The sequence below is a fragment of the Pseudomonas sp. CP-1 genome, assembly GCF_021213715.1.
Classification (GTDB): domain Bacteria; phylum Pseudomonadota; class Gammaproteobacteria; order Pseudomonadales; family Pseudomonadaceae; genus Pseudomonas; species Pseudomonas aeruginosa.
This window is the reverse complement of the sequence record NZ_JAJQKY010000008.1, coordinates 1-55,095: the sequence shown is the minus strand read 5'-3', so window position 1 is coordinate 55,095 and position 55,095 is coordinate 1. Positions and strand designations below refer to the sequence as shown.

Genomic DNA, 55,095 nt, shown 5'->3' with positions numbered 1-55,095 from the left:
TCGCGCTGGACAGGATCGGTAGGGAAATTTATAAAGATGACATTTGTCGCCTTTTAAACATAACATATGTCTGATTTTAACAATATGCAAGTACCGTCGACACCCTCCAAGGGCAAACGGGCGGGCCGCCTGCCGCAGCAGGAGCGCTCGCAGACGCGCGTCATGAAAGTACTGGAAGCGGCGGAGCAGTTGCTGAGCGAAGTCGGGCCTGATGCTGCGTCTATACCGGAGATATCCAAGCTGTCCGGGGTGCCGCGGGCGAGCATCTACCAGTTCTTCCCCGACAAGTACGTGCTCTTCGCCCATCTGGCGCAGTTGCAGATGGAGCGCATAGGGGAGTTGATCGTCTCGATGCAGCCGCAGGCGAAGGAGGACTGGAGAGCCGCGATTGGCAGGGTCGTTCGCGGCGTAGTGGACTACTACAACGCCCACCCCGCAGCGGCTGCGCTTCTGATGCGCGGCAACTTCACCCCCACCGACCGCCAGGCTCACCAGGAGAAGGACTCGATGATCGGATCGCTTCTGCGCGAGTTCCTCCAGGCAGCGGGGGCATTCGAGAAGCTTCCGCAACAGCCGGATGCAGCCACCCTGACGGTCGAAATTGCTTTCGCCTGCATGCGCTATGGCTATCTGGCGGAGGGGCACATCAGCGAGGCGATCTGCTCCGAGTCGACCGAAGCGGCAATAGCCTACCTGTCACGTTGGGAGTAGCGCTCTGACCGGCTAGCTGCCGCTGAGGCAACTGTTTCAACAGAATCGACCGGTAGCGGCCAGCCGTTCTGCTGGCTGGCAAAGGTGACGCCGGCTTTTGCTTCATCTTTCAACGTTCACCAACTCCTTAAGCTTTCTGTCGTCCACGTACCGCTGCATGATCGACAGCACCAGGCTGTTGATGGCGAGGATCTTCATCGCGCGGGTCACCGCGACGTAAATCAGATTCAGCTCATCGTCACGCTTGCCCGGGTCCGTGTCAGGGGCCAGTGGATCCGCGTTGAAGTCGTCATACAGGCAGACGAAATCCCATTCCAGCCCCTTGGCCTTGTGTGCGGTGGTCAAGGTGATCGTTGCGTCCAGCTCATCGTCAAGCGTCAGTGAGCGAAGCTCGAGGATCCGCGCCGGTAGATCAGGGTAGGTCGAGATGATCTTGATCGAGCGCAGCATTTCACTGTCCTGGCTGATCTCGGCGATCTCAACGTACTGGGTGTAGTCGCGGTAGTCCCGGAGCAGCTTTTTGTTCTGGACGTTTTGGCGCAGGCCTCGGCTGAATGCGTACAGATCCTCCAGGTCGCGCAGCGAGTAACTGTCGATACCGCCTACCCAGTAGAACTTGGGCGCCGGATTATTGCGCACACGCTGCAGGGCATTTTCGATGACGCCGATAACGGTGCGGTGAATGAAAGTGCGGTGAGGAAGGTCCGCCGGGAGGGACTTTTTCACCAGCGTCTGCGGGCCCAGTCCTTGAAGTTTCCGTGTCTCGCCCTTGTAGGAGAGGATGATGTTGGCCACGTGCGCAATCGCGGGGCCGAACCGCCAGCTCTGGGTCAGGTAGTGCTCCTCGGCGCCGACCATCCAGTCGCTGTTCAGGGCATCCTCCGCGCCTCTGAACCGGTAGAGCTGCTGATGGGGATCGCCGACGATAGCCATTTTGATGCGCTGCCAGTGGGCAATGTCCGCGATCACTGGGTTGATGTCCTGTCCCTCGTCCAGGAGCATGCAGTCGAAGCGCTGGCTCAAATCGGGCTTGCTCAGTTGATACAGCTTCAGGTAGCCGTCATGGGGCATCAGCATGCTGGTGTCTTGGAGATCTACCATGCGCCTCCAGACTACTCGCGCCATGTCCAGGCCCTGCTTGAGGAAGCGTTCCTGGGCACTGGTGAGGAACGCCTTGTCGCGGAAGCGCGGGAAGTGCGGTCGGCCGAGTTCCGCGTCGGCGCTGGCCATGTAGTTGTTCAGCGTGGCCAGCACGTCACGTACCAACTCCCAGTCTTGGGTATCGAGTCCGCGGGCGATATCGGTCAGACGCAGGTTCTTCGTCTTCTTGTGGGCGTACTGGATGCCGTACACCGCATGAGCCAGGCTGTGGGCGGTCTTGCACACTACGTTGCGGGGGAACTTGCCCTTCGCGGCCTTTTCCACCGAGCTGTTGTAGCAGAGGTAGAGGATTCTCAGGGTAGGGTTCGCCTTGGCAAAGCCCACCAGGGTGGTGGTCTTGCCAGTGCCGGCGAAGGCCCGCACCAGGATCTTCGATGCCTTCGACTGGATGATCGGTGACTGTTCGTGAGTCCACTGCACGGCGGGTCTCCTACAGGTACTTTTTGAAGGTGGAAGCTGTGATGCATACCGCTACGCCGAGCAGCGCGGCGCAGGGCAGCAGGATGAGCAAGGGGTTGATGCTGATGGGGATTGCCAGGTAGAGCGTCCAAGGGACGACCGCTAGCGGAATGATGCTGCCGCGCGCCTTGTGGTAGAGGTAGCTGGACTCCCGGCCGGCGCCGAACTTGCGCAGGTCCCGGCGCACCAGGCCGTCCACCAGGCCGGTGAACGCGGCCATCAGGAACAACGGGATCGTCATGACCAGAATCACCAGGCGCACGACGAATGTCAGCACCGTGTACAGCGCGGCCAGGCCGTAGTTCTGCAGCGTGGAGACACCCTGGGCGGTGAGATAGCGAACGTCCAGCGGGCTCCGTGGCCCTGCCTGCGCGATGGTGGTCATGTTGGTCATCCAGTCGACTATCCCGGTCTTCACGAACAACCAGTCATAGGCCAACTGGGCCAGCCAGGTGGCGGTTCGACCTGGCTCCTGCACGACGACGCTGTGTAGCAGCCCCTGCGACAGCCAACTGAGTTCGTACTCGAACATGGCCTGGGCATGCTTCCAGCCCGCGTCAGGCCAGAAGAAATACAGGCAAACCCACTCCACGATGATTGTGCCGATCAGCGACCCGAACATCACGCCGAGAAATTGGAAGGGCGTACTGATGATGGTGCCGAGAAGGGTCTTCTGGCTCTCTTGTTGCTGCTCTGCACGTTGAGTGACTTCAGCCATCAGGCGGCATCCTCATCGGCGCCGAGGTGACGGAAATCGTCGACCAGGTCCTGGGGCAGACCATCCTGCAGGGCGGAGTATCCCGGCGCCTCCCACCACTCGCTGTTGGCGGCCTGGCCCTTGCGCATACCGGCAGCCAGCTCCTGCAGGCTTTTCGGCATCACCTCGTCGGGATCGACCGCCGGCAGCGGCATTCGGATCTTCCAGAGATTGCCGCCCTCGAGTAGCGCGAACGCCTGTCCTTTGGGCAGACCAACGATGTGGGCCGGCTCGAGCATCGGCACGCTGGTCATCTGCACCTGGTCGTGCGAGCTGGAGGTGAAGGCTGCCTTCTTGTTGTTGATCGCGTCGTTGGCGCCGCTCGCTGGCGTGCTGGTGTAGATCTGGACTTTGGGGAGCTGGTTGGTCAGGAGTTCGGCCGTGGCGGTCTCGCGCACCCGCAGCATGAACAGGTTGTTGAAGTTGCCGATGATCTGACCGGCCTTCGCGCGGGAGCCGATCTTGGCCTCGATGTCGCTCATGGTCTGGGTGTAGGCCGTCACCTGCACACCGGCGCCGCCTGCTTTGTTGACCATGGGGATGAACTCGTCGCCAATCAGCTCGTTGAACTCGTCGGCATGCAGGTTGATGCGGACCTTGCCGCCGGCGAGTGAGCCGGGCAGGCCGTCATCGATTCCATGCTTGTAGATGTGACCCGCCACCGAGACCAGGTCGCTGAACATGGAGTTGCCCACCGCGGCGGCGACCTCGGTATCCGATAGTGCGTCGAGGCCGACGTAGACCACGGCGCGCTTGCGGATGACCTGCATCCAGTCGAAGATCGGCCGCGGATCGTTGAGGTCCGCGTAGTTGGGCGAAAGCAGCTCCGAGATCCGCCCAGTGGTGAGTTTCTCCAGCAGCGGCAGCAGCGAGGCCACGATCTTGTCGAAGTAGGTCTTGTCGTAGCGCACTGCGCTCTTCAGGCCTTCCATGACCGGGTCGGCGATGCGTTTCTGTGTCAGGTACTGGTCGATGGCCACGACCCGCAGGGGCCGTCCTTTCATGTTGAACGGGATGTTCTTGTCGCTGAGCTTGCCCTCGATCTGGATGATCGTGTCCCAGGCCCTGGGATCGTGCTCGCTGATGTATTTCTGGGCATATTCGACGAACAACGCATCGATGTTCACGACGTGGCGGAGGATCTGCTGGTAGTCAGGGCGGATACCCAGCGCGTGCAGCGCGCGGGCGATGATGTTGACGAACCGCCAGGCGAACTCACGGAACGCCGCGCTGTTGCCTTCGCCGGAGAGCTGGCCGGCGACGCGGGTGGCGACCTCGGAGATCCGGCCGAACCGGCCGACGGCGTTGTAGCGTGCCGACAGGTCAGGATGACCGAGGTGGAACACGTAGAACTCGTCCAGGCGGCCGGCACGTTCGCATTCCACGTACATACGCTTGAGCAGGTCAGCGTCGCCTTTCGGGTCGAAGACGATCACCACCTCGTAGTCCGGCTGCTCCTCTGCGCGCCGGCGCCGGTGGCCGTGGTGAACCGTCTGGGTCCGCCGGCCCATCTTCACCCGCCGGCGTCGGCCCCGGCAGTGGGTGCGGCGAATATCCTGGGTGATGAACAGCTCCGCGAGGCGCGTCTTACCCACCCGCGTGGTGCCGAGTACCAGTGTGTGGCCGACGCGCTCGCCCAGTTGCAGGCCTACGTCCTGTTCGCGCGGCTCGATGCCATGGAGCCGAGGCAAACCGCCCACGGGTGGCAACGGCCGAGCGGGGTTCCAGGCCACGTCCCAGGCAGTGGCTTTGGCGACCAGCTTCAGGGGGAAGGGGGCGAACTCGAGCTGCTTCTCCAACCGGCGCGCGCGCTCGTAGAGCGGCGAGGGCTCGACGTAGGAGGCGAACTGGGGTAGGTAGGTATCTGCCAGGCGCTGCGTATGCTTCTGCGTCCAGCGAAATCCTTTACCGATGAACAAGTGTTCGTTGCTGACCGGCATTTCGGCACTGGTCATCGTGTACTTCGGCAGTCGGCGGATGTTCCGCCGGTAGCGGAGCACCACGCCGGCCTGCTTCAGCCGCACGATACCCAGCCAGGCGAAGCCCAGCGCGGCCACGATGCCGAACAGCGGAGTGAGGGCGAACGTCCACGGCGCGACGATGCAGAGCGCGGCCGCGGTGAAGCACACGGTGGTGGTGTAGAGCTCCACGGCAGGCCGCAAGAGCGCTTCCAACGGGTACTGGCCAGCCATGGCTTACACCTTCAGGCTTGCCGGCGCCTGCAGGCGGCCCGGTCGGCGGCCCTTGGCATGAAGTTCGAGCACCTGTTTCCTGGCTTGCTCTACCTCATGATCAGGCAGCATCTGCTCCAGCAGCTCGCAGAGGGTCGACTCGTCCTCTAAGGCCTTGGACGCCACCTCACCGCCGTAGCGTGAGATCAGGTCGAGCAACCCCTGGTACATGAGTTGGCGTGCCTGAGTGTCGCTCGGCTGCTTGATGACTAGGGTGATCAGATGAGTAGTCATGAGGACTCCTACTGCTGGATGGCGGTGGATGTGATGAGGGCGGGGTAGTGCCGCAGTCCGAGCCGGTCGACCAGGTCGTCCGCCGGCGCCGGCAATATCTGAAGTCCTTCCCCCCAAGCCCGGATTTCCGTCAGGCGCGCTTCGCTGGCCACGTTCACTGCCAGGCCCACGGCTTGGAGGCCTCGGAGCTCGTCGCCTCGCTCTTTCAGCCAGGTTCGAGACAGCGTGTCGTCGCCGACCAGGAACAGCGGTTGCAGGCCTGGAGCGTTGATGGCGCGTCCCTGGACTTGGCCTGGCGAAAGGCGTGCCGAGCGAACTGGAAATGCACCTGAGCCACGGACACCCAGGTCGCCAGGTCCTGGTGCGGCAGCGGATGGCTGGGGATCCAGACCCTGGTAGTAGGGGAGCGCTGAGGCTCCGCCCAGGTCTTCGACAACGATCAGCCCGGCGGCCCAGGCTTGAGTCGCGAGTGCTGTGCAAAATGCCAGCGTGGCGAGGATCTTCTTCATGGATTGGTCACCAGTAGGTTGACGCCGAGGACTTGGCTAAGGTGGCGGGATACCGTCCTACGGTATTTGGCGGCAGGCGCGCCGCCGGCGGGGCGGTGGTAGCGGCCGGCAACTTGGATCCAGTCCACCGGTCTTCCCGGGGCGGATGCATACAGGGCGTCCCGCTGCTCGATCAGGATGTCGGAGGTGGCGTCCAGGTTCTTGTACGGATCCAGGGACTCGCAGGGGCTGGAGAAACGATGTCCGTTCCAGCCGATATTGACCTGGCCGAGGCCGGAATCGACGCTCTTGGCCCCGTAGAGGTTGATCGCCGCGAGTAGCGCTGTGCAGGCGGCGGTGCGGGTCGCGTAGTAGTAAGATTTCCCGGCGATGTTCAATGTCCAGGGCCAGGGAACGTATTCGCCGCGCAGCAGGACCTTGCTCTCGGTCAGTGCGACCGAGTAGAGCACCTCGGCCGGAACCCCTTTGGGCAGGGCGATCTGCTTGTACGCCGGCGGTGGATCCACGGCGGCCTGAGCGATGTTGGCCAAGACCAGCAGAGCGGCCAGCTGGAGGGCGCGAATTACAGACGTTGCCATCGGCCATTCACCTCCTGTACCAGGGCGGGAAGGACCCCGCCCAGTCCCAGGGCCATCCAGCGGCCCTCGTCATGATTGAGCGTGATCTGCTTGCTGCGAACCTTCTTCGGGTCGACGCCGGCGAGGATTGCCCAGTGCCGCACTCGCTCTGCGTCGTTCTGGCTACCGACGAAGTAGAGATCGAATTCCTTGTTCTGCTGTTGCAGGTCGCGGACCCGCTGGATGCAGGCGGTGCAGTTGTCCTGGACGAACAGGGCCAGGCGCCCGCTGCTCTGCAACGCTGGGCTCATATTCGGGGCGCCCGTCGGGTTGGCCGTGCTGCTGTCGGTGAGGCGGATCACCCCCTCGCCTGGGTAGGCGCGGGCGAAGGCTTCATCGTATGCGCGCTGGTAGGCGAGTTCCTTCTCGACCCGGCGCCGTTCGGCCTGGACCTGTAGATCGGCATACCGCCGCCGTTCCTCTGCTGATCGCGCCTCGATGCCCAGCGCGGTCAGCGGGTCAATGCCAGGCGAGTACACGCCCCGGGGGCCTTGCATGAGCGTCTGGTAGCGGATCCATTCCTGTTGATTCAGTCCCCACTCCTGGGCCAGGTCGCTCTGAGATGTCTGCTGTTTCAGCGTGCCGAGTTGGCTACCGGACAGCTGGCTGCTGGCCTCTCGGCTTGCCGCAGCCTCCTGGCCGACTGCTGGATAGCTCAGCAGCAGCACCAGGCCGGACAGGAGCGATACGGTTCTGTTCATGGGCGGGGTCCTATGGTTGGATGCGAACGCTGCGCGAGGCGCCGGCGACGTCGAAGTGCGCGGTACGGTCGTCAAGGCCGGTCAGTCGCCAGGTCGTGCCGGCGACGGCATCGCCCTGGCGAATGAGGTAGATCTGGCTGAGCTGGGTGGACCCCGGAGGTGCAACCGACAGAAACCGTTCGCCCCCGCGATACTCCACGCCGAGGATCGAGAAGGGCGGAGGCTCCATCGGTTTGGGTCTCGGCTTGGGCTTGGCGGGTATAGGGCGCTTTGGCGCTGGCACGATCAGCGGCGGCGCCTTGGCCTGCTTCTCTTGCAGCGTGCGGACAGAACCGTCCAGGGTCTCCACGGTTGCCTTGAGCACCAGGAGATCGCCGGCCGAGGCGGTGGTTTGAGCCAGGTTCTCGACGGCATCGGAGGCCTGCTTGGCGAAGGCCTGCGCGGCGTCAATGCGGTTGGACAGCGCCTGCTGGCCTGAGCGGAAGTCCTCGTTGCTGACCAGGTGCTGTCCATCCACGGCGTCGAGGCGCTCGTCGACTCGATTCAAGCGCGCCAGGATCGCCTCTAGCGAGGTCTTTTCCGCGGCACTGTCCACGCCTGATCGGAGCTGAATGAGTTGGTACTGCTGGTAGCCCAGCAGGCCGGCCATTGCCGTCAAGCAGAGGCCAAGAATCGTTGATGCAGGGGTTGGGCGTTTCATGGGTGTCCTCGTGCGGAGCTGGGGACAACCTCTCAGACGGTCAACGTCGATGCAGCAAGAAATACTCGGTAGGAGGGGGAGGGATTTTCTTTCGGACCGCGTCCCTTAAAGGGAATTGACTGTTTCACAACTGGAGGCTGTTACAGGTAGGTCGGCCAGAATGGCCGACCTACCTGTAACAGCCTTATTCACTTTTGATTTAATAAGGTGGGTGGGTTAAGTTAAATATAGTTTCAGTAGTGAGTTGGGCTTTTTAAATAAGTTCATGTCGGCGTGCGAAATCAATTATGTCAGCTAGGCATGAAGCGTTAATTTTTATCATTATTCGAGATTTGTAAGTGCTAACGGTCTTGTCGCTTAGGAATAAATTTTTGGCAATAACCTTGTTCTTTGTGCCTTTAACTAGGTGCTGCAGGACGATCATTTCTCTATTGGTTAGACTGGCTAGCATGCGTGTATCATCAATCTCACTCTGACGAGTGATACTCCGTAAAGCATCCTTTGGGAAATGAACGTATCCCGATAGAACAGCTTTGGCTGCAAGTAAAAGCTCGGAAGGGCTGTCTCGCTTTTCAACGAACCCCATGGCGCCCGCTTGGAAGCAGCGTGAGGCAAATAACGCGGAGCTTTGCTGGGTGAAGACCAAAATCTTAGATTTAGACCTTAGAGATTTAAGCCGAGTGATAACCTCCAGTCCATCGAGTTTAGGGATGGAAATGTCTAAGATTATTAGGTGTGGAGAGTTTCTTCGGGTGGCCAATATAGCATCGGCTCCATTGCTGGCCTCCCCAATGATACTGTAATTTTCATTCTCGAATAGCAAACGAATGGCCATGCGTATCGCGGGATGATCGTCGACGATCAATAGTTTGTACATTTATGTGCTTCTAAGATTATATGGGGCCGCTGAAGCTATGGGGAGCACGAGGTAACTGCAATAAGAAATTTCCTATAAATCTGGTGAAAATTCTTACGCTCTATAGTTTCGTTGGCTGCAGGCTTTCATCTGAAATTTTCCTATATCCTTTAGGAAAATTCCTACAGACAAGCTAAGGCTGTTTTTTTAAATTAGGCAGTTTTAGTGAGGTGGTTTTATGAAGTTGTTGTTAAGAGTTGTGTTCTTATTGCTTGGCGCAATTCCCCTGTGCTCTTTTTCTGAAGTACATTTAGTCGGATCTAATCGCGTTATATTTGATAAGGGGAATCGGGTAAGACTAGGCTTCGAGAATACAAGTGATCGAGATGCTCTGGTTAAGATTGATATTGTTTGGGGGGGGACTCGGAGTGAAGATGTACCCTTGGCCGTAGCAAAGCCACTCCTGGCTATACCAGCCTTATCACAGCGTTCCGTAGAGATTTTTTATCAAGGAAAAGGACTGCCGAAAGATCGTGAATCATACTTTCTTCTAAGAGTGCTCGACGTTCCTACTAAGCCTAAACGTGAGAACACTGCCCAGATAGCTTTGCGCCATTATTATAAGCTTTTCTATAGGCCGAATATAGATTTTCAGTCTCAATACCTAAAGGAGTACCTTTCGGTACGGGCGATTAAAAATGGAGGTTTAGAACTAATGAACAGTTCCCCATACTTTATTACATTGTCCAATGTGCGGCTCTCTGATGAGAAGGGGAGCTGTGAAGGAATAGTTTCTCATGTCATGGTAGCTCCTTTTTCTCGTGATGGTTTGAGCAGTACTTGCGCTAGAGATGTTCAGGAAGTGGATCTCTGGCTGGTCGGGGATAGCGGTAAAGAAGTAGAGGTCAAGATTAAAGTGGAGAAAAGTTTGTGAAAAATATAGGGTTTCTGCTATGTGTGATTTTTTACTTTGTTTCGGAAAGTAGCTATGCGTTGAATTGCTTGAAGGATAGAACTATTGCAAGTGATGTTGTGAATATTAATACTACCATTGCTGTTCCTACTGATGAACAGAAAGGAAAGATCCTCTGGCGTTCTCCAAAGAGTACGATAAAAATTTCTTGTTTCCAAGAAGGTAGTTGGTCTACAGGAGAAGATGTATATATATACCTAAGTCCTACAGACCCCAATATGGTGCAGCTTGGGGAAGACCTACAATTTGGTGCTGGTGTCGGGGGGCGGGACTATGCATGTGGCTCGGTAGCCGGATGCCGTATTAAGTTAGGAAGTACCGAACAATGTATAGGCATTGGCTCAATGTGTAAAGGATTCGAGAGCAAGTTTAATTTTACTTTTGACTTTTTTATCGCCAAGAAGTCTACCGCAGCCGCTAGCGCCGGAAAAGATGGACCATTAGCTGGGCTTTCTACATATGCCGCTTTTCAAATTGACGGGCAACAGGGAATAAACTCTGCGCCTGGGAAAAATTATAGAATGACGGTTTCTGGTTTGGACAAAATTCGATACATAGGTTGCTTGGCTAATTTGCGGGTATTTCCAGAAACTATTGATTTTGGCCTTTTGTCAGCGCAAGGTGCTAAAACAGGAAAACAAATCATTGATAAACCTTTCGATGTGATTATCTCTAAGACGTGTAACAGCGTGTATGCGCTTGAGGCTGTGCTCACACCTGTTAGTGGGTCCGTTCCAGATGGGTACACGCTTGTACCCGCTCAGAACTCTTCTGTTGGTATCTCAATTCTAAAGGAGTCGGGGAGTGCTATACCTTTTTTTCAAACATTTGATTTGTCTGAGTCTAGCGGAGACTTGATGCTGTCTAAGCGCTTTATAGCAAGGCTGAAGTGGATGACAGATGCTGCTGTACTGGGCGGCTTCTCTGCAGCAGCATCTTTAGACATCTACTATAAATAATTTAGTCTGATTGGTTGTTTTCTGTTGGAAGTCATTTATATGGTTTTTTTTAATAGGGGATGTTTGGAGGCCGTGACTAAGGGGGAGCGGCTTGCACAATATGATTTATTGGCAGCATTACTAGAAAGTGGGCGTGAAGATTATGCCAAACTACAGGTCTATTTGAAAAAGCCAGACAGGACAGAGTTGCGAGAATTTTCGTCCAAGCTACGTGGGGTGGCTTTGGTCGTAGGGAGTGAATTCTTGGTCAAGGCTTGCGTGCGACTTGAGAAGGCCTGCGCAAGTCCGGACTCGAATCTAGAGCAGATCTACAGAGATGGCCATTTTCTTAAATTTAATATGGAAGTTTTTGAAAGGGCAATTTCTGCTGAGCTGGCTTCCAGAAACTAAAATATATACGCTGGACGTTGTAAAGTTCTCCCTTTGCTTCACGGCAGTTTCACACCATGCCAGTCAAGCAGCATGTCGTGCTTTCCCCCTTTTTATGGCTAAGCTGGCCTAGGAACTTCTTAGGCAGTAATTGGTGTGTTCGCTGGAGGGGTGTAGGAAAATTCTTACATCTTTATCGGAACTATCATGCAGTACTCTAGGATCTTTCTTTATTGTTATCCTGAGGGTAGGGCGAGAGAATATCTCTCGCTCTACGAAAGAGTTTTTTACGCAAAGCTAAATTTAATGGGATATATCAATGGAAATTAGTAAGAAGGCAGTACTAGCTGCTGCAGTTTTTAGCTTGGTAGCTAGTGGTGCGATGGCTGCTGACGGCGTCATTAACTTTAAAGGTAGTATTGTTGCTGCTTCGTGCTCCATGACGGGGGGGACTGGCACGTCGGTAGGCGGTGCTACGGGAAATCAGAGCATTGACGTTGATCTGGGAAAAGTCAGTCTTGACTCTTTGGGGGGGGCTGCTGGCGGCTCCATTGTAGGTGGCAATAACATTAGCTTGAATCTGGATTGCGGCCAGACTGGCACTGGATTGACTACAGTCAAGGTTAAATTTGACCCTGCTAGCGGATCCGGTATTGATACTAGCAACGCCAGTCTGCTCAAGGTTACAGGTACTGCTACAGGCGTGGGTATTGGTATCTATAACTCCGATGGCAAGCTGTTGAACCTTTCGGCAAACGAGTCGATTGACGCTCCACTTGTTGGGGTTCCTGGTAAAGATAAGGAGGGGAAAGATATTACTACATACAGCGCTGCTCTGAATCTGCGGGCAGCTTACGTGAAGTCCGGCACTACCCCTAAAGCAGGTACGGCTAATGGAACACTTCCATTTACAATAACCTATAATTAAGTTGGTCCGGGTAGGGCGTTTGTCCTACCCGCTTTTATAGCGATAAGTTTCATGAAATATTCTGTGTTCTCTAGACTGGTGCTTGCCGGGATAGTGCTTTTAGTATTTGGATCAGCGAGAGCTGGTATTAGTTTAAATAGTACTCGGGTGATCTTACAGGCCCCCTCACAAGAAGCTTCTATAGTTGTGAGGAATCAATCTTCTGAAGCTATCATGCTGCAAACCTGGGTGGAAGCAGGAGATGTTAGTAAAGAGCTGAACATTCCCTTTGTGACAACCCCGCCACTCAGCGTGCTTGAGGGAAAAAAACAACAGATATTGCGCGTTCTATATCAGGGGCAGGGACTACCCGATGATAGAGAGTCATTATTTTGGTTGAATGTTCAAGAGGTTCCACAGAAAGCCAAGTCGGCAAATAGCTTGCAGATCGCTATGCGTCAGCGGATCAAGATTTTTTATCGCCCAGACAAACTACTTGGCACTGTTGAGGGAGCTGATGCCTTGGTTAAGTGGAAGCTAGAATTGGGTGGAACTAGGCCAGGTGTGAAAGTGGTAAACAACTCTGGATACAATATATCTTTTGCCGAAGCTAAATTGGTTGGGAGAAATGGATCTGAGTTTTTGATAGACGCGGATATGGTAGCGCCGAAGTCAAATTCTTTTTTTCCCTTGAAAAATTCCTCATTGAAATCACTTGAGGCAACGGCTGAGTTGCGAGTGGAGTACCAGAAGATAAATGATTATGGCGCGCTGGAACTCCATAGAGCTAATTTAATTAATCTCTGATACTCCGGCTTGGGGGCTTTGGGGTCAGCTTTAAGTTGGCCTAGAGGGTGTGCTTGTGCCTGTTTTAAAAAATAAATTTAGATTTTCAATGTTTGTTGGTTTTCGTTTCTCTCTCACGTTCATTGGAGGGGCTCCGGCTATCGCTAATGCCTTGGCGTTCAATGAAGAGTTTCTCAGTGGGCGAGAGGGGAAGAGTGTTGTTGATTTAAGTTATTTTGAGATGGGTAACGCTGTACTGCCAGGTGTTTATAAGGTTGATGTGTATCTTAATCAGGTCTTAGTTAGGCGAGAAGATATAGTTTTTTCTTTTGAGGATCATGATAATAAAGTCAAGCCAGTTGTTTCGGTACATCTTCTTAAGAGGCTGGGGGTCGATGTGGGACGACTTAAGAAAGATGGACTTATTCCGGATGAGATTGATGATGATGCAACGATAAACTTATCTAAAGCAATTAGAGATGCTTCGGTGGATTTTGACGTAAACAGTCTATCACTGCGATTAAGCATCCCGCAAGTCTATGTGCGAAAGTCCTCAAGTGGTTTTGTTGATCCTACTCTATGGGATGATGGTATTGCTGCTGTTTATTCGAATTATCAAGCGAACTTCTCTAGAGGTATAAGTTACGATGGGAAGAACGATTATCGCTACGTTGGGTTGCGAAATGGTCTGAATATATATGGATGGCGTTTGCGAAACGACTCGTCTTTTACTGGAGGAACCAACGCGCAAAATAGATTTAACAGCAATAGGACGTATGCTGAGCGTGATTTTCGTTCGCTTAAGAGTACTTTCTCCATTGGGGAGCTATATACATCTGCTCAGGGAGATGCCTTTGACAGTGTTCGTATTCGTGGCGTACGTCTACAGACAGACATGGGGATGCTGCCTGATAATGAAGTAAGTTACACACCGGTTGTGCGTGGTATTGCAGAGTCAAACGCTACAGTTGAAGTGAGTCAAAATGGGTTCGTTATCTACTCTGCCAATGTCCCACCCGGAGCTTTTGAAATTACAGAAATTTACCCTAGTGGCTCTAATGGTGATTTGCATGTAAAGATAATTGAGGCCGATGGCCGTGAGCGAACTTATAACCAATCTTATTCATATCTTCCCGTTATGGCACGTGAAGGGAGCTTTCGCTACAGCTTGGCGCTTGGTGAATATAGTAATGAAGGGCAACCTTCCGTAAATTTACTAGAAGGCTCCGCCGTATATGGGATTTCTGCCAATGTAACCGGATTCGGAGGGCTGCTTAAGGCTGAAGGATACAGTGCAGGTAATGTAGGGTTTGGACTGAATACATCATTTGGTGGCTTGTCTGCTGACATAACACATAGTCGTTCAGATAGTAAACGAGATGGAGTCTCTCGTGGCCAGAGTTTACGGTTGCTTTACTCAAAAACCATTGGCTCTACGGAGACTAGCTTTACTGTAGTGGGGTACAGATATTCAACTGAAGGTTATCGGACTCTCAGTCAGTATGTTGATGATATTTCGGATCAGCGTTATCTTAATAGCGTTGATGCTGGTCACCAGAAGAGTCGCCTCGACGTGACCATCAATCAATCATTATTTAGAAGAAGCTCAGTTTACCTTACTGCTGGAGAGACTACGTACTGGGGGCGGCCTGGTAGTAGTCGTCGGCTGCAGTTAGGATTCAGTAGCACACTTAAGAGTGCGAGCTATAGCGTGGCGGTTTCCCGCACTGAAGAAACTCGACAGTATGGGCATCCAGACACTCAGTTCACGGCTTCTATCAGCATACCATTTGGGGTGGGGAGTCGTGCACAGCAGTTATACACTAATGCCATCAGCTCGCAGCGAGGCGACTCTAGCCTGAATGCTGGAATATCTGGGAACTTAAGTGAGGATGGTGCACTTAGTTATAGTGCCCAGACAGCGTATGGTCGTATAGGTGGAAAGTCAGGAAGTATAGGGGTAGGTCTAGATACACCTAAGGCAAAGTTGTCTGCAAATTATAGTCAAGGCCCCAACATGAAGCAAGTTAATTGGGGCGCCAGTGGAGCAGTAGTACTCCATAAAGGAGGTATCACCCTTGGTCAACCAGTTGGAGAAACCTTCGGGCTAGTAGAAATTCCTGGTGTCTCGGGCGTGGGGCTTGCAGGCTACAAGGCGATTCGCACCGATGCGCTAGGTTATGCGATAGTTCCATATATGCAGCCATATCGTTATAACTGGGTCGGTCTGAGTAGCGATACTTTGAGCTCTGACTTGGAGGTAAAGGAAGCCTCTCAGGTAGTTGTGCCTACTCGTGGCGCAATAGTTAGTAGACCCTTCGCTGCACAGACAGGACGCCGTATTCAGTTTGAGTTGGCTACGAAGTCTGGCGATAGAATTCCATTCGGCGCACAAGCCTATGATGACAACGGAAAAGCCCTCGGCATGGTGGACAACCTCTCCCGTCTTCTAGTGTTTGGAGTTGAGAGTGATGGTATCTTGTCTATTCGCTGGGAAGGGAGAAAGTGTATGGCAAGCTATAAGCTACCTCCACGCAACCCTCAGTTGACTTACGAGCGTGTTCAAGCAGTATGTATTAGTAGAGGCTGAGAAAGTTTAAATTTGGCAGTAGGTCATACCACATTTTTCTCCATTCGCGTGTTGCCGCATTGTAGGAAAATTCTGTAGCTGACTTCAGAAATTACAGAAAAAAATATAAAAAAGGCCACCCAAAGGTGGCCTATGAGTTCATGCTGCAATGAGTTGTCGTGCCAACGCCATCTCCACCGAATTCCCATCCTGGTTCAACGAGTCGAGACCTGACTCGGGAACGTCTCCCGACGTGCTCTGAGCCACAGCGATCTTCTTGGCCATCAGTTGCAAGCAGGTGATCTGCGAGCTGCCGGCGTAGCCGAAGAACACCACCCACCCCCGGTGCTTCTGCCCGATCCGCCACGACGCTGACGAGGTGTCAGTTATCCACTGTGTCCAGGTGTTCGTCGACGCGATTCAAGCGAGCCAGGACCGCCCAGCGAGGTTTTTCTCCACGCCTGAGTAGAGTGGATGAGTTGGTGCTGCTGGTAGCCCAGCAGGCCGGCCATTGCCGTCAAGCAGAAGCCAAGAATCACTGATGCAGGGGAGGGGCGTTTCATGGATGTCCTCGCGCTAAGCCAAGGACAACCTCTCAGATGGACCATGCCCGATGCAGTAGAAAATACTCGGTAGGAGAGGGAGGGACTTTTTTCGGGTGAGGTTGCGGGCTGTTCGGTAGGTTTATAAACACTGCTATCCAAAGCTATGGACACGCTCGGCTACGAGAACAGTTGGCGTGATGGCCTCTAGCAATTAGATTGTTATGCGACATCCGCAGACTTGGCAGGGAGCGCACCTATGGACGCGGAGGCTAGCGATACTCACTTTTTTGCTCACTCCACCTTAAAGGCAGATCGCAGCGATTGGCAGCCTCTGGTCGAGCATCTACAGGCTGTTGCCCGTTTGGCAGGAGAGAAGGCTGCCTTCTTCGGCGGCGGTGAATTAGCTGCTCTTGCTGGTCTGTTGCATGACTTGGGTAAATACACCGACGAGTTTCAGCGGCGCATTGCGGGTGATGCCATCCGTGTCGATCACACCACTCGTGGGGCCATGCTGGCGGTAGAGCGCTATGGAGCGCTAGGCCAATTGCTAGCCTACGGTATCGCTGGCCACCATACCGGATTGGCCAATGGCCGCGAGGCTGGTGAGCGAACTGCCTTGGTCGACCGCCTGAAAGGGATTGGGCTGCCACGGCTATTGGAGGCCTGGTGCGTGGAAATCGTGCTGCCCGAGCGCCTTCAACCACCACCACTAAAAACGCGGCCGGAAAGAGGTTTCTTTCAGTTGGCATTTCTTGGCCGCATGCTGTTTTCTTGCTTGGTTGATGCGGACTATCTAGATACCGAAGCCTTCTACCACCGCGTCGAAGGACGGCGCTCCCTTCGTGAGCAAGCGCGGCCGTCCTTGGCCGAGTTACGCGCAGCTCTTGATCGGCATCTGACTGAGTTCAAGGGAGATACACCGGTTAACCGTCTTCGTGGGGAGATACTGGCCGGCGTGCGCGGCAAGGCGAACGAACTACCCGGGCTGTTTTCTCTCACGGTGCCTACCGGGGGCGGCAAGACCCTGGCCTCTCTGGCTTTTGCCCTGGATCACGCTCTGGCTCATGGGTTACGCCGGGTGATCTACGTGATTCCCTTCACTAGCATCGTCGAGCAGAACGCTGCGGTATTCCGCCGTGCACTCGGGGCCTTGGGCGAAGAGGCAGTGCTGGAGCATCACAGCGCCTTCGTTGATGACCACCGGCAGAGCCTGGAGGCCAAGAAGAAGCTGAACCTGGCGATGGAGAACTGGGACGCGCCTATAGTGGTGACCACTGCAGTGCAGTTCTTCGAAAGCTTATTTGCCGACCGTCCCGCTCAGTGCCGCAAGCTACACAACATCGCCGGCAGCGTGGTGATTCTTGACGAGGCGCAGACCCTACCGCTCAAGCTGTTGCGCCCTTGCGTTGCCGCCCTTGATGAGTTGGCGCTCAACTACCGTTGTAGCCCGGTGCTCTGTACTGCCACGCAGCCAGCGCTGCAATCGCCAGATTTCATCGGTGGGCTGCAGGACGTACGTGAGCTAGCGCCCGAGCCGCAGCGGCTGTACCGGGAGTTGGAGCGGGTACGAGTACGGGCACTGGGCCCGCTCGAAGATGCGGCCTTGACCGAGCAGATTGCCAAGCGTGAACAAGTGCTGTGCATCGTCAACAATCGACGTCATGCCCGTGCGCTCTATGAGTCGCTTGCCGGGTTGCCCGGTGCCCGTCATCTCACCACCCTTATGTGCGCCAAGCACCGTAGCAACGTGCTGGCCGAAGTGCGCCAGATGCTCAAAACGGGGGAGTCCTGTCGCTTGGTAGCCACCTCGCTGATCGAGGCCGGGGTGGATGTGGATTTTCCTGTGGTACTGCGTGCCGAGGCCGGATTGGATTCTATCGCCCAGGCCGCGGGACGCTGCAATCGCGAAGGCAAGCGGCCGCTGGCCGAAAGCGAGGTGCTGGTGTTCGCCGCGGCTAATTCTGACTGGGCGCCACCTGAGGAACTCAAGCAATTCGCCCAGGCCGCCCGCGAAGTGATGCGACTGCACCCGGATGATTGCCTGTCCATGGCGGCCATCGAGCGTTATTTTCGCTTACTCTACTGGCAAAAGGGTGCGGAGGAGTTGGATGCGGGCAACCTGCTCGGCCTGATTGAGAGAGGCCGGCTCGATGGCTTGCCCTACGAGACTTTGGCCACCAAGTTCCGCATGATCGACAGCCTTCAACTGCCGGTGATCGTCCCATTCGATGACGAGGCCAGAGCAGCCCTGCGCGAGCTGGAGTTCGCCGAAGGCTGCGCCGCCATCGCCCGCCGCCTGCAGCCTTATCTGGTGCAGATGCCACGCAAGGGTTATCAGGCATTGCTGGACGCCGGTGCGATCCAGGCGGCGGCAGGTGCGCGTTATGGTGAGCAGTTTATGACGTTGGTCAACCCTGATCTATATCACCACCAATTCGGGTTGCACTGGGATAATCCGGCCTTTGTCAGCAGCGAGCGGCTATGTTGGTAGTCGGGACGCGTAACAGCGGCCTGGTCTGGACGATGTGAAAGGGAGGGCCGATGGCCTACGGAATTCGCTTAATGGTCTGGGGCGAGCGTGCCTGCTTCACCCGCCCGGAAATGAAGGTGGAACGCGTCTCTTACGATGCGATCACTCCCTCCGCCGCGCGCGGCATTCTCGAGGCTGTCCATTGGAAGCCGGCGATTCGCTGGGTAGTGGATCGCATACAGGTGCTAAAGCCGATCCGCTTCGAATCCATCCGGCGCAACGAGGTCGGCGGCAAGCTATCCGCCGTCAGCGTTGGCAAGGCAGTGAAAGCCGGGCGCACTGATGCTCTGGTGAATCTGGTCGAGGAGGATCGCCAGCAGCGCGCGACTACTCTGCTGCGCGATGTCGCCTATGTCATCGAGGCGCATTTCGAGATGACCGACAGGGCTGGCGCCGACGATACGGTGGGCAAGCATCTGGATATCTTCAACCGTCGCGCACGGAAGGGGCAGTGCTTCCATGCACCCTGCCTAGGCGTGCGCGAGTTTCCGGCCAGTTTCCGGTTGCTGGAAGAGGGCAGTGCCGAGCCTGAAGTCGATGCCTCCCTGTGCGGCGAGCGTGATCTGGGCTGGATGCTGCATGACATTGACTTCGCCGATGGCATGACCCCGCATTTTTTCCGTGCCCTGATGCGCGATGGGCTGATCGAGGTGCCGGCCTTCAGGGCGGCAGAGGTCAAGGCATGATCCTTTCGGCTCTCAATGACTATTATCAGCGACTGCTGGAGCGGGGTGAGGCGAATATCTCACCCTTCGGCTATAGCCAAGAAAGGATCAGTTACGCGCTGCTGCTGTCCGCACAAGGAGAGTTGCTGGACGTGCAGGACATTCGCTTGCTCTCTGGCAAGAAGCCTCAACCCAGGCTTATGAGTGTGCCGCAGCCGGAGAAGCGCACCTCGGGCATCAAGTCCAACGTACTGTGGGACAAGACCAGTTATGTGCTGGGCGTGAGTGCCAAGGGCGGAGAGCGCACCCAGCAGGAACACGAAGCATTCAAGACGCTGCACCGGCAGATCCTGGTTAAGGAAGACGACCCCGGTCTGCAGGCCTTGCTCCAGTTTCTCGAGTGTTGGCAGCCGGAGCAGTTCCGGCCCCCGCTGTTCAGCGAAGAAATGCTCGATAGCAACTTAGTGTTTCGCCTGGACGGCCAACAATGCTATCTGCACGAGACGCCGGCGGCCCTGGAGTTGCGTGCCCGGCTGTTGGCCGACAGCGATAGCCGCGAGGGGCTGTGCCTAGTCAGCGGTCAACGTCAGCCGTTGGCGCGCCTGCATCCAGCGGTCAAGGGCGTCAATGGTGCCCAGAGTTCGGGGGCTTCCATCGTCTCCTTCAACCTCGACGCTTTTTCCTCCTACGGCAAGAGCCAGGGGGAAAATGCGCCGGTCTCCGAACAGGCCGCCTTTGCCTATACCACGGTGCTCAACCATTTGTTGCGTCGCGACGAGCACAACCGCCAGCGCCTGCAGATCGGCGATGCGAGTGTGGTGTTCTGGGCGCAGGCGGCCACTCCTGCCCAGGTGGCCGCCGCTGAGTCGACCTTCTGGAGCCTGCTGGAGCCACCCGCAGATGATGGTCAGGAAGCGGAAAAGCTGCGCGGCATGCTGGATGCTGTGGCCACGGGGCGGCCCTTGCATGAGCTTGACCCGCTACTGGAGGAAGGCACCCGCATTTTTGTGTTAGGGCTGGCGCCCAATGCCTCGCGACTGTCCATTCGGTTCTGGGCAGTCAACAGCCTTGCGGTCTTCACCCAGCATCTGGCCGAGCATTTCCGGGATCTGCGCCTCGAACCGCTGCCCTGGAAGACGGAACCCGCCATCTGGCGCTTGCTCTATGCCACCGCGCCCAGCCGTGACGGCAGAGCCAAGGCCGAAGACGTACCTCCGCAACTGGCCGGTGAAATGACCCGCGCCATCCTGACCGGCAGCCGCTATCCGCGCAGCCTGCTAGCCAATTTGATCATGCGCATGCGTGCCGACGGCGACGTCTCCGGCATACGCGTCGCGTTGTGCAAGGCCGTGCTCGCCCGCGAGGCGCGCCTGAGCGGCAAGCCCCACCAAGAGGAGTTACCCATGAGTCTCGACAAGGATGCCAGCAACCTCGGCTATCGCCTGGGGCGGCTGTTCGCCGTACTGGAAGGCGCCCAACGCGCTGCCCTGGGCGACAAGGTTAATGCCACCATCCGCGACCGCTACTATGGCGCCGCTTCCGCGACACCGGCCACGGTCTTCCCGATGCTGCTGCGCAATACCCAGAACCACTTGGCCAAGCTCCGCAAGGACAAGCCCGGATTGGCGGTGAACCTGGAGCGCGATATCGGCGAAATCATCGACGGTATGCAGAGCCAATTCCCGCGCAGTCTCCGCCTGGAAGACCAGGGACGCTTCGCCATTGGTTACTACCAACAAGCCCAGGCCCGTTTCAATCGTGACCCCGCCCTCACCGAAATCGACCCCGTCGAGCAAGGAAGACAAGAATGACCGCCATCGCCAACCGCTACGAGTTCGTTTACTTGTTTGATGTCAGCAACGGCAATCCCAACGGCGACCCGGATGCCGGCAACATGCCGCGCCTCGATCCAGAAACCAACCAGGGGTTGGTCACCGACGTTTGCCTCAAGCGTAAGATCCGAAACTATGTCAGCCTGGAGCAGGAAGGTGTCCCCGGCTATGCCATTTATATGCAGGAAAAATCCGTGCTGAATAACCAGCACAAACAGGCCTACGAGGCGCTCGGCATCGAGTCAGAGGCGAAGAAACTGCCCAAGGACGAAGCCAAGGCGCGCGAGCTGACCTCTTGGATGTGCAAGAACTTCTTCGATGTGCGTGCTTTCGGGGCGGTGATGACCACCGAGATTAATGCCGGCCAGGTGCGTGGACCGATCCAATTGGCATTCGCCACGTCTATCGACCCGGTATTGCCTATGGAGGTATCCATCACCCGCATGGCGGTGACTAACGAAAAGGATTTGGAGAAGGAACGCACCATGGGCCGCAAGCACATCGTGCCTTACGGCCTGTACCGCGCCCATGGTTTCATCTCTGCGAAGTTGGCTGAGCGCACAGGCTTTTCCGACGACGATTTGGAACTGCTGTGGCGCGCGTTGGCCAATATGTTCGAACACGACCGCTCGGCGGCGCGTGGCGAGATGGCAGCGCGCAAGTTGATCGTCTTCAAACATGAGCATGCCCTGGGCAATGCACCCGCCCATGTGCTGTTCGGCAGCGTTAAGGTCGAGCGAGTCGAGGGGACCGCGGATACACCAGCACGCGGTTTCCAGGATTACCGTGTCAGCATCGATGCGGAAGCTCTGCCTCAGGGCGTGAGCGTGCGCGAGTACCTCTAGTTTCAGGAGTTGGCAGCCATGGAAGACGATAATCTCATCCCCCTGTCTGCTCTGCAGCACTACCTCTACTGCCCGCGCCAATGTGCATTGATCCATGTCGAGCGACTGTGGGCCGAGAATCGGCAGACCGCCGAGGGGCGCTTGCTACACGAGCGCGCTGATCAGCACCATGTTGAGCAACGTCATGGCGTACGCACTGTTACCGCCATGCCGCTGCTTAATCTGGAACTGGGTGTTACAGGCGTGGCCGATGTGGTCGAGTTCCGTATTACTACTGACGATGAGGAACGCGCCTATCCAGTGGAATATAAGCGCGGTCGGCCCAAGGCCCATCGCGCCGACGAAGTGCAGCTCTGTGCCCAGGCCCTCTGCTTGGAGGCGATGTTCGGCAAGTCGCTAGCGGAAGGCGCGCTGTTTTATGGAAAAATCCGGCGGCGCAAGATCGTGATGTTTGACGATGCGCTGCGCCGGTTGACCCAGCAGGTCATCCATGCGACGCGAGAGTTGTTGGCCGTGAGACGCACGCCCTTGGCCGATTACCAGGCCAAGCGTTGCGACCCCTGTTCGCTGATCGATCTGTGCCAGCCCAAGTTGCTCAAACGCAGCACCAGCGTTGAAGGCTGGCTGCGTCTGCAGCTTAAGGAGAAGTGAGACATGCGGCGACAGCTCAATACCCTATACGTCACCACCGAGGGCGCCTGGTTGAAGAAGGATGGAGCCAATGTCGTCATGGAGGTAGCGGGCGAGATACGTGGGCGCCTGCCAGCCCATATGCTCGAAAGCCTGGTTTGCATCGGCCGCGTACTGGTGTCACCGCCCCTGCTGGGGTACTGCGCGGAGCAGGGCATCAGCGTCTGCTACTTATCGCCCAACGGCAAGTTCCTGGCTCGGGTGGAAGGGCCCGTGTCCGGCAATGTCCTGCTGCGCCGCGAACAGTACCGTCGAAGCGATGACCAGGCCGGCTGTGCGGCACTGGTGCGCAACTTACTGCTAGGTAAGGTGCACAATCAACGGGCGGTTCTGGGGCGGGCTCTGCGTGACCATGGCGAGGTCTTGGCGGAAGAGGCGCGAGTCTCTCTGTCACATAGCCACAAGCGCTTGCGGCGAATCACCGACAGGTTGCTTGAGGCTCCCGGGGTGGAACTGCTCAGAGGGCTGGAGGGCGAAGCCGCCCAGGCCTATTTCGGCGTATTCGATCATCTGATCCGTATCGACAACCCGACGCTACGTTTCGCCGGGCGCAGCCGCCGACCACCTCTGGATGCGGTCAATGCACTCCTGTCCTTTCTCTACACCCTGCTGACACACGATTGTCGTTCGGCGTTGGAAGCCGTAGGACTGGATCCAGCCGTAGGCTTCCTACATCGCGACCGTCCCGGCAGACCCAGTTTGGCGCTGGATCTACTCGAGGAGTTCCGTCCCGTGTTGGCCGATCGCTTGGCGCTTTCCCTGATCAACCGCAAACAATTGGGCGAACGCGACTTCCGTACCTTGGACAATGGCGCCGTGCTTCTCAAGGACGAGGCGCGCAAGACATTATTGACTGCTTATCAGGAGCGCAAGCGTGAGGAAATACAACATGGTTTCCTCGGCGAGAAGGCTCCACTTGGTTTGTTCCCTTACATTCAGGCGCAATTGCTCGCTCGCCATTTGCGCGGCGATCTAGAAGCTTATCCGCCATTTCTGTGGAAGTGAGGTGGCGACATGATGGTTCTGGTCAGCTATGACGTGAGCACTCAAGATGCTGCAGGTGGCAAGCGCTTGCGCCGCCTGGCCAAGGCCTGCCGCGATTATGGGCAGCGAGTGCAATACTCGGTGTTCGAGATCGAGGTGGATAGCGCGCAGTGGACATTCCTTAAGCATCGTCTGTGCAACCTAATCAATCCGGAACAAGACAGTCTACGTTTCTACTACTTGGGTACGAACTGGCAGCATCGTGTGGAGCATGTTGGGGCCAAGGTTGTACTCGACCTTAATGGCCCGCTGATTCTTTAGCGCCGGCGCGAACCTAAAGCGACCGACCAAACCCTGGGGGGTTCGCAACTCTCTAGCTGATTGATTTATATACTCTTTCTTTGAAGTTAGGAGTTTGAAGGCGCGCGCCTTGCTTAAAGAAGGCATGTTTCGCTGAAGTAAAAGGTTTTTTTCATGCTGATCAATAAGTTATAAGAGGGCGGTCGCGCCCCGCACGGGCGCGTGGATTGAAACAACGACACCTCCTCCGTCTGTGCAACCTGCAGGTCGTCGCGCCCCGCACGGGCGCGTGGATTGAAACCCTGAGCACTTCGAGGCTGGTCGCTGCCTGATGCTGTCGCGCCCCGCACGGGCGCGTGGATTGAAACATGCTGACCGTCATCCATGCGCCGCCGATAGCCAGTCGCGCCCCGCACGGGCGCGTGGATTGAAACAGCCTGGCGGGCCTTGCTTGCTGCACACGTTCACGGTCGCGCCCCGCACGGGCGCGTGGATTGAAACGGCCATTCCTGCACTTCGACCTTTCGACCCAGGAGGTCGCGCCCCGCACGGGCGCGTGGATTGAAACATGCTCATCAGCAACCTCAGTCGCTCCGCGCCGTGTCGCGCCCCGCACGGGCGCGTGGATTGAAACACCGTGGTGGTACCGACATCAACACCGGTCACCAGTCGCGCCCCGCACGGGCGCGTGGATTGAAACATCCAGAGTTCGCTCGACACCTTTCTTCCACCTCCAGTCGCGCCCCGCACGGGCGCGTGGATTGAAACTGCCTCATCCCGGGTGAATGGATCTACCAGCTTGTCGCGCCCCGCACGGGCGCGTGGATTGAAACTCGCGCCCATGCGGACCGATGGTGTCAGCAAAGACGTCGCGCCCCGCACGGGCGCGTGGATTGAAACGCTCAAGCCCTCTAACCAAGCTTCGACCCTTGTCGGGGGTCGCGCCCCGCACGGGCGCGTGGATTGAAACCACGCGGGTGACTATGCGTTTACTAGCTATAGACAGTCGCGCCCCGCACGGGCGCGTGGATTGAAACTTCGATAGAAGTTCCGAGTTGAGCCGCCAGGACAGGTCGCGCCCCGCACGGGCGCGTGGATTGAAACACGGATATCTATGACGGCCCTGACCTGGTGAGTGGTCGCGCCCCGCACGGGCGCGTGGATTGAAACTCTTCCGTTCGATCTTTTGATGCATTTCGATATGGTCGCGCCCCGCACGGGCGCGTGGATTGAAACTGGGGATGGCTTCGGACGGGGTTGACCCCTTCGAGTCGCGCCCCGCACGGGCGCGTGGATTGAAACACTGCTTGCTCCATCTGCTCAACTCCTGTCCTTTCTGGTCGCGCCCCGCACGGGCGCGTGGATTGAAACTGGCCGGACGCACTACTGGTTGAGCACATGGCGGGTCGCGCCCCGCACGGGCGCGTGGATTGAAACCGCACCGGCTGAACACTCCAGCGCGCCTCGTAGGGTCGCGCCCCGCACGGGCGCGTGGATTGAAACAGCCTGGCGATGCAGATGAATGGCTGGAGTCGGGTCGCGCCCCGCACGGGCGCGTGGATTGAAACCCCAACGCAGGCCCGATCCAACCCGGCCCTGCGGTCGCGCCCCGCACGGGCGCGTGGATTGAAACATCCAGCCCATGCGGTCCCGCCTGCTGTGCGATGTCGCGCCCCGCACGGGCGCGTGGATTGAAACTTCGCGATGCCGGTCTGTCCCTGCATGAGGGACTGTCGCGCCCCGCACGGGCGCGTGGATTGAAACTACGCGCTTCAGCGCTGAGTTGACGTTCTGCGCGCGTCGCGCCCCGCACGGGCGCGTGGATTGAAACACCGTCCCGGAAACCCTGGTCGGCCGTAAGTCCGTCGCGCCCCGCACGGGCGCGTGGATTGAAACCGATGGTACGTATCGGCAAGCTTCAGCAGTTCCAGCGTCGCGCCCCGCACGGGCGCGTGGATTGAAACTTCGGTCGGCAGATCAACTTCGAAACGCCGTACAGTCGCGCCCCGCACGGGCGCGTGGAGTGAAAGATAGATTTTTGGGAGTTTGTCCTGAAAAATTTTGTCTCGCCACTCTCTTCCCGGCCCAGAGTCTGGCCAGGAACTCTTGTGTCACGGTGTCGCGGCCCCAGGCCGAAAGAAAGACCAGGTTGCGCTGCTCGTCGCACACGTAGGCGTCGACGTACAGGTCTGGGCACTCTTCGATCTGGTAGAGCGGGGTGGGGCTGGGCATAGGAACCTCCTGGAAGGAGGAGCCACGCCGCCCTCAAGGGGCGGTGAAGCCCCTCGGGGTGTAGTCCAACTGGTGCAGGGGAGCGTGGTGGCTACCGAACGCTCTTGGTGTGAGGGTCGAAGCTGAGCCCATCGGCTTGGTGCAGCGGCCCTTGGCCGATCAGGAAGACCTGGCAGAGGTACTGATCGCGTAGCGCGACAGCCGCTTCGGCCTGCTCCAAGGTCAGCGACAGCTCCTCGATGAACAGGTCGATGAGCTCGTCGTCGCCGGCGACGTCGTTGTTGGACAGTTGGTCCTCGAGGTAGGCGAGGGTTTCCTGGGTGAGGTTGGTGAACAATGGGTTCATGGTGTGCTCCTGGTGGTAGACGAGGAGCGCCCTTGAGGGAGCCCCTCAAGGGAAGTGGTTGGTGCGGTCAGGCTTGGTGTTCGTGCGTCAGGCGTTCACGCCATTCCTGGTTGATCTCATCGTGAGCCAGGTCCAGGAACTCCAGCGGACAGCCGTAGTAGAACGGGCCGGCGCTTTCCGGAATGGTCTTGTAGCCCCATTGCCCGGCCAAGCAGTCCAGCAAGTGCAGCTCGATCATGGTGATCGAGTGACCGGCCGGCTTGCCGAAATAGAATCCGGCAAGGTGAAAGGTTCGTTTTACGACAGTCCAAAGTTCATTGCCGGAGACTGCGTGTGCCAGCACCTCGGTGCTGCCTGCGAAGGTACTGGTTGGGGCCAGCAGCTCACGCAGCAGGTCTTCCTTCGTCTGATGTGAGAAAAGCCATCCCATAGGTGTGCTCCTGTGGTTGGCCAGGTCTCCCTGACGGGAGAGCCCGGCAGGGGTTGGAAGGGTGTTGCTTCAGCGTGTTGCGCGCTCAAGGCGCTGGAGGAGCCGGTAAGCTGTTTGCCTGGCCTGCCAGTCGCAGTACAACCAGGGCTCGTTGTCGGCCGCATGCTCCGGCGAAGGGGTCTTCACCCGCTCACGCAGTGCGATGATGGCCTGGTCAACGACAGATCGGTCGAACACTGCCGCGCGGAACTGGTCAGCCAGATTGTCCAGTCCGACCTCGCGCAGCGAGGCGCAAACCAGCAACAACTCCTCGCTGAAGCCTGGGGTGTTGTAGATCGATTTCATGTTCGTGCGGCCTCCTTGCGGGTCCACACCTGTTGTTTGAAGTCGAGCTCATAGCCCAGCGCGCCGAGTCGCACGCACTGTTGGCGTAGTCGCTTGCGGTCGACCGTGGCGTCCAGCTTGACGATTTCGCCTAGCGGCCAGACCGTCCCGAACAGTTCTGCATCCGCATCTGTGTCCAGAGGGGCGGCCTGCTTTGCAGAAGCCGGAGGGTCCATACCGAAAGGCGCGTCGTCCCCAGTTGCAACGGGGCGCAGAGGCTTCGGTTTCGGGGGCGACTTCGGCGGTGCCGCCGGTGCGGCAGTGGGTTGCTGTATCGCGGGCACTTCGTCGAGCGGATCCACCTCATTGCCAGAGAGACGCTCTGCCTCCTCGTCGCTGAGGTTGTCCACGTCGTCCAGCGTCATGCTGTCGAGCTTGGCGCGGATCTCGACGACCAGCCGGCCGCCGGTGGTGTAGTAGGAGGGACGGATCTCGGTGATGGCGAAATCACCGCGGTACTTGCCTTCGATGTGCTGGTCCAGGAGAGCGTCCTTGATGACGAATTCCCCGATCGAGGTCGAGAGCTTTCCCACGTTGAACTCGCCATTGCGACCATTGATGGTTCGAATGGCCAACTGGCCGGGTATGTTGATCATGGCGTGACCTGCGAGAAGGATGATCCCGCCGAAGCGGGATCGTGGTGAGGGGAGAGCTACTCGGTATCCGGGTTGCCCTGGAGGCTTTCTTCCTGCAGCTCGATGCGCAGGTAGGAAGGCTCATCGGACGGCTCGACTATCGAGAGGACCAGCAGCGCGAGCGCGCGGTCCTGCCCCTCTTCCTCCTTGTGGTACAGGTGGAATTGGATGTGCTTCGCGGTCGGCTGGAGCGAAAGCTCCTGCCAGGCGGTTTGAACGACACTGGCCAGCCGGGTGCCCATCTCGTCGACCCTGGCAGGGTTGGCGAGATAGACCAGGCGCAGCCAGGCCGCGTTGGTGAGAACGATCGGGAGTTTGAGGTACGCAGCAGTGTGACCTGCGCTGGAGTGGTTGTTGAGAGAGGTCATGAGAGGTCTCCGAATACGCAGGCCTCTCCCGCGGGGATGAGGTCCCCGCGTGGGTGGGTAGGATGCACTCCATCACTTGCGTGATGCGACCGCGCTGCCGAGTGCTGTGGCGGTCTTGGGTGGGTTAGCGCTTGCGCGCCGGAGCCTTAAACCCTGGCTCCTTGGGAGGCGCTGTCAACGACAGCGAGCCAATTCGAATTCGGGGGCTGGCGGGATTTCCCGCCGGCCGGATTGCTCAATCGTCATAAAGCGGCAGGCCCTTGAGCGTGGGCGCGAATGGATCGAGTACCAGGTAGCGGATGTCTGCCTGAGCCGCCAGATGAAGTAGGTCGACCAGTTCGGCCGGGTAGCCAGCGGCGATCTGCTCCTCACGCAAGGCTGAGGCGGTCAAGTCCATCACTTCCAGGTTCTCGTCGGTCCAGGGCGTATGCACCAGTCGGAAGCCAACACTGCCTAGTTCGTCTATCCAGAAGATTCCAATTAGGACTCCAGCGAGTCGGATCGGCATCTTCGTGCCGAAACTATCCAGGAGGGTGTGCAGAGCCCTCAACGGAATGTGGGATTTGCTGATCTCCCAGGAGCGACTCCATGGCTCATAGCGGCACGCTAGACGGTCCACAAGGGCATGGGCGCCATCAAGGGTGTAGGTGCCCCCGATGAAGCGGCCGGTATCTGCATCCAGAACGGCGTAGGTGACGTCGATCACCGTGCCTTCACTTCCGCAGCGCGCGGCTAGCTCTGGATCTATGTTTCCAGCTCCTACGATGAGGCAGAGGTCGTTGCTGAAGATGCAGGGTTGGCACTGGACCTCCCGGTCCTTCAAATGTGCTTGGCTGCTATGGATAGATCGATTGCACGGTACTTCGCTGTTCGAGTATTTGACTTGAAGCAGACGCTCGACGCGGTACCGGCACAGGTTTTCGAGGAACGGGTTCATTGTGCTCATGGCGTGTCCTTGGTGAGAAGGAGTAGCCCCCATCAAGGGGGGCACTCTTGATGGGTTTGTAAGATGTGGCGCAGCTAGCTAATCGCGCGGGTGTGCAGTCTCACTTCAACTGGTATCAAGCGGTCAGAACGACTGCGTCAGTGCTCAGGCTGGAGAAGATCAACCAAGCCATGTCGCAGAAGTGGCTGCTGTTCAGCAGTTCATCCTCGATGTCGGTCAGGCTTACTTCTTCAACTTCGGGCAGAGCGGGCATTTCAACGGCCTGGGCGTAATTCATGATGATCTCCAGATAATGGAGAACACCACGCCCTGGGGGAGATGGTGCCCCCCGGATGGGTATGCGATGAAGAGTCGCGCATAGCGTAGGTAGTGAAAGGCCCTCGGGATGAGGGCCGGTATTCAATCAAGCCTGCTCAAGCAGCGGCTTGTTCAGCGTGCTCAGCAGGAGCTGCGGGCTCACCTTGCGGTTCGCCTTGACCTTGCTGGGCTTTTTCAGCTTCTTCCTTCGCATCGTAGACGGTGGTGCCATCTACTTTGATCCAGGAGATGAAGAGCAGCCGGCCTTTGAGACTTGCGTCGGGCTTGCCTTGTTTCTCGCCTTTCTGGTGGATGAAGGGATCCGCCCAGATATCGCCGATACGGAAGGAAATCAGAACCTTCTTCTTGGCCTCGACTGCTTCCTTGCAACGGCGGACAAGCTTTTCAGCCTGGGCGCCGACCACTTTGCAGTCGATGTAGGAGTATTCCACGCTGTCTGCCGCGCCATGGAGGGCTGCGACGGTTACGGCGAGGAACGGTTCACCTCGGCGGATCGGTACTTCGCGGATGCGATTGAGGTAGCCGATACCGGTGGTGTGCAGGTCGAAATATTTGGCTTCTTGGGCTTGGGTGTTGTTGCTCATGATGGTTCTCCAGTTTCGTAAGCGAAAGCGGAGAAACACCTTGCCCGTCAGGGAAAAGTATTCCCCGCATGGGTCGGTATTGGGAGGTAAAGCAGAGGGAGAGGGCTTCCATCAACCTGTGGGCTGATTGATCGCGCTACCGGAAGCTGGTGCGATCTTGGGTTCGATCTACACGGAAATCCGTGTCGTAGTCTTTCAGATCATGACTACTGGGGGAGGATTGCCGACAACGTCAGCAGCTCACGGTGCAAAGAATGAAAAGGCCTGTTGCAGTTGTCAAGCCCCCGCGAATGAAAAAGCCCCTCACACGGAGGGGCTTGAGGTCAGTGCGGGCGGTGCCGATGGTTAAACTTCGTAAGCTTGCGCTTGAGGTTGGGCCAATCGGCCCAGGCCGCCATCGACAAGCACACTACAAGCAAGGCGGTCAGCATGATCACGCCGAAAGTCGTTTGGCTCATCTCAAGATTCCTCCTGAGTCAGGTAGATACCTGTAGACCAGATTACCACACCTACCGACAGCGCAAGGGCAGTCAGGATGCGATGCTCGCCGAGAAAAATGCCGATCAAACCAGCGGCTACCGCCGTGGTTCCAATCTTGCGTAGATCTTCTGCGATTGCGGAAAGTTTTGCGGACCCCATGGTTTTCCTCGATGAATACCGGAAAACCACCCTGCGGGATGGTTTCCCGGCAGGGTTGGTGGGAGGTGTGGATCAGTAGGTCAGCGGATCAACCGGGGCGATCAGTTGATCGAGGGAACCCAGCTTGAGCTCCTTCCTGACTGGCGTTTCAGCTTTGGCGGTCGCCTTGGCCGGCTTGGGTTTGCGTGCGCGCTTGGGCTTTTGCACCTCGCGCGTATTGGCTAGATACCAGTCATTCAGGTTGACATTCTTCAGCCGGACGATGGCTGGGATGTCGCTGATGTGTTCTAGCTCGCCAGCGGTCGGGGCGGCCAGGAAGGCAGGATCGATGCGCTGGACGCTCAACGCAACCGGCGCTTGTGCTTGCACTACGACCGGAGGGCGCCTGAGCGCTCTGCGGAACTCACGCACAACACTGCCGAGGGCAAAGCCGATTTCGAAGCTGGTGGATTGCTTGGACATGGTGTTTCTCCTGCAGGTTGAGGGTGCGGAGAAAACACTGGCCCTGGCGGGGAAGTGGATTCCCCGCTGGGTTGCGGAAGGGAGCTTCTATCGACCGAGGCCGACCGACCGCGCTACCAGAAGCTATGCGGTCTTGGGTTGGATCAACACGGTGGGCTGTGCTGCAGCATTTCGGATCCGAGCTGCATGGGGCATGTCGCTGACAACGTCAGCAGATCACGCGTTCATCATCGAAGCGGGGGGCAAAAGTGTCAAGGTCAAGCAGGAGGGGGAGCGGATGCAGCGGGCGGAGAGCGAGGGCGGAAGAGCGCGGCTGGTAGAAACCCTGTCAAAGGTTTCCCCAGCCGTGTCTGGAAGGGGAGTCAAGTGAGCCACCTGTGGTTGAATCGTCGATCCCTGGGCATTGATCGTCTCGATCCCATCACCCGGCCATTATCGTGGCTTGGCCAGCAAACAGTAGGCACGCATCCGCGTACAAAGGGAGCCCTGCGTATCACCGGCGGGCCACCGGCAGGGAGAAGGATCCCGATGGGTAGCCTGATAGTCCTGGAGCAGGAGCATCAGGCTACCCATGGAGAGGGGAAAAGGAGGGGCCGTAACACCAGTACGACCCTTAAATCGAGGAAACACCGAACCTCTCGAGAACCCTATGTGCCTTTAAACTCGCTCGACACGAGTTGACGGCTGCATGGCAAGCAAAAGAACAGGGAGACACAGGGAGAATTCTCAACCAGATCCGCACGCCCCACCCGGTGTTGTAGCGTGCTTACGGTTTGGTAATGAGGCGAACCTGCATCACCAGGGCGCTACTGATGACCGTCAGTAGCCAGCGGGGTGAAATCAAAGTTGATGGCATTATGTGTTCAGAAGGCTGGTTTATCAAGCAGCGCCGGGGTTTACTGGCCTGTGGAGGTTACTTGACCGCGACCACCGCGCCCTCGGGGATGGGCGCAGGGAGCGCAATGGCAGTGGCTCCGAGGCGGCGCGTGACTAACTGGCCGTTGCGCCTGACGCCAACCAGGTCGGATTCCGTACCAGCATCCACGGCCGCCGCCAGCCCCGCCGGCGGCGAGGCGATGAAGGCGTAGCTGGTGCCGGCGGCGATGTAGCCCTGAAGCCGCACTGGCTTGCGGAACCAGGCCGGTAGACCAAGAGCGGAGTCCGCCGGCGAACCGCTGAAACCGGGGTTGGCGTGTGCGTACTCCGCCAGCCTGGAGCGGTAGAGCAGCAAGCTCCTGGCCAGGGTGTCGACCTCGGCCAGTTCGGCGCTCGAGGTCGCGTGGTCGCTTTGTACACTCAGCCAGGTCCCGGTGATGAGCGCGAGCACCAGGACGATCCACATCAGCGGCATACGGTAGTCCTTGAGTCGTGGCGACCTGCTAGTTCACGCAGGTAACGGTCACGTTAGTCGAGTCGGGGGTCTTGTAGGGTTCCGGGTAGTTGAAGCCCGGGCCGATCTCGGTGATCAGTCCGAACGAGTAGTTGGTGCCAAATGTCTGGTTGAAGCCCACTGCGCAGAATCGGCCGCCGCAGGTGATCGCGTAGCGGACGTAGTCGTAGTTCACCATGGCGCTATCCTGGCCATGCAACGTACACCAGTCCTTGATCACGCCGGCCGTGGTGTTCAGGCGCATAGAGGCCGCGGTTCGTCCCCACCTCCCGTTCTGGCAGGACAGCCAGAGTCCGGTGCTGGTGATGCCGGCCAGCCCGTTCGGCGAGCAGTTGGCTCCTTCGGTGGCCACGCCTTTGAGCTGGAGGTACTCGCCGACTTCCGTTCGGCCCTCGGCGGTGAGTTTGCCCGCTTTCATCTCGCCGCCGGTGTAGACGTTCTTGTTCATCCAGGAGCGCACCCAGGTGCTGTCGCTCATGTACCAGCCGCCGCCCCATTTCTCGTTGTACCAGCCCGTGTCACCACGGGTCCTGAACCAACCTCCGGTGTACGTCTCGCCGGCGACGTCAGCAGTGCCGGCTTTCACCGTGCCAGTGGCTGTCACGTTGCGCGCGCTGATGTCCGCGCTGGTGGTGATGTTGCCGCTGGCCGTGATCGCCCCGGCCGCGGCGATATTGTTGCCTCCCAGGTCCAGCGTGGTATTCATCCGGTTGAGTTCGGGATGACCCGGGACGGCATTGCGGTAGAGGTACTCGTTGGCAATGGCGCCGTCCTGGAAGAACAGCGCCGTCGCCAGGTGTCCAGCGCCGGGAGCGCTACCGAAATTGCTCAAGGCCACCTGCCAGGCGGCGCCCTGGGCGATACTGGTGTTGGTTTTCGAGATGTAGCCCCCAGTGGCTCCCATGAGCTGCGCGATCCGGCGGATCGAGAGTTCGGAAGCTACCTGTCCACCCGTGGTCACGATCAGCGTTTCGAGCTGGTTGGCCGCCGGCTTGCGGGCCAGTACCTGGTATTGCTGACCGTAGATGTTGGTGTCGCGGAAGCCTGCGGGCAGGTAACGGGTGTTGCGCAACATCGGGACGGTGATCACCGCCGGGGCCGTGGCGCCGGCGTTGGCCAGAACCGTGCTGAAGTTGTCCTTCAGGTACTTCTCCGCTGCCTTGGCCACCTGCTGTTGCTGCTGGGCCGCGTGCTGCTCGTCCAGGCCGTCCAGGTAGCTCATCAGGACCGATATGCCGCCGGCGGTCGTGATGGCGATCACGACCAGGGCGATCATCAGTTCGATCGAGATGAATCCACTGCTGCGCTTACTCCTCATTGTGTTATCTCCACAGGCTTTGCCGGGACTGGCGAGCTTGGTCGTCCTGCAGGAGATGAGCCTCCTTTCGGCGGATCTTGTCGCGCATGGACGGGCCGTCGTCGCCAGTGAACAGCAGTGGCTCGGCGGTCAGGCGGCGCGAGGAACCATCGCTCTCCAGCGCTCGGCAGATCACAGCTTGGATGCCTTCAGCAACCACGTCGTAGGCGTTTCTCGCCAGTGGCTGGGCGAGCGTCACCAAGCGCTCGATCGCCTGATGACAGCTTTTCGCGTGAATGGTGGCGATCACCAGGCTGCCGGTCAGAGAGGCCTTGCAGGCCTGGTAGGCGGTGTCCTCGTCGCGGATCTCGCCAATCAGCACCAGGTCGGCGCCGGCCCGCAGCGTGCGCAGCAGGGCCTCGCTGTATCCGCCTGAGCGCCGTGAGGTTCTGACCTGGATGCAGCGGCCGAGCCCATGCTGACCGCTGAGGTTGGTTTCCTGCGGGTCCTCGACGGCGCAGCCCACCCCGCCCAACTCCTGCAGGCGGGCCAGGAGCAGAGAGGCGGCGGAGCTGGTCTTGCCTGTCGCCATCTCGCCGCAGAACAGGACCAGACCCTGCAACTGCGGATCCATCAGTGCGGAAACCACTTCGCTCGGATAGCCGATCTCTTGGAACTCCCGCAATTGGGCGCTCAACCGGCGCAGCACGAAGACGCTGCCACTGAACGCGTCCTCGAGGAGGGTGACGCGAAGCAGAACGCCGTCGACGACGATGGCGAACTCAGGATCCTGCAGCTCCTCCAGCGTTTGCCTACAGAGCTGGAGCAGTTCCTGGGCGTGCGACTGCCACTCGCGAGGCACCTCGACTCGGCGCGCGCCGGCGCCGGCCAGGCCCTTCACGTCGGCGAAGCCTTCACCGAGGTAAAGGTCGACGAACTGAGCCTGGATGATCGGGTTCACACTCACGAACTGTAGGTCCAGGTAATGCTGTTGCTGTCGCTGCTGCAGGCCTGAGTCGCGGCTGCGGTGGTCACTTCACCAGTAATCGCGGATCCGCTGTTGATCTTGGTCTGCTCGAAGGTGTTCTTCGCGATCTTGGTGGCCAGCGTGATACAGGCGTCCTGGGGCAACTTGCTGGTGGTGATCGAGAAGCCCATGCCGGTGGACGAGACAGTGACCGATCCGCCGTAGACGTTGTAGACGACGCCGGAGGAGACACTCATGTTCTTCGGCACGCCGTTGATTGCGATCAGGCTCGGGATCAGGTTGGTACCGCTGGAGCCGTAGCCCGAAGAGGTCTTCAGGGCGCGTGCGTTGGCCGCAATGACGCTGATGTTGCGCTGTTCCTCGTTGGCGTTGGACGAACTGAACATCCCTGCCGCTGCGGCCAGCCCCAGGCCGACTCCGATGGCGATGATGATCAGCACGATGATCATCTCGATGGAAACGAAACCGCCCTGCGTCGGACAGGAAGTGCGTTGCGTAGTGCTCATGGAGCGCTCCTTGGTGAGGTTTCAGTGGTTCATGGATTGGATGAGCTGCTGTGCCTGGTAGGCGCCGAGCAGGACCAGGATCATCAGCGCGCCGATGAAGATCAGGGCGAAGTTCTTCACCAGCCCGGCGGCCAGCTCGATCTGCTTGAGGCTGGTCTCCTGCCAGCGGCGGCTGAACTTGACCAGCGCTTCGGAGAAGCCTCCCCGGTTGGCGAGGATGCACAGGTACTGGATTGCCTGTCGGTCGGGGAAATCGTGACCGGCGCTGCGAAGGGCGACTCCCAGGTTCTGGCCCAGGCCCACGCCGTAGCGGGCAGCTTCCAAGCGCTGCTTCAGCCAGGGCGGGGAGATCTTGATCATGCTGGCCAGGCTGTCGTAGGGGCGTATGCCGGCGTTGAGCATGACCGCCATGTTCAGCAGGAAGGTGGTGCCTTGGAGCATGCGGTAGATGGACCAGGGCGGCAGCGTCCGGTCCAGCCAGACCCGGCCTTTCCAGCGGTAGGTCGGCAAGGTGACGATGACCACCACCGTGAGGGTGATGACGGCGACCAGAACGTAGATACCAGGTCCTGTGACGAAGCTGGCAATGGCGTTGAGCGTGGCGAGTGGGCCGGTCCAGGTGACTGGGTCGGAGAGCCTAGCCAGGCTGGGGACCATGCGATAGGCCACGATGCACAGCAGGAACACCATCATGGCGGACAGCGCCGAGGGGTAGAGCAGCGCCTGCCAGATGGTGGCGCGGATCCTGGCCTGGGCCTCGACCAGGGAGACGGCATCGCCCATGGCCTGAACCAGGTTGCCGCTCATCTCGCCGGCTTCGATCAGCGCTCGCTCCTGGGCGGGCAGATAGAGCGCCATGGCGGTGGCCAGACGCTTGCCGTTGGACAGCCCCATCAGCGCTTCGCGACTGGCGATGGCCACCGGATGAAACGGATGCTGTCCCTCATGAGCGAAGATCTTGTGCACCTCTGCCACAGCGTCCTTCAACGGGACCCCGTTTTCGAGCAGGGTGGACATGCTTTCGTAGAACTGCAGGCGTTCCTTGCGGCCGAACTGCTTGCTGTAGAAGGCGAACTGCAACTGCTCCCAGAAGCCCCCCATCAGCACGCCTCCTGCGAGTAGAAGCTGTCGTCGAGCAGATGCTCATCGAAGTCGAGTGGCCCAATGAAATCCTCGACCATCTGCGGGTCGAACATGCCCTCGTTGATGCGGCGGATGGCGTGGGCGTGCTTGGTGATGCCCTGCATGGTCTTGACCCAGTAGTTGCGTGCCTCGGCTGGGCCGCCTTTGGCGAACACACGCATGAAGGCCAGGGTGGGCAGCACCACCTCGGCGACGATCGAGCGGCCGTTGACCCCGGAGCCACGGCAGGCCTGGCAGCCAGGCCCCTTGACGTACACCTGGGAAACATCGGTCAAGCGCTGGACCCGTTCGACCAGGTCGGGCGCGAGCTGGTCTTGGTGGTCTTGGAAGCGCACTTTGCAGTGGGGGCAGAGCTTGGGCAGCAGGCTCTGGTTGATCAGGCCGGTCAGCAGGGCCGGATCGAACAGCAAGCCGGGGTCGACGCCCAGGTCCTTGAGGCGCTGGACAATGCCGATCGCGCTATTGGTGTGCAGGGTCGACCACAGGCCGTGCCCGGTCATCGCACCACGGAACGCGGCGACAGCGGCGAAGAGGTCGCGTACCTCGCCGATCATCATGTAGTCCGGATCCAGGCGCATGCCGTTGGCGATGCCCGCGGCCCAGGCCTGGCGTTCTGCGTCTGGGTCGGTAGCGTCGTAGACCAGTGGGGTCTGGTTGATGCCTTCGCCGCGAATGCGGTATTCCGGCGGATCCTCGATGGTCAGGATGTGCTTGGATCCGCCATGGAGCTTGTCGAGGCCTTCCATTGTGACCTTCAAGGTCATCGACTTCCCTGACCCGGTGGGGCCGGACAGGATGTTGATGCCGTAGGGCATACGCATCATGCGATCGAACAGTGCGTTCTGCTCGGGCAGGTAGCCGAGCTGCTCCAGGCTGTCGAGGCCGGTGTCGTCGTAGAGCAGCCGCAGGATCATCAAGAACCCCCCGGCACGCGGGCGGGTAGCGATCCGGGCACCGAACAGGTTGAGCTTCTCGACGAAGGTCTGGCTCATCCGCGCATCCTGGTCCAGTTGCGGCTTGAAAAGTGGCTCGGCCACGTCGCACATGGATTGGTAGATGGTGGCGCATAGTTCGTGCAGCTCCTGGCTGCGGAACTGCTCGACGGTCTTCAGCAGGCCGTCGACGCGGAAACGGATCTTGCTGCCGGTGCCGGCGGGACTCACGACGAAATGCACGTCACTGGCGCGCAGCTCAGTGGCCTTACGAATGATCTTGACCACGCGCTCCTGCATCTGGGTGGCGCGCTGGCCATCGCTATCGACCAGGCCGTCCATGGCGACGGCGCGGTAAAGCTGGTGAATGGTCTGCAGGTCGGTGAGGTTGAGCTGGTATCGGAAGCCACGGCGATCGAGACGGTCGATGAACGACAGAACGTGTATGTCGTTCTGGTGGCTCTCCGATAGATAGAGCGTGCCGTCGGCGGCCAGGGCCATGATTTCCTGCAGGTGCTTCGATACCTCCCATTCACCACCGTCGGCGGTGAGCAGTTGGGTCACCATGGAGGGCTGCGCAAGCGCGGCAATCTGAAGGTTCGTCATGGCGGTGCCTACTGGATGAACGGCTGCGGTACAGCCCCGGGTAGCGCCGGCGGAACCGAGGCGCCTTGGGCCGAGGAGGCGGCTTGGGTCGGGGCAACGCTGGAGAAGCCCACGGGCACGCGGTTGCCGTCCTTGTCGGTGAGCACGACCTGGTCCAGCGAGATTGACTCGACGCGGTAGTTGCCCGGCAGCTCCGCGCCGCTGGCGGCGTCCACCTCGTACCCGCCCGGGAACAAGAATGTGGCAGTCATCTTGCCGCCGGCGCCGTAGATGGTCCGCACCACCGGCGGAACCGGCTGCGTGATCGTCGGCGGCGCCGCCGGCACCGGCATGGCGAACGTCTGCCCCTGGGCGCTGACGACCTGGCCGGTTTCGCCTTTGCCCTCCAGTTGCCGCTGCGCCGTGGCCAGACGTACCTTGGCCTCGGTGAGGATGGCCTGGGCCTGGATCTCCGCCAGTTCGCCAACGGTGCCGGCGCAGGCCTGGCCGGACGCGAGGAGGAAGAGCACGGCCACGGCCATGCCGATCGGCTCAGTTCGCATAGATTTCTCCTGTGACAGTCCAGTCCAACTGGCTGTCCTTGAGCGTGGTTTCGAGGTTGGTAATGCGGACCCCGGCGGCGGGCAGCCCCTGGAAGGTCAGGTCTGCCGGGAGCCTGGTCTGGGCGCTGAAGGTGAATTTCTTCCAGGAGGGCAACACCACTTGCTGCTCCGTCGCCGCTTCCGCGCCAGGAAGGGGCGGAGTTGTCTCCTGGCTGATCGACAGCTTGGGCTCGACACCCTGACGGTACAGATGGCTGGTGAGCGCCTGCAGCGCGTCGTCGGCTGGCTGCAGCGGCTCATCGCTACCGATGGCGACTTTCAGGTCAACTTTCAGGGCCGCGGTGTTGCCGTTGTCGATGACGAAGGCGGGGCGGTCGGCGAACAGGTGCTGGCTGGCCGCTGTCAGGTCGGCTGCCGTGCTGTTGCCGGTACGGTGGTAGGTGGCGACCAGGACCCTGCCGTCGCACTTGCTGGATTCGAAGAGCCAGCCCTGGATCGACAGCGACAGTACCCCCGTTGCCTTGCTACAGGCGCGTAGCATGTCCTCGAGGTCAGGCATGAGCGTCCAAGGCTTCTGCAATGACGCCAGGTCCAGCGGCTGCTTGGCCTGGGCGTTCTTCTCGGCCAGCTCGGCGAGGCGCCTCTGCTCCTCGAGGAGCGCGGCTTGTCTGGCGAGCTCTTGCTGGTGGGCATTCCATAGGTAGTAGGCGGTTAGCGACCCGCCTACCAAGCAACCGAGCAGGGCCACTGCCGTCCACTCCCTGGCGGACAAGCCGAAGGTGAGTTGCCGGAGGCGGTAGTCGCGCCGCAGGCGCTTCGGCGCGAGCAATTCCTCGATGTCGAAGTCCTTGACGGGGAAATCGAATCCTTCGGGAACGAAGACCTGTGCGTTTCGAAGCACGCCGCGCGTAGAGAGCTTCCTGATCCGGTCCCTGGCTTCGTCGAAGGTGGTGACCAGGTCCTGGCCGGGGACGATCGCGCCATCGAGCGTGGCGACCAGTGCGTAGCGGTCCTCGTCGACCTTCCAGCAGGCCAGGAAGTCGCCTTCGAACTGGCCTGAAAGCGCCGAGGCCAGGGAGTACATGCCCTTGACTGCGCCTTGCGACTTCGAAACGAAGCCGGCCTGGATCACTGTTGGCGAATGGCGGATGGCAACGATGTCCAGATGCTCTTCCTTGCCCAGCTTGCGCGCTTCCTTCATGTACTGACGCTGGCTGGACAGCGGCCGCCAGAATAGGCCGCTGACGAACTTGTTGCCGTGGTAGCTCAGGATCGAGACGTCTGGTCCACGGCTACCGATGTCAGGCTTCTCCATGGTTCAGCCCAGCACGACGGGGGTGATCAGCACCACGATGACCTCGCGTTTGGTATTGCGGGTCAGCCCGCCGCCAAGGCCGAAGAATCCGGCGTCGCCGGTGCCGACCTTGTTGGTATCCTCGGTGGTCTGGTCGAAGCCGGAGAGCACCAAGGTCTCGCCGCTGCGCAGGCGTACCTTCTGGTCGAACAGCTGGATGTCGTAGCTCGGGAACTGGGCTTTGGAGTCCCCGCTGGTCTGCATTTCGAACGTCGGCCGGGAGGTCATGTTGATGTTGATCTTCAGCAGCATCTCGCCGCTTTCCATCACGAACGGCAGCAGGCTCATGTTGTAGCCGCTGGTCACGGCGCCCGGGATCAGCGAGGTGGTACTGCCGACCTGGGCGACGTTGGAGATCTGGCTGGAGGCCAGGTAGCTGTCGTAGCGGCCGATCTGGATCGGCGCCGACTGGAGGTTGAGCGTGGTCACGGACGGGGAGCGGACGGTCGAGACGCGACCCTGCTGGGCCAGCGCCTGGACCATGGCCTTGGATCCTGCCCAGGCACTGTTGGCGGTATCCAGGATGCTCACGGAGCCGGAGATCGCGCTTTGATCGATGCCCGGCATGGTGTTCTTCAGGCCGATGCCCCACTTGTTGTTGAGCGACTTGTAGACCAGGTTCCAGTCGATCCCCAGTTGATCCTTGTCGGTCAGGGCGACCGAGAGCACGTTGACGTTCAGCAGCACCTGCTTGGTGATGCTCTCGTTCTCCCGGTTGACCAGCTGCTGGACACGGTTGAGGACCTCTGGTCGGTCGGTAACGGTCAGGGTGCCCGTGGCACGCGACAGCGACATGCGTCCCATGCTCGGCGTCAGCATCGAGTTGATGCTGTTTTCTATGTCGCTGAGGATCGAGGTCTTCAGCTCAGAGCTGGTGGTCTGCTTGCTGCCGGAGTCGCCGCTGATGCCGGAGCTGCCATTCTGCCCAGTGGATCCGGAGCCATCCCCGCTGATGCCGGCGGCCGTCGTCATACCAGAACGCACGGTGGAGTCCACCGTGTTGACGTCGTCGAAGGCGTAGATGCGGAAGGTCCGAGTGTCCAGGTAGTAGAACTCGACCCGTTTCTCGGTTGGGTTGTAGCGCCAGGACACGCCGGCGCGGGCGGCGATGAGATCGAGGAATCCGCTGACCTTGCCGTTCCATTTGATGTTGTACAGCGACCGCGGGCCGTAGGACCCGAAGCTCGACCCCATGCTGTCGCCGGCACCGAGGGACATGCCGTTGGCGACGGAGGCAGGAAACAGCATGGTGGCCATGTCCTGGCCGCCTTGGATGGGCGGCGGGGCGTTGCTCGCGCGCTGCTGAGGTTGCAGCGCGAAAGCGGCCGGGTTCAGCGCGTCGGGCGTGATACTGACCGCCAGGTGGCATTGGTTGATGACTTCCTGGGCGGCCTCCTGCAGCGACGCTGCGCCTGCAGGGCGCCACGTCACGAGGCAGTCACTGGACAAAGTGTGCGAAACGCTCAGGGGTTTCGTGCTGACCCAGGGTTTGTCGGAGAACACCACCGTATCGCGGCGATCCGGTCGGGTGTTGCGCATCTGTGCTGCGATCGTCGACGCGGAATTTGCCGTAGCTTCGACACGATCCGCCGACTCGTTCACCCGTGTGACCGAACAACTGGCCAGCGCGGGGATCAGGAGGCAAGGCAAGAGGTTCTTCAGGGGGGCACGCATCAGTTCTTGCGCTCCTTGATGATGATCAGGGACTGCGGCCGGCTGGCGTTCACCAGGAAGGGTCGTTCGGCAGCGTCATACAGCGGGAACAGCTCGGATACCGCGTCCTCGAAGGAGCCGTGGAAGGTCAGAGGAGCTTCGATCGGATAGTTGAGATCCAGCGGCTCCCAGCGGACCGTCCAGCGTGCGCGCTTTGCCCAGGCTTCCAAGGTGTCGCGCAGGGTTGATCCCGTCTCGGCTGACCAGGACTGTGCCAACTGCCGGCTCGGCTCCGCTGGCGTGAGCACCTTGACCGGAGGGGCGGAAGCCACGGCCGGAGTGGGCGGCATGGACTTCACGGCGGAAGCCAGGGGCTTGATCGGTGCCGAAGCCGCGGGAGGAGAAGAGGGGGGGCCATCCTTGGCCGGTGCGGCTGGGGGGAGCACAGTGGTGGATTCAGGCTTCTTGGTCGGAGCGGGGCTGGTTGTGATCGGCGCCGGCGTTGGCACCGAGGCGACCACGACGGGCGACTCCAGCGTGCTGACTTTTTCCATGGAGGAGGGTTGCGCTACCGCCGCTGGAGTTGTGGCAGCGGGCTTCGCATACAGTTGCTGGACCGGTTTCGGCCTCGGTGCCGGCGGAAGCTGATAGCCCGGGCGCAGCACGAAGCAGACCTGCCGCGCGACTTCGTCGACCTTCACCTGCCAGGCTGGGCCGGAGAGGACCTGGAGGGTGTTGCGCAGGGTCATCGGCCCGAGCTTGTACTGAGCTGCCGGCAGCGGCCGGGTGTAGAGGATGTTCACATGACCGGCGTCTGCCGGGCACAGCGAGTAACCTGAGCGGCTCATCACGTACTGCATGGCGTCCTTGACGCTCGGGTTCATGCTCGACGGGATGGTCACGTCGATAATTTGTGCCATCAGGTCGCGCTGGCCAGCGTCCGGCTGGGTGCTGACCAGGGTGTAGCGCCCGTAGCGCACGACGGGCTCCTTCTCCGGCTGTACGCCATTCGGGTACAGGTCCGGTGAGAGCAGGTCTGGATTGCGGCTGCTGTCGAAGGCGGGCCTGGCCGGCTCAGCCTTGTGGGTCGTGCAGTTGGCGAGCAGCAGGCACAGCGTGAGAGTGGTCAACTGCCTGGTCATTGAGGCCCCCTTTGATGATGGGGCACACAGTGGCAGGCCATTCGCCATGCCTCAGCAGGAAATACTCGGTACCAAGGGAGGGGATTTCTTTTGCCCACCCGAAGGACTGTGCTTCAAGGGGAGCCAACAGAATTTGGAACAAAGCGTGTACTAAGGCTGCGTGCGATTGACTGTTTGTGATTTATAAGTCACAGTTGACCCATGGTTGAAGTCAAACAAACCGCCACTTTCATGGCATGGGAAAGCAAGCTAAAGGATCGGCGGGCAAAGGCCGTGATCGCCGCCCGTATCTTCCGATTGGCGAATGGACTACCCGGCGATGTGTCACCAGTCGGCCAGGGTGTGAGCGAGTTGAGGATTCACTATGGCCCAGGCTATCGGGTGTACTTCCAGCAGCGCGGGACGGAAATCGTCATCCTGCTATGTGGTGGAGACAAGAGCAGCCAGGCCAGGGATATAGAAATGGCGAAACGCCTGGCAAATGAGTGGAGGCCGCAATGACCGAGCAAATCTATGATTATGACCCCGCGCAAGCGCTGGACAGCCCGGAGGCCATGGCTCTGTTCATCGCAGACGCTTTGGATACTGGAGACACCGCCTATATCGCTAAGGCTATGGGAGTCGTGGCCCGCGCCAAGGGGATGACGGAGTTGGCCAAGGAAACGGGTTTGGCCAGGGAGCAGCTTTACAAATCGTTTAGTGAGCGCGGGAACCCTACATTGAAAACCATGCTGGCAGTAATGCGAGCTCTGGGAGTTGATCTGACCGCCCGCCCGCATGCTCAGTGAGAACTCGTCCAGTTAGAGTTCTCTCTCCCGATCCTTGGCTATCACTGGTGAATCGAGTTGCTGGGCTCACTCATGTATCGTGGTATCGCTCATACCTAGGGAATAGGACTTCCCTAATCTTTGAATCCATCACTGACTCTATCTCGTCATAGGTGAAGGGGTAGCGTGCAACTTCATCCTCGACGAGTTCCATGTATAGCGCTGGAACTGTAGGTTCCCGGTGAAGGTAATATAAGGCGATTGCTGTCGCCATTTCGCAAAGTCTATCTGGGTCGGCCAGCGTTTCCTTAATGTTCGCTAGCAGCTCTGGAGAGGCGGCATGTGCGAGCTCGTAGAGCGCCTCGATCTTCAGCAACGCTTGCAGCACCATATTTCTTCTGTAGTCGATAGTCGGTGAGGGCTGCTCGAATCTCATTTTTGGGGCATCTCCTGCTGAACAGTCGTGTCGTTGTGATCGAGCTTGCTTCCTGCTCCTCCGTGTTGCAGCAGGAAGTGCTCGGTTGGTGCGAGTAGTTTTTTACTGTGTCCATCAGCGGCTGGTTCAACCCGAGTAATCAGCGTTCGGCAAGGCTTGCGGCCAAAAGCGCACGGTTTCCGTCGACCTGCTCGGGCTCGATGAGGTCCTGGGCAACCTGGCGTTTCGCGTTGAGCAGTTGCCACAGCTGCTCGTCGATCGTGCCCTCGACCAGTGGGATCTTCACCACCACCATGCGGAGCTGGCCGTTGCGGTACGCGCGGTCCTCGGCTTGTTCCTGCTGACCGGGAGTCCAGGGCAGACCGAGGAAAAACACGTAGTTCGCCGCAGTGAGGTTGTTGCCCGTCCCGGCGGCCGCCGTGGTGCAGATGAACACCCGGCAGTCGGGATCCTGCTGGAAGCGATCGATCGCTTTCTGCCGCTTGGTGAGCGAGTCATTGCCCACCAGCGTGACGCAGCCGTGCCCGGCCTGCTCGCAGAGTTCTTTCAGCGCAGCCACGGTCGGCTTGAACTCGCAGAACAGGATCACCTTGTCCTCGGCGTCGAGCTCGCTCAACAGGTCCATCGCCACGCGAACCTTCACCGTTTCCAGGTAACGCCGCAGCGCGCCGAGTCGCGCGAAGACCGGTCGGTCCTCGAGACGCAGCACGTCGTATTGCTGGCGTTCCTCGGTGGAGAGGGCCACCTTCAGCAACTGCCGCTGCTTGCCCTTGAGGCTGGGCAGCACATCTTTGCGCCTGCGCAGCATCCAGTCACCCAGCTCCGCCCGCAGACTCTGGCGGAACTCCGGGTTGCCGGCGAAACGGTCGCAGAACTCTTTCAGCGGCAGTTGGCCGATGGGGTGGCCTGAGAGGCGCAGCAGGGTGTGCAGCTCGGTTTCACGGTTGAGCACCGGCGTGCCGGTAAGCAGGTAGCGGTTCGGCACTTGGGCGGCAATGTCGAAACCATGCCGCGTGCATTGTGCCGTCGGTTCCTTCATCCGCTGCGCCTCGTCGATGACCATCACGGCGAAGCGCGAAGCGTTGGCGACGAATGGGCTCAACTGCTCGTAGTTGACCAGGAGCCACTGCGCCTCTGGGTTGTCCTGCTGGATGGCCACGGTGGCCGAGGGATAGACCTCCTGGATTTCGCGCTGCCAATTGATCAACAGGGTGGCCAGGGTGATGACCAGAATTGGCCTGCCCGCCGCTCGGATCGAAGCGGCGATGACCGCCTGGCGGGTCTTGCCCAATCCCATGTCGTCGGCCAACAGGGCGCTGGTTCTCTGCAGCAGGTGAGCGATGCCGGCAGGCTGGTGGGCCAGTAGCGAGTAGCCCTGAAGCGCCGCCTCGATATCAGCCGAGCTGTACTCGGTGCGCTCGATCTCTGGCACCGCGGCGAGGTAGATGTCACAAGCTGACTCGTCCTCCAGGGATGGCGCTGCCGGTTCCTGCTGTGGACCGCCGATGCTCATGCTGGGCAGCTCGGTCGCCGGCGCGAAGCTACCGTCGCTGAGCAGCTCCTGGACAGTATCCAGGATCTCGAATTGTTCCTCGGCGAGGCCAAGCTCCAGGATCAGGTTGCTGCGGAGCAGCTCAGTTGTGGCGTCGATGCGCCAGGAGCTCGATGGGCGCAGGAACACCCCGCGCATCCGCCGAGCCACCGCCACCACACCGGGATGGAACTCGCCTGACAGCAAGACGCCGCCCTCGGCCAGCGGCGCGATGCGCAGCAGCAAACCCCAGGTGAAGGCCTGTCGGTCAAGCGAGGCCTGTGCAGATTCGACCATGCCGCTGAAGTCCCGCCAGGACTGTGAGTGGAGGCCTCCAGCGAGCTCGGCGAGTCGGTTGTACAGCGAGTCCAGTTCGGGCAGTAACTTGCCCTTGGGGACCCGCCAGTAGCGGTGCAACGGATGCTCCCGGGCGCTGATGAAGAAGCCGGACAGTTCCAGCAGCGCGCGGTTGCTGCCTGCGATGTAGGGGATCTTCAAGCCGAAGTCGTAGCCGTCGAAGATAGCCCGCTGCAGAAGCGTCGAAGGAGTCGCGGAGGTACGGTTGACCAGACGTGGACGGCTCATCGGTCTTCCAACCGAGTGAGCAGCCACTTCGCCGTGGCTTCGGCGAGGCCCGCCTTCCAGCGACCATTGGCGAAGCGCGTCATGTGGACGGTCATGTCGGGCCAGTTCAGGTTCGTCGCTATGGCTCCAGAGCGAATCCGTTCCATGAACCAGCGGTATGCTTGGCCGGCAGGGGAGTCGGCCGGCACGGGGGCATTATCGAATTCGCGCAATTGCACCGTGGAAAGGTGCTGGGGATTCCAGGGCCTACCTAGAGGCTCGCCATGTTCACGCCTGAGCTCCAATTCGGCAGAGGCCAGTGGACGGCCAGCCTCACGTACTGAGAGCAGTCGGCAGTCTCCTCGGTAGGCGGCCTGGTCGTAGCTATCGATGCAATGGGCCAGCGCGATATGTTCGGCATAGAGATCGGCAGGGCAGCGGAGCTCGACGATCTGCAGGCCATTGGGGCAAGCGATAAGGCCGACAGGCAGCATTCCCTCCCAGGTGGTGTACTCGTCGGTGTCGACCAGATCGGGCAGGCTGCTCTGCACTGCGGCACGGAGCTCCCTCTGGACTTGGTGGTAGTCGTCCACCAGGTTGCCAGCCTGTCGGTAGGTACAATGACCCAGATACGCTTTCAGGGCGCTGCGCGCCTGCCGAACAACCTGTGAGTTCCCCTGGCCGAGGGCGGAATAGAACTCCTTGATGTCGCTCAGCCGTGCAGTGATTGCAAGCCATGCCGGATCCTGCCAATCCGACGGGCAGCCGTTGAAGAGACGGTTGTAGTCGGGCTTGGCATTGTGAATTTGCCAGGGGATCGCATTGTAGGCTGCATAGAATGCTGTCCATTGAGCGCGAGTGATCGGCCGCCGGTTACCAAGCGATGCTGCCAGTAGGAGAGCATGCCATCCCGAATGTCGGCCTTCCCGTTTGCGATGGAAGAGAGCTCCTCCCGCACGGCCAGGACTGACGTGACTAAGAAATCGAATCGAGGCCCGCGGCGCCTGAAATAGCCAGGCGAAAAAGTTGATGACCGAAATCCCTTCGTCCGCGACCTGCCCAAGAATACGGCCCATATCGAGATACCAGTCGCATGGCATGGTGGTGGCCTGCGGTCGTTCACTGTCAAGCAGGGAAAAGGGGCAAGGAAGGAAATGGCGGATGCTCTCGCCGTTGTCGTTGGTCGTCGTGTGGGGCCAGACTCCCTCCTCGCAATCCACCAGTAGCGGCGTCAAGATCGGCTGAGCCTTCAGCATTTGCAGCCGGCGCCTCTGGTCGCCTTGAGCCAGCCAGTTGTAGAGCTGGGGCGAGAGGCACCGAACCGAGCGGATGGCGAACAGCAGGTTCTGGTCCACGGCCTGTCTGAAGGTTCGCAAGACCGCTCCGATCTGCTTCAAGTAGAACTGGCGCCTTGGTGCGTAGTAGCGCTTGTTGCTGTGGCTCGGATACACGAGGCGACGTTGAAGTCCGAGATCGACCCTGGCCATCTGTGTGGCTAGGTCGTGCGCTCGCTTGGTGTACGAGCTGAGTACAGCAACTGCGTCGTCGAACGTCTGAAGGCGCTGTAGCAGCTTCAACGCCCCGGCTGGGGACGGCGTGCTTGCAGGGATACGATGGGCAGGATTGCATTCCCACGCACCGATCAGTTGACCGTCGAACACCTGGAGCAGAGGCCCTGCGCGCATGATGGTGTAACGCACACCATTATCCGCAGCGACGGTGATGCACCAGCACCTGGTCGTAGAGGTGCTGCGCAGGTAGTGACGGATGAACTTGGTTCGAGCTGTCCCTGCGAGGGAGAAATGCGTTGCCCAGGTATTGGCAACGGCGAGCTGCCGCTCGCTGTAACGGGCCAGGGATGGATCCTGTAGTGGCTCGGTGGGGGAAGTCCTATCGGGTGGTGCCACGCGCATGCTCCTGTGAAAGCGAGCAGCACTGTGGCCGGTTGGTGTGCTTCGGATCGATGGGAAATGTTCAGGCCACGCGGCCTGAATTTTCTTGCAGGTCTGACCGCGAGCTCAGTCTGAGATGAGACATTTCAGCCTTGCCTTCCAGCCTCGCGGTTGCTCTTCAGATGGTTTTCTCCGAATGAGGTCGATGAGTTGCTCCCTCGCTTGGGCTTCGTTCAGGGATATTTCCTCCTGGGTCTTGAGGTTCAACCAGTTCAATGTGGTCTGGTAGGTGTCCATCTTCCAGCCTGCAGTATCTTCCCGACCCAACTGCACGCGCTCCGGATGAACTTGTACAAGCAGCCCTTGTAGCAGGACCTGTTGCCGGAGTTGCCCGTACAGGCGGTAGAAGGCGTCGTTGACCTGGTAGTGGTTGAGCGTCACGTCGTGGAGCTGGCTCTTCTGCTGCTCGGCCAGGAAGAATCGAGCAATACAGGTGCGGTGGTTGCCGTCGGAGCCGACATAGAAATTCAAGCCATCGAGTGTGTTGTAGTGGATCGCGGGCCTGCGCTCCGTTGGCTGCAGGTAGTAGCTCGGGTTGTCCAACAAGGCCTGCAGGTTTCGCTGCATTCGCTTGCCGCCAGTGAGGAAGTCGAGCCAGGACCTTCCCCGGTAGTCTTTGCGGTCGGTACCCACGACGCGGAACACATTGATCGATCCCGTCTCGGTCCAGTAGTGGCTTTGAAGGAAGGCGTGCTTTTCCTGGGGGTAGGCTTCCTCCCACGACAGCAGGACCTCTGATGCCCATGCTGGCGGTTGCTCGACTTGCCTGCGCACGAAGTCGAAATTGAGGTTCCTGTCGGTACTGGTCTGCATGTTCATGTATTTATCTATAGCCCGCGCGGGTTGTCGAAGTCAGGTTGGCCGTCCTTGGTGGGGTAGCTGACTTTGCAGCCGGTGCTGCGATAGCCGCTGCAACCCCAGAAGTCGAAGCCGCCCTTGCCGGCTTTCTTGCGGCGGACCAGGGGCAGACCGCACTTGCCGCAGAGGAAGTCGCTGGTCGGCGCCGAGGAGACATTGGCGGTGGAGCTTGCGCGTGGTTCGTCCTGTGCGCTGGGGAGCGCGCGGAGTGTCTGCAGCTCTGACTGCAGGAGCTGGTAGAACTGCTGGACCACGTTCATGTAGGTGTCCTCGCTGTTGGCGATCCGGTCCAGGGCGACCTCGAGGTTGCGGGTAAAGTCGAGGCTGAGGAAGCTGAAGTTGTGCTCCAGGAGCGCTATGGTGGCCTCGCCCAGCTCGCCGGGGATCAGGCTTCGGCCCTTCATCTGCACCTGGCCCTTGTCGATGATGTTCTTCACGATCGAGGCGTAGGAGGATGGCCGACCAATCCCTCGGCGCTTCATCTCGCCCACCAGGCTGGCATCGGAAAATCGCTTGGGAGGGGTGGTTTTCTTCTCCAGGACCTCGCCGCTGTAGACCTTGAGGATCTGGCCTGGCTCCAGCGCCGGGATTGGGTTTGAGGGCGTTTCGTTCTTCTGCTCCTCGGCGTCATCGCCCTGCAGCAGTTTTCTCCAGCCAGGCACGTTCAACAGCTTCCCTTTGGCGCCGAAGCGCAGCGGCTTTTTGTCGGGGCCGACGCCCAGGAGGGTGATGGTTCGCACTGCGTACACGGCCGCTTCGATCTGGCTGGCAAGCGCGCGAACTCGAATGAGCTGGTACAGCGCCTGCTCATCAGCAGTTTCACCGGCGGAAGCGGCCATCCAGTCGGTAGGGGTGATGGCGGGGTGGCCTTCCTGGGCGTCTTGGTCCGCTTTGAACATCCGCTGTTGCTCTACACACTTCAGCCCCAAGGCTTTGGCGACAGCACGGATATCCGGCATCGAGTCCTTCGAAATATTGGGGTTGTCCGTTCGGTGGTAAGTGATGAGCCCCTGTTCATACAGCCGCTGGGCGACCTTCATCGTCTTGTCGGGTGACCACTTCAGTGCATTCCCGGCGGCCATCTGGAGCGAAGAGGAGATGAACGGTGCCGGAGGCGTATCGGTTTCTTCGCCATCAATGCAGGTCTCGACGATCACATTGCGTATAGCCCCCACCAGTTCTGCGAGTTGACGATCCTGGACATACGGAAATTCCTTGCTGGCAAACGTGGGCACTGGATCCCACTCCGCCTTCCAGGTGCGGCCGTCGCTGGGCGAAACGAAGGCCAGTTCCACCCCGAAATGCTTGATTGGTGTGAAGGCGCGAATCTCCCGCTCTCGCAGGACCACCAGGTACACAGCGACGGACTGCACGCGCCCGGCGGTGGTTGGCCTGCCCATCACGCGCCGCAACTCTGGCGTGACCAGATACCCCACCAGGCGATCGATGACGCGACGGCATTCCTGCGAGGCGACCTTCGGGAGGTCCAGGCGACGCGGCGAGCTGAGTTCGGCGCTGATGCATGACTTGGTGATCTCTTTGAAGGCAACGCGCTTGTAGTTCTTGATCCCGGCAGCCTGGAGTATGTGCCAGCCGATGCTTTCGCCTTCCCGATCCGGGTCGGATGCGACGTAGATCTCCAGAGCTTTCTGCTGCAGATCCTTCAGCCGTGCGACGGTTTTTTCCTTGCCCGAGAGGATCTGGTAGTGCGGTTTGAAATCCTGGCCCACGCCGACGGTGAGCATCTGCGGATCCTGGCCGTGAACGGGGAGGTCTCTGATGTGGCCGGCTGTCGCCTCGACCTGCCAGGTCACGTCGGGACGAATGGAGGGGAGAAGGGACCGCAGCTTTTTCAGCTTGCCCGGGGCTTCAATGATAACAAGGTGCATCGGCGGAATCTCTCGGAACAGTCGGTTGAACTGTCGCGATAAGAGAGCGGGCCAACAATGCGAAATGGACGGTGCGTTGTTGCAGTTTTCGGGAGGTATTGAAAGGCAGGGACAATCAGAAGTCGAGCTGCTGTTGCTGCTCCTGGGCAAACCCTTTCAGCCAGCACGCCCGCATTGCAGGGTGACTGTAGGGGCAGTCGAAGACCCGTAGCCCTTTCCGCGCGGCCTCAGCGCCAAGAGCTCGTACAGTCCGGTGGGGATCGTTGAAGTGTCGTCCGTCCAGCTTGTCGGTATCGGTCGCTTTCTTTGACACACGGCACCTCATGTTGAGCGAGATTCCCGAATCGGAAGTTCTTGCCACCAGCAACTTCACGAACGGGCGGCCAAAATTAAGGATGCTGGTTCATCAGCTGTTTCCGGCATAACTGATCATGTTGGTTGCTCCAGTCGCTGGAATGCTTGTCGATGTTGCGGGCGGCGAAGAATGGTTCTAGCCACCTGCAACTTCACGAGTGGGCGCGGTAGATTAAGACCGGCGTTTCACCGTCGCTTCGGCAATGCGCTGAGCCATTCGGATGAAGGTCGCTCGATCTTCTTCCTCCATAAGCGCCATGCACTTCAGTACGGAGATCTCGTCGGCGCTGAGGGGAGGCCTGGTCAACGGCTCTGGGCAATGTGAACCTGCTTGGTCATCTTTCCTGTTCATGGCGGATTTCCTGTCGGGCGAGTCTTTGTAGAGGCTGCGGGCGGCGACGAGTAGTGCTTGCCACCCGCAGCTTCACGAATGGGCGGCCAAAAATTAAGCCACCTGCTACATGGGGATGTCGTCGTCGAAGGCGCTGTCGTAGTCCTGCTGCGAGTGCGCATCCTGCTGAGTAGGTTGCGGCGGCACTTGCCGAGACTGCTGATGCTGGGTCGCCTGGCCATTGGTCGACGGCAACAGGGTGACCTCGGCCAGGCGATGGGGAAGGATGGAAATGCGCGAGGCTTCGACCTTCAGCGCCTGGACTTCTTCGCCTGACTCTTTGTCGGGCCAGCGGTCCATGATCGCCCGGCCTTCGACCTTGACGCGCATACCTTTCGCGAACAGTTCGGCGAAACGCTGGGCATCCTGATGCCACCACTCGACGCTGCACCAGAAGCCTCCGCGATCCTTGTAGCCACCCTGGCCATCGGGAATCGAGTTGTCGAACATCACGTTGAGACGCAGCAACTGCCGCGGGGGATTGTTGCCGTTCGGGAAGCTGCGGTGCTCCGGCGCCGAGCCGATGTTGCCTTCCCAGAAGACGGGGGTAGCCATGATGAATCTCCAGTCGGTTGAGTAGGGGGTTAGTGGGTGGAGCGTGGTTTGAAGGGGGAGCGAGTGGCGCGGCTGGCCACGTACCCGAGCAGTTCACGGGTTTGCCGAGACGTTGCAGCCAAGGTGTTGGCCATGTGCTCCTTGAACACTTCGCTGGCCAGCTTTTCGACGCCGCTGTCGTAGAGGGAATTGAACAGCAGCTCCGCGTCATGAGCGGAGCGCAGCAAGCCGTAGAGCAGATCCTTGGCGATGGAAGAGCCGGCCACGCTGGGCAAGGACTTGGCGGCCACACCTTCACCGATGATCTGACCCTGGAGGAAGTTCAGGGCCTGCTTGATCTGCTCAGGAGTCGCCGCGTCCAAGGACTCGACGGCCAGGTAGTTGCATACGACTTGTTCTGTCCTGGGGCGGGCCGGCTCGCCGAGGGTGTGATCGCGCATCAGGTCGAGGGTCTTGATGGCGAACTGGAGCAGGTGGTTGTGGCTGAGGATCTCAGGTTGCTCGATGAGCGCCTGTTCCATCTTGTTGAAGGCGTTGATGTAGGCCTCCTTCCAGCGGGCGGCCTCCTTGCCGGTGAATCCCATGCAGAGGAAGGTGAAGCCGTCGCGGGTCATGCGGAAGTACGGCTCTGGTTTGTTGTTGGAGCCAGGTCGGGTACACGGCGCAAAATTGCGCTGTGTAAACTCAGATGAGCATTCCAGGTTCGCAATGCTCTTGAGTACATCCTTGTGCTGCTTCCGAAAATGCTTGGCGACATCGAGACTGGTCGTGGTGGGCTTGCCGCCGGTGATCTCGACGCTGACCTCGGTGGAGGGCTGGCCTTTGGTGTTGGAAACGGTCTTGCTGCTGATGTTGCTCATGCTGTTTCTCCGTTGGTGATCGTTTCGTCGAAGGTAGAGCGGTACAGCTACATGCCCACGGAACCAGGGCGGGTCTGACTCTGCTGCAGTCGGCCTATGAACTCGGCCTCGGCCTGGCCCATCTTTTCCGCGCACTCTGCGGCCTGCTTGCCGATGGAGTGGATCAGGCTGATCTGCATGTTGAGGGTGATGCGCTGCAGCTCCATCTCGTAGAGGTCTTGCAGCAGGTATTCCGGGGTCTTGTCCTGGCGCAGCATTTCCGCCCACACCCCGACGCCCATCCGCCGGGTTGCAATGTGCTGCCAGCGAAGAAAGGTGGTGCGGGCGGATGTGCGCTGCTCGATGAGTCGGGCGGGCAGAAGAGTGAAGGGCGTGCGACGAACCTGGGCCAGCAATCGCTGGGCAAGTTCAAGCAATCCCTGCTCCAGGACTTCGCACTGCTCCGCCAACTGGGCCAGCTCCCCCTTACCTTTAAAAGGCTTTAAAAGGCCTTTTAGTGAGGCACTGTGTTGCAGCGCCTGGAAGGCAGTTTGTTGCAGTGGGCGGAAGGCACTTTGTTGCAGAGCGCCTTGCTGGTCCTTATCGAGCTGCCGCATTCCGATCAGTCCTCGAGCTCGACACGGTCAGCGTCATCATCGGCATCACCGTCAGAGCGGCCTCGGGTGATCGGCGGAGCGAAGTTCGAGCGTCGGGAGCCTTCCAGGATGTCCTGCGGGATCTCGCCGAACTTCTCGTACATCTTCCGCGCGGCTTCGGCACGAGCGTTGTTCGCGGCGAAGTCGTCGCGAGTGGCGCCCGAGAACTGGTAGCTCTGGGCCAGACCAAAGAGGCTGCGCAGCACCGACGCGCCTTCGTCGAGCCAGACCTCCATGTCGCGGCGACCAACCAGTCCGACGTGCTGGGCCAGCAGGATTCGGCGGGCGAGCTCGTCATAGTTGGTCAAGAGATAGACCGCCTTGAAGCCGAGAGGGTTGGAGATGAACAACGGGACCTTGACCGGTGTGACGGACAAGTTCTCGGAGATATCGAGGGTCGCGGGCAGCTTGGCCATGACGTCATCCAGGCGCTGGTCGATGGCCTTGAGTGCGGCTTGGCAGCTCTCGACTTTCTCTTCGATCTGAACCAGCCACCAATCGGAGTACGGATCGTCCAGTGCTGCCCCGCGGTGCATGCGATTCACGTAGGCGCAGAAGCCGGAGAGGCCGAGGATGCTGTGCTTGGCATCCGACTTCTGCCGGCCTGTCCAGATGCGGGCTGCGTGATAGGTGTGAAGCGTCAGGGCGACATCGCTGCGGAGAGAGCCGATCTGAAGCCGATGGGTTTCAGCCATGGTGCAGTGTTCCTTTATAGGGAAGGGGTTCGGCCACATCGTGCTGATCGGGGTAGGAGCGCGCAGTAGGAAATACATGGTTCGCTGCTGGGGTATTTCCGCTGGCAGTGCGGGTTCATCATCATCCCGCTTGCGGCTCATGGAGGTTGGCTTCCTTCAGCTCTTGGCCCCCTCAGGGGCGTTGTCTATCGCTACGTCGACGCAACTTTTGAGCTTGCCGAGCTGCTCGCTCAGTTCCTGCAGCTCCGTAAAGTCGATAGGCCATTCATAGTGATGCGGGCCGCATCACCCAGTTCGCCGGCGGCGCCGAGGCCAGGACCTGGCAGAGTGGTGCGGGCCGCACCACCCAGCTCGCCGCCGGCGCCGAGGCCAGGACCTGGCAGAGTGATGCGGGCCGCATCACCCAGTTCGCCGGCGGCGCCGAGGCCAGGACCGGGCAGAGTGATGCGGGCCGCATCACCCAGTTCGCCGGCGGCGCCGAGGCCAGGACCGGGCAGAGTGATGCGGGCCGCATCACCCAGTTCGCCGGCGGCGCCGAGGCCAGGACCGGGCAGAGTGATGCGGGCCGCATCACCCAGTTCGCCGGCGGCGCCGAGGCCAGGACCGGGCAGAGTGATGCGGGCCGCATCACCCAGTTCGCCGGCGGCGCCGAGGCCAGGACCGGGCAGAGTGATGCGGGCCGCATCACCCAGTTCGCCGGCGGCGCCGCGGCCAGGACCTGGCAGAGTGATGCGGGCCGCATCACCCAGTTCGCCGTCGGCGCCGAGGTCGATCCTTGGCAGAGTGATGCGGGCCGCATCACCCAGTTCGCCGGCGGCGCC

General features: G+C 59.5%; 58 protein-coding genes, 2 pseudogenes and 1 CRISPR repeat array. Of the genes and pseudogenes, 17 read left to right on the top strand and 43 right to left on the bottom strand.

Features of this window, described 5'->3' with window-relative positions; translation table 11 throughout:
* Positions 1–162 precede the first annotated feature (162 nt).
* The gene (locus LT948_RS17300) at positions 163–711 is read left to right on the top strand and encodes a TetR/AcrR family transcriptional regulator (RefSeq protein WP_161565335.1); all 549 of its coding nucleotides are present in this window, start codon (positions 163–165) and stop codon (positions 709–711) included.
* Between the two features lie 102 nt (positions 712–813).
* On the opposite strand, the gene LT948_RS17295 is transcribed toward LT948_RS17300, so the two are convergent.
* The 9 genes from LT948_RS17295 to LT948_RS17255 all read right to left on the bottom strand — a co-directional run bounded on the left by LT948_RS17295 (position 814) and on the right by LT948_RS17255 (position 8,957).
* A complete protein-coding gene (locus LT948_RS17295) occupies positions 814–2,292 on the bottom strand; it encodes a UvrD-helicase domain-containing protein (protein ID WP_023104909.1) in 1,479 nt (492 codons plus the stop codon).
* A 10-nt stretch (positions 2,293–2,302) separates the two neighbouring features.
* Positions 2,303–3,049 (bottom strand): TIGR03747 family integrating conjugative element membrane protein, encoded by a 747-nt coding sequence (locus LT948_RS17290; protein ID WP_023104736.1) that lies wholly within the window; start codon positions 3,047–3,049, stop codon positions 2,303–2,305.
* Positions 3,049–5,280, bottom strand: a complete 2,232-nt coding sequence (traD, locus tag LT948_RS17285; protein ID WP_209038465.1) for a type IV conjugative transfer system coupling protein TraD — start codon at positions 5,278–5,280, stop codon at positions 3,049–3,051. The genes LT948_RS17290 and traD overlap by 1 nt, the downstream gene beginning before the upstream one ends.
* A 3-nt stretch (positions 5,281–5,283) precedes the next feature.
* A complete protein-coding gene (locus LT948_RS17280) occupies positions 5,284–5,553 on the bottom strand; it encodes a hypothetical protein (RefSeq protein WP_023104734.1) in 270 nt (89 codons plus the stop codon).
* Positions 5,554–5,561: 8 nt separating this feature from the next.
* Positions 5,562–6,062, bottom strand: a complete 501-nt coding sequence (locus LT948_RS17275) for an integrating conjugative element protein (RefSeq protein ID WP_031628582.1) — start codon at positions 6,060–6,062, stop codon at positions 5,562–5,564.
* The gene (locus tag LT948_RS17270) at positions 6,059–6,640 is read right to left on the bottom strand and encodes a hypothetical protein (RefSeq protein WP_023104732.1); all 582 of its coding nucleotides are present in this window, start codon (positions 6,638–6,640) and stop codon (positions 6,059–6,061) included. The genes LT948_RS17275 and LT948_RS17270 overlap by 4 nt, the downstream gene beginning before the upstream one ends.
* Positions 6,625–7,380 carry a TIGR03759 family integrating conjugative element protein gene (locus LT948_RS17265; protein ID WP_017001402.1) on the bottom strand — a complete coding sequence of 252 codons (756 nt, stop codon included), beginning with the start codon at positions 7,378–7,380 and terminating at the stop codon, positions 6,625–6,627. Before LT948_RS17265 ends, LT948_RS17270 begins: the two co-directional genes overlap by 16 nt.
* Before the next feature lie 10 nt (positions 7,381–7,390).
* On the bottom strand, positions 7,391–8,080 hold the full coding sequence (locus LT948_RS17260; protein WP_023104731.1) for a hypothetical protein: 690 nt from the start codon (positions 8,078–8,080) through the stop codon (positions 7,391–7,393).
* Between the two features lie 253 nt (positions 8,081–8,333).
* Entirely contained in the window at positions 8,334–8,957 is a 624-nt protein-coding gene (locus LT948_RS17255) for a response regulator transcription factor (protein WP_023104730.1), read from the bottom strand.
* A 217-nt stretch (positions 8,958–9,174) separates the two neighbouring features.
* Between LT948_RS17255 and LT948_RS17250 the strand changes: the two genes are divergently transcribed.
* The 6 genes from LT948_RS17250 to LT948_RS17225 all read left to right on the top strand — a co-directional run bounded on the left by LT948_RS17250 (position 9,175) and on the right by LT948_RS17225 (position 15,520).
* Positions 9,175–9,870: a fimbrial biogenesis chaperone gene (locus tag LT948_RS17250; protein WP_023104729.1), complete on the top strand. Its 696-nt coding sequence runs from the start codon at positions 9,175–9,177 to the stop codon at positions 9,868–9,870.
* Positions 9,867–10,868: a fimbrial protein gene (locus tag LT948_RS17245; RefSeq protein ID WP_023104728.1), complete on the top strand. Its 1,002-nt coding sequence runs from the start codon at positions 9,867–9,869 to the stop codon at positions 10,866–10,868. The genes LT948_RS17250 and LT948_RS17245 overlap by 4 nt, the downstream gene beginning before the upstream one ends.
* A 72-nt stretch (positions 10,869–10,940) precedes the next feature.
* Positions 10,941–11,258 carry an Hpt domain-containing protein gene (locus LT948_RS17240; RefSeq protein ID WP_209038463.1) on the top strand — a complete coding sequence of 106 codons (318 nt, stop codon included), beginning with the start codon at positions 10,941–10,943 and terminating at the stop codon, positions 11,256–11,258.
* A 298-nt stretch (positions 11,259–11,556) separates the two neighbouring features.
* Complete coding sequence (locus tag LT948_RS17235; protein WP_218816347.1) at positions 11,557–12,165, top strand: fimbrial protein; 609 nt, start codon at positions 11,557–11,559, stop codon at positions 12,163–12,165.
* Positions 12,166–12,216: 51 nt separating this feature from the next.
* Complete coding sequence (locus LT948_RS17230; protein ID WP_023104727.1) at positions 12,217–12,951, top strand: fimbrial biogenesis chaperone; 735 nt, start codon at positions 12,217–12,219, stop codon at positions 12,949–12,951.
* 55 nt (positions 12,952–13,006) lie between these two features.
* Entirely contained in the window at positions 13,007–15,520 is a 2,514-nt protein-coding gene (locus LT948_RS17225; protein WP_373565233.1) for a fimbria/pilus outer membrane usher protein, read from the top strand.
* Positions 15,521–15,658: 138 nt separating this feature from the next.
* Here LT948_RS17225 and LT948_RS33265 read toward each other — a convergent pair.
* Together LT948_RS33265 and LT948_RS17220 are read right to left on the bottom strand one after the other, a co-directional pair.
* Positions 15,659–15,868: pseudogene (locus LT948_RS33265) on the bottom strand (hypothetical protein); the annotation flags it as partial.
* 19 nt (positions 15,869–15,887) lie between these two features.
* A pseudogene (locus tag LT948_RS17220) lies at positions 15,888–16,062 on the bottom strand (methyl-accepting chemotaxis protein); the annotation flags it as partial.
* Positions 16,063–16,300: 238 nt separating this feature from the next.
* On the opposite strand from LT948_RS17220, the gene LT948_RS17215 reads away from it, so the two are divergent.
* The 7 genes from LT948_RS17215 to cas2 are packed head-to-tail and all read left to right on the top strand — an operon-like array spanning position 16,301 to position 23,911.
* Entirely contained in the window at positions 16,301–18,535 is a 2,235-nt protein-coding gene (locus LT948_RS17215; RefSeq protein WP_023104938.1) for a CRISPR-associated helicase/endonuclease Cas3, read from the top strand.
* A 50-nt stretch (positions 18,536–18,585) separates the two neighbouring features.
* Positions 18,586–19,260 (top strand): type I-C CRISPR-associated protein Cas5c, encoded by a 675-nt coding sequence (gene cas5c, locus LT948_RS17210; RefSeq protein ID WP_023104937.1) that lies wholly within the window; start codon positions 18,586–18,588, stop codon positions 19,258–19,260.
* On the top strand, positions 19,257–21,050 hold the full coding sequence (cas8c, locus tag LT948_RS17205; protein ID WP_023104936.1) for a type I-C CRISPR-associated protein Cas8c/Csd1: 1,794 nt from the start codon (positions 19,257–19,259) through the stop codon (positions 21,048–21,050). The genes cas5c and cas8c overlap by 4 nt, the downstream gene beginning before the upstream one ends.
* On the top strand, positions 21,047–21,916 hold the full coding sequence (gene cas7c / locus LT948_RS17200; protein ID WP_023104935.1) for a type I-C CRISPR-associated protein Cas7/Csd2: 870 nt from the start codon (positions 21,047–21,049) through the stop codon (positions 21,914–21,916). Before cas8c ends, cas7c begins: the two co-directional genes overlap by 4 nt.
* An 18-nt stretch (positions 21,917–21,934) precedes the next feature.
* Positions 21,935–22,567 (top strand): CRISPR-associated protein Cas4, encoded by a 633-nt coding sequence (gene cas4 / locus LT948_RS17195; protein ID WP_023104934.1) that lies wholly within the window; start codon positions 21,935–21,937, stop codon positions 22,565–22,567.
* Between the two features lie 3 nt (positions 22,568–22,570).
* Positions 22,571–23,611, top strand: a complete 1,041-nt coding sequence (gene cas1c, locus LT948_RS17190; protein WP_019726853.1) for a type I-C CRISPR-associated endonuclease Cas1c — start codon at positions 22,571–22,573, stop codon at positions 23,609–23,611.
* Positions 23,612–23,620: 9 nt separating this feature from the next.
* Positions 23,621–23,911 (top strand): CRISPR-associated endonuclease Cas2, encoded by a 291-nt coding sequence (gene cas2 / locus LT948_RS17185; protein WP_019726852.1) that lies wholly within the window; start codon positions 23,621–23,623, stop codon positions 23,909–23,911.
* 181 nt (positions 23,912–24,092) lie between these two features.
* Positions 24,093–25,920: a CRISPR direct-repeat array (repeat unit 32 nt; unit sequence GTCGCGCCCCGCACGGGCGCGTGGATTGAAAC).
* Positions 25,921–26,213: 293 nt separating this feature from the next.
* Here cas2 and LT948_RS17180 read toward each other — a convergent pair.
* The 11 genes from LT948_RS17180 to LT948_RS17135 all read right to left on the bottom strand — a co-directional run bounded on the left by LT948_RS17180 (position 26,214) and on the right by LT948_RS17135 (position 31,234).
* Positions 26,214–26,468, bottom strand: a complete 255-nt coding sequence (locus tag LT948_RS17180) for a hypothetical protein (protein WP_003141455.1) — start codon at positions 26,466–26,468, stop codon at positions 26,214–26,216.
* A gap of 67 nt (positions 26,469–26,535) precedes the next feature.
* Entirely contained in the window at positions 26,536–26,898 is a 363-nt protein-coding gene (locus LT948_RS17175) for a hypothetical protein (RefSeq protein WP_016264230.1), read from the bottom strand.
* 69 nt (positions 26,899–26,967) lie between these two features.
* The gene (locus LT948_RS17170; RefSeq protein WP_003117060.1) at positions 26,968–27,243 is read right to left on the bottom strand and encodes a hypothetical protein; all 276 of its coding nucleotides are present in this window, start codon (positions 27,241–27,243) and stop codon (positions 26,968–26,970) included.
* Positions 27,240–27,878, bottom strand: coding sequence for a DUF3275 family protein (locus tag LT948_RS17165; RefSeq protein ID WP_023104945.1), 639 nt, complete (start codon positions 27,876–27,878; stop codon positions 27,240–27,242). Before LT948_RS17165 ends, LT948_RS17170 begins: the two co-directional genes overlap by 4 nt.
* Positions 27,879–27,934: 56 nt before the next feature.
* A complete protein-coding gene (locus LT948_RS17160) occupies positions 27,935–28,285 on the bottom strand; it encodes a hypothetical protein (RefSeq protein ID WP_004347949.1) in 351 nt (116 codons plus the stop codon).
* A 235-nt stretch (positions 28,286–28,520) separates the two neighbouring features.
* Positions 28,521–29,231 carry a DUF5983 family protein gene (locus tag LT948_RS17155; protein WP_023104944.1) on the bottom strand — a complete coding sequence of 237 codons (711 nt, stop codon included), beginning with the start codon at positions 29,229–29,231 and terminating at the stop codon, positions 28,521–28,523.
* A gap of 115 nt (positions 29,232–29,346) precedes the next feature.
* Positions 29,347–29,508, bottom strand: a complete 162-nt coding sequence (locus tag LT948_RS17150; protein ID WP_023104943.1) for a hypothetical protein — start codon at positions 29,506–29,508, stop codon at positions 29,347–29,349.
* Positions 29,509–29,644: 136 nt separating this feature from the next.
* Complete coding sequence (locus LT948_RS17145; RefSeq protein WP_016264237.1) at positions 29,645–30,133, bottom strand: STY4534 family ICE replication protein; 489 nt, start codon at positions 30,131–30,133, stop codon at positions 29,645–29,647.
* Positions 30,134–30,456: 323 nt separating this feature from the next.
* Positions 30,457–30,591 (bottom strand): hypothetical protein, encoded by a 135-nt coding sequence (locus LT948_RS33185; RefSeq protein ID WP_003121000.1) that lies wholly within the window; start codon positions 30,589–30,591, stop codon positions 30,457–30,459.
* A gap of 1 nt (position 30,592) precedes the next feature.
* On the bottom strand, positions 30,593–30,772 hold the full coding sequence (locus LT948_RS17140; RefSeq protein ID WP_004347955.1) for a hypothetical protein: 180 nt from the start codon (positions 30,770–30,772) through the stop codon (positions 30,593–30,595).
* 72 nt (positions 30,773–30,844) lie between these two features.
* Complete coding sequence (locus tag LT948_RS17135; protein ID WP_023104942.1) at positions 30,845–31,234, bottom strand: hypothetical protein; 390 nt, start codon at positions 31,232–31,234, stop codon at positions 30,845–30,847.
* Between LT948_RS17135 and LT948_RS17130 the strand changes: the two genes are divergently transcribed.
* Positions 31,233–31,604 carry a hypothetical protein gene (locus tag LT948_RS17130; RefSeq protein ID WP_191519271.1) on the top strand — a complete coding sequence of 124 codons (372 nt, stop codon included), beginning with the start codon at positions 31,233–31,235 and terminating at the stop codon, positions 31,602–31,604. The two genes, LT948_RS17135 and LT948_RS17130, sit on opposite strands and share 2 nt — an antisense overlap.
* A gap of 543 nt (positions 31,605–32,147) precedes the next feature.
* Here the strand turns inward: LT948_RS17130 and pilM are convergent.
* The 10 genes from pilM to pilL2 are packed head-to-tail and all read right to left on the bottom strand — an operon-like array spanning position 32,148 to position 42,787.
* Complete coding sequence (pilM, locus tag LT948_RS17125) at positions 32,148–32,585, bottom strand: type IV pilus biogenesis protein PilM (RefSeq protein ID WP_023104941.1); 438 nt, start codon at positions 32,583–32,585, stop codon at positions 32,148–32,150.
* A 28-nt stretch (positions 32,586–32,613) separates the two neighbouring features.
* Positions 32,614–33,942, bottom strand: coding sequence for a shufflon system plasmid conjugative transfer pilus tip adhesin PilV (gene pilV, locus LT948_RS17120; protein WP_209038462.1), 1,329 nt, complete (start codon positions 33,940–33,942; stop codon positions 32,614–32,616).
* 4 nt (positions 33,943–33,946) lie between these two features.
* Positions 33,947–34,888, bottom strand: a complete 942-nt coding sequence (locus tag LT948_RS17115) for an ATPase, T2SS/T4P/T4SS family (RefSeq protein ID WP_023104160.1) — start codon at positions 34,886–34,888, stop codon at positions 33,947–33,949.
* On the bottom strand, positions 34,885–35,415 hold the full coding sequence (locus LT948_RS17110; RefSeq protein WP_023104161.1) for a type 4 pilus major pilin: 531 nt from the start codon (positions 35,413–35,415) through the stop codon (positions 34,885–34,887). The genes LT948_RS17115 and LT948_RS17110 overlap by 4 nt, the downstream gene beginning before the upstream one ends.
* A gap of 21 nt (positions 35,416–35,436) precedes the next feature.
* On the bottom strand, positions 35,437–36,516 hold the full coding sequence (locus LT948_RS17105) for a type II secretion system F family protein (RefSeq protein WP_003109360.1): 1,080 nt from the start codon (positions 36,514–36,516) through the stop codon (positions 35,437–35,439).
* Positions 36,516–38,096 carry a GspE/PulE family protein gene (locus tag LT948_RS17100; RefSeq protein WP_023094341.1) on the bottom strand — a complete coding sequence of 527 codons (1,581 nt, stop codon included), beginning with the start codon at positions 38,094–38,096 and terminating at the stop codon, positions 36,516–36,518. Before LT948_RS17100 ends, LT948_RS17105 begins: the two co-directional genes overlap by 1 nt.
* An 8-nt stretch (positions 38,097–38,104) precedes the next feature.
* On the bottom strand, positions 38,105–38,638 hold the full coding sequence (pilP, locus tag LT948_RS17095) for a type IV pilus biogenesis protein PilP (protein WP_023094340.1): 534 nt from the start codon (positions 38,636–38,638) through the stop codon (positions 38,105–38,107).
* Positions 38,628–39,953, bottom strand: coding sequence for a type 4b pilus protein PilO2 (pilO2, locus tag LT948_RS17090; protein WP_003099758.1), 1,326 nt, complete (start codon positions 39,951–39,953; stop codon positions 38,628–38,630). Before pilO2 ends, pilP begins: the two co-directional genes overlap by 11 nt.
* Positions 39,954–39,956: 3 nt before the next feature.
* Positions 39,957–41,666, bottom strand: coding sequence for a PilN family type IVB pilus formation outer membrane protein (pilN, locus tag LT948_RS17085; protein ID WP_023104162.1), 1,710 nt, complete (start codon positions 41,664–41,666; stop codon positions 39,957–39,959).
* Positions 41,666–42,787, bottom strand: coding sequence for a PFGI-1 class ICE element type IV pilus protein PilL2 (gene pilL2 / locus LT948_RS17080; protein ID WP_034036277.1), 1,122 nt, complete (start codon positions 42,785–42,787; stop codon positions 41,666–41,668). Before pilL2 ends, pilN begins: the two co-directional genes overlap by 1 nt.
* 201 nt (positions 42,788–42,988) lie before the next feature.
* Here pilL2 and LT948_RS17075 point away from each other — a divergent pair, with 201 nt between their 5' ends.
* Both LT948_RS17075 and LT948_RS17070 read left to right on the top strand, forming a co-directional pair.
* The gene (locus tag LT948_RS17075; RefSeq protein ID WP_003120987.1) at positions 42,989–43,288 is read left to right on the top strand and encodes a type II toxin-antitoxin system RelE/ParE family toxin; all 300 of its coding nucleotides are present in this window, start codon (positions 42,989–42,991) and stop codon (positions 43,286–43,288) included.
* Complete coding sequence (locus LT948_RS17070; protein ID WP_003448662.1) at positions 43,285–43,575, top strand: addiction module antidote protein; 291 nt, start codon at positions 43,285–43,287, stop codon at positions 43,573–43,575. The genes LT948_RS17075 and LT948_RS17070 overlap by 4 nt, the downstream gene beginning before the upstream one ends.
* Positions 43,576–43,645: 70 nt before the next feature.
* Here LT948_RS17070 and LT948_RS17065 read toward each other — a convergent pair whose 3' ends face one another.
* From LT948_RS17065 to LT948_RS17015, 11 genes are all read right to left on the bottom strand, one after another.
* Positions 43,646–43,990 (bottom strand): hypothetical protein, encoded by a 345-nt coding sequence (locus LT948_RS17065; RefSeq protein WP_031628172.1) that lies wholly within the window; start codon positions 43,988–43,990, stop codon positions 43,646–43,648.
* A gap of 139 nt (positions 43,991–44,129) precedes the next feature.
* Entirely contained in the window at positions 44,130–46,106 is a 1,977-nt protein-coding gene (locus tag LT948_RS17060; protein WP_023104164.1) for a DEAD/DEAH box helicase, read from the bottom strand.
* Positions 46,103–47,998 (bottom strand): hypothetical protein, encoded by a 1,896-nt coding sequence (locus LT948_RS17055; RefSeq protein WP_232197106.1) that lies wholly within the window; start codon positions 47,996–47,998, stop codon positions 46,103–46,105. Before LT948_RS17055 ends, LT948_RS17060 begins: the two co-directional genes overlap by 4 nt.
* A 105-nt stretch (positions 47,999–48,103) precedes the next feature.
* Positions 48,104–48,856, bottom strand: coding sequence for a hypothetical protein (locus LT948_RS17050; RefSeq protein WP_023104908.1), 753 nt, complete (start codon positions 48,854–48,856; stop codon positions 48,104–48,106).
* Positions 48,857–48,864: 8 nt separating this feature from the next.
* The gene (topA, locus tag LT948_RS17045; protein WP_034036278.1) at positions 48,865–50,784 is read right to left on the bottom strand and encodes a type I DNA topoisomerase; all 1,920 of its coding nucleotides are present in this window, start codon (positions 50,782–50,784) and stop codon (positions 48,865–48,867) included.
* Positions 50,785–50,899: 115 nt separating this feature from the next.
* Positions 50,900–51,097 (bottom strand): ICE-associated protein CrpP, encoded by a 198-nt coding sequence (gene crpP / locus LT948_RS17040; RefSeq protein ID WP_079278478.1) that lies wholly within the window; start codon positions 51,095–51,097, stop codon positions 50,900–50,902.
* A gap of 498 nt (positions 51,098–51,595) precedes the next feature.
* Positions 51,596–52,084 (bottom strand): single-stranded DNA-binding protein, encoded by a 489-nt coding sequence (locus LT948_RS17035; protein WP_023104904.1) that lies wholly within the window; start codon positions 52,082–52,084, stop codon positions 51,596–51,598.
* 29 nt (positions 52,085–52,113) lie between these two features.
* Positions 52,114–52,944, bottom strand: a complete 831-nt coding sequence (locus LT948_RS17030; RefSeq protein ID WP_023104903.1) for a Rha family transcriptional regulator — start codon at positions 52,942–52,944, stop codon at positions 52,114–52,116.
* Positions 52,945–52,991: 47 nt separating this feature from the next.
* Positions 52,992–53,540 carry a DUF3158 family protein gene (locus LT948_RS17025; RefSeq protein WP_023104902.1) on the bottom strand — a complete coding sequence of 183 codons (549 nt, stop codon included), beginning with the start codon at positions 53,538–53,540 and terminating at the stop codon, positions 52,992–52,994.
* A gap of 5 nt (positions 53,541–53,545) precedes the next feature.
* The gene (locus LT948_RS17020) at positions 53,546–54,274 is read right to left on the bottom strand and encodes a PFL_4669 family integrating conjugative element protein (protein WP_004347973.1); all 729 of its coding nucleotides are present in this window, start codon (positions 54,272–54,274) and stop codon (positions 53,546–53,548) included.
* A 230-nt stretch (positions 54,275–54,504) separates the two neighbouring features.
* Positions 54,505–55,095 (bottom strand): hypothetical protein (locus LT948_RS17015; protein ID WP_332367340.1); only part of this gene is annotated, 591 nt, incomplete at its 5' end.

Bases quoted from the DNA above. Each gene is read 5' to 3' on its own strand.
- LT948_RS17300 (WP_161565335.1), top strand. From the start codon at position 163: ATGAAAGTACTGGAAGCGGCGGAGCAGTTGCTGAGCGAAGTCGGGCCT.
- LT948_RS17290 (WP_023104736.1), bottom strand. From the start codon at position 3,049: ATGGCTGAAGTCACTCAACGTGCAGAGCAGCAACAAGAGAGCCAGAAG.
- traD (WP_209038465.1), bottom strand. From the start codon at position 5,280: ATGGCTGGCCAGTACCCGTTGGAAGCGCTCTTGCGGCCTGCCGTGGAG.
- LT948_RS17280 (WP_023104734.1), bottom strand. From the start codon at position 5,553: ATGACTACTCATCTGATCACCCTAGTCATCAAGCAGCCGAGCGACACT.
- LT948_RS17275 (WP_031628582.1), bottom strand. From the start codon at position 6,062: ATGAAGAAGATCCTCGCCACGCTGGCATTTTGCACAGCACTCGCGACT.
- LT948_RS17270 (WP_023104732.1), bottom strand. From the start codon at position 6,640: ATGGCAACGTCTGTAATTCGCGCCCTCCAGCTGGCCGCTCTGCTGGTC.
- LT948_RS17265 (WP_017001402.1), bottom strand. From the start codon at position 7,380: ATGAACAGAACCGTATCGCTCCTGTCCGGCCTGGTGCTGCTGCTGAGC.
- LT948_RS17260 (WP_023104731.1), bottom strand. From the start codon at position 8,080: ATGAAACGCCCAACCCCTGCATCAACGATTCTTGGCCTCTGCTTGACG.
- LT948_RS17255 (WP_023104730.1), bottom strand. From the start codon at position 8,957: ATGTACAAACTATTGATCGTCGACGATCATCCCGCGATACGCATGGCC.
- LT948_RS17250 (WP_023104729.1), top strand. From the start codon at position 9,175: ATGAAGTTGTTGTTAAGAGTTGTGTTCTTATTGCTTGGCGCAATTCCC.
- LT948_RS17235 (WP_218816347.1), top strand. From the start codon at position 11,557: ATGGAAATTAGTAAGAAGGCAGTACTAGCTGCTGCAGTTTTTAGCTTG.
- LT948_RS17230 (WP_023104727.1), top strand. From the start codon at position 12,217: ATGAAATATTCTGTGTTCTCTAGACTGGTGCTTGCCGGGATAGTGCTT.
- LT948_RS17215 (WP_023104938.1), top strand. From the start codon at position 16,301: ATGGACGCGGAGGCTAGCGATACTCACTTTTTTGCTCACTCCACCTTA.
- cas5c (WP_023104937.1), top strand. From the start codon at position 18,586: ATGGCCTACGGAATTCGCTTAATGGTCTGGGGCGAGCGTGCCTGCTTC.
- cas8c (WP_023104936.1), top strand. From the start codon at position 19,257: ATGATCCTTTCGGCTCTCAATGACTATTATCAGCGACTGCTGGAGCGG.
- cas7c (WP_023104935.1), top strand. From the start codon at position 21,047: ATGACCGCCATCGCCAACCGCTACGAGTTCGTTTACTTGTTTGATGTC.
- cas4 (WP_023104934.1), top strand. From the start codon at position 21,935: ATGGAAGACGATAATCTCATCCCCCTGTCTGCTCTGCAGCACTACCTC.
- cas1c (WP_019726853.1), top strand. From the start codon at position 22,571: ATGCGGCGACAGCTCAATACCCTATACGTCACCACCGAGGGCGCCTGG.
- cas2 (WP_019726852.1), top strand. From the start codon at position 23,621: ATGATGGTTCTGGTCAGCTATGACGTGAGCACTCAAGATGCTGCAGGT.
- LT948_RS17180 (WP_003141455.1), bottom strand. From the start codon at position 26,468: ATGAACCCATTGTTCACCAACCTCACCCAGGAAACCCTCGCCTACCTC.
- LT948_RS17175 (WP_016264230.1), bottom strand. From the start codon at position 26,898: ATGGGATGGCTTTTCTCACATCAGACGAAGGAAGACCTGCTGCGTGAG.
- LT948_RS17170 (WP_003117060.1), bottom strand. From the start codon at position 27,243: ATGAAATCGATCTACAACACCCCAGGCTTCAGCGAGGAGTTGTTGCTG.
- LT948_RS17165 (WP_023104945.1), bottom strand. From the start codon at position 27,878: ATGATCAACATACCCGGCCAGTTGGCCATTCGAACCATCAATGGTCGC.
- LT948_RS17160 (WP_004347949.1), bottom strand. From the start codon at position 28,285: ATGACCTCTCTCAACAACCACTCCAGCGCAGGTCACACTGCTGCGTAC.
- LT948_RS17155 (WP_023104944.1), bottom strand. From the start codon at position 29,231: ATGAGCACAATGAACCCGTTCCTCGAAAACCTGTGCCGGTACCGCGTC.
- LT948_RS17150 (WP_023104943.1), bottom strand. From the start codon at position 29,508: ATGAATTACGCCCAGGCCGTTGAAATGCCCGCTCTGCCCGAAGTTGAA.
- LT948_RS17145 (WP_016264237.1), bottom strand. From the start codon at position 30,133: ATGAGCAACAACACCCAAGCCCAAGAAGCCAAATATTTCGACCTGCAC.
- LT948_RS33185 (WP_003121000.1), bottom strand. From the start codon at position 30,591: ATGAGCCAAACGACTTTCGGCGTGATCATGCTGACCGCCTTGCTTGTA.
- LT948_RS17140 (WP_004347955.1), bottom strand. From the start codon at position 30,772: ATGGGGTCCGCAAAACTTTCCGCAATCGCAGAAGATCTACGCAAGATT.
- LT948_RS17130 (WP_191519271.1), top strand. From the start codon at position 31,233: ATGGTGTTTCTCCTGCAGGTTGAGGGTGCGGAGAAAACACTGGCCCTG.
- LT948_RS17135 (WP_023104942.1), bottom strand. From the start codon at position 31,234: ATGTCCAAGCAATCCACCAGCTTCGAAATCGGCTTTGCCCTCGGCAGT.
- pilM (WP_023104941.1), bottom strand. From the start codon at position 32,585: ATGCCGCTGATGTGGATCGTCCTGGTGCTCGCGCTCATCACCGGGACC.
- pilV (WP_209038462.1), bottom strand. From the start codon at position 33,942: ATGAGGAGTAAGCGCAGCAGTGGATTCATCTCGATCGAACTGATGATC.
- LT948_RS17110 (WP_023104161.1), bottom strand. From the start codon at position 35,415: ATGAGCACTACGCAACGCACTTCCTGTCCGACGCAGGGCGGTTTCGTT.
- LT948_RS17105 (WP_003109360.1), bottom strand. From the start codon at position 36,516: ATGGGGGGCTTCTGGGAGCAGTTGCAGTTCGCCTTCTACAGCAAGCAG.
- LT948_RS17100 (WP_023094341.1), bottom strand. From the start codon at position 38,096: ATGACGAACCTTCAGATTGCCGCGCTTGCGCAGCCCTCCATGGTGACC.
- pilP (WP_023094340.1), bottom strand. From the start codon at position 38,638: ATGCGAACTGAGCCGATCGGCATGGCCGTGGCCGTGCTCTTCCTCCTC.
- pilO2 (WP_003099758.1), bottom strand. From the start codon at position 39,953: ATGGAGAAGCCTGACATCGGTAGCCGTGGACCAGACGTCTCGATCCTG.
- pilN (WP_023104162.1), bottom strand. From the start codon at position 41,666: ATGCGTGCCCCCCTGAAGAACCTCTTGCCTTGCCTCCTGATCCCCGCG.
- pilL2 (WP_034036277.1), bottom strand. From the start codon at position 42,787: ATGACCAGGCAGTTGACCACTCTCACGCTGTGCCTGCTGCTCGCCAAC.
- LT948_RS17075 (WP_003120987.1), top strand. From the start codon at position 42,989: ATGGTTGAAGTCAAACAAACCGCCACTTTCATGGCATGGGAAAGCAAG.
- LT948_RS17070 (WP_003448662.1), top strand. From the start codon at position 43,285: ATGACCGAGCAAATCTATGATTATGACCCCGCGCAAGCGCTGGACAGC.
- LT948_RS17065 (WP_031628172.1), bottom strand. From the start codon at position 43,990: ATGAGATTCGAGCAGCCCTCACCGACTATCGACTACAGAAGAAATATG.
- LT948_RS17060 (WP_023104164.1), bottom strand. From the start codon at position 46,106: ATGAGCCGTCCACGTCTGGTCAACCGTACCTCCGCGACTCCTTCGACG.
- LT948_RS17055 (WP_232197106.1), bottom strand. From the start codon at position 47,998: ATGCGCGTGGCACCACCCGATAGGACTTCCCCCACCGAGCCACTACAG.
- LT948_RS17050 (WP_023104908.1), bottom strand. From the start codon at position 48,856: ATGAACATGCAGACCAGTACCGACAGGAACCTCAATTTCGACTTCGTG.
- topA (WP_034036278.1), bottom strand. From the start codon at position 50,784: ATGCACCTTGTTATCATTGAAGCCCCGGGCAAGCTGAAAAAGCTGCGG.
- LT948_RS17035 (WP_023104904.1), bottom strand. From the start codon at position 52,084: ATGGCTACCCCCGTCTTCTGGGAAGGCAACATCGGCTCGGCGCCGGAG.
- LT948_RS17030 (WP_023104903.1), bottom strand. From the start codon at position 52,944: ATGAGCAACATCAGCAGCAAGACCGTTTCCAACACCAAAGGCCAGCCC.
- LT948_RS17025 (WP_023104902.1), bottom strand. From the start codon at position 53,540: ATGCGGCAGCTCGATAAGGACCAGCAAGGCGCTCTGCAACAAAGTGCC.
- LT948_RS17020 (WP_004347973.1), bottom strand. From the start codon at position 54,274: ATGGCTGAAACCCATCGGCTTCAGATCGGCTCTCTCCGCAGCGATGTC.